The sequence below is a fragment of the Flavobacterium sp. W21_SRS_FM6 genome, assembly GCF_052119645.1.
Classification (GTDB): domain Bacteria; phylum Pseudomonadota; class Gammaproteobacteria; order Enterobacterales; family Alteromonadaceae; genus Paraglaciecola.
The window spans coordinates 1-57,671 of record NZ_JBGQOM010000007.1 but is presented as its reverse complement, the minus strand read 5'-3'; the positions used below and the strand labels follow the sequence as shown (position 1 = coordinate 57,671).

Here is a 57,671-nt window from a genome sequence, read left to right as displayed (position 1 = left end):
AGGATACATCTCTGCGGGATAGCTTCATCGACCGTCCACGCTTTGAACGATGGGCAGAAGGACTATCCCAATCAATCGCCGAGCAAGATTGGACAAATGAACAACGAAGCGCCAGTATGAAAAAACACAATCCTAATTATATTTTGCGCAACTATTTAGCACAGCAAGTTATCGACCGAGCTGAAGAAGGGGATTTTAGTCTTTTTGATGCTTACTTAACGGCCTTATCTTGCCCTTTTAACGAGCATCCTGAATACGCTAAGTTTGCTGCACCGCCGCCAGATTGGGGTAAAAAAATTGAAATATCGTGCAGTAGTTAAGCTAATGAGCAACATCTTATCATTACTATTTTGCGTATCCTGCTTATGTCTCACAACACATTTTAGAATTAATGCGATAATGTTGTCGCGTATCGCTTATCCATCGGAAAAATAATGCAGCCCAAAAGCCGATTTTTATTCTTGTATTTTTTATTGATGACTCTGTTTTCAGCCCCCTTGTACGCTGAAAACAAGCAGCCAATAGTACAAATAAGCCACAGCGATAGCCGCCTTAACTTACTTAACCGCATGAGTTGGATGGTAACAGATAGTCACATTCAGTTGTCCGACACACAATTGCTTGAAAATTGGCAGCAAACCTTGCCTAAAGGGCCGCTGGCTTCACATCAGAGCATTTGGGGAAGATTAGAGCTCGATTTTAATTATAGCAGTCAACATAGCTACTTTTTCACCATAGGTAATCCACAACTAGACTACGTGGATTTATACCTATTAGATGATAAAAACCGTATTTTGAGCTCCTACCTATTGGGGGCAAATCGTGAATTTGATAAACGCCCGATTAATCATCGATTGTTTGTTGTGCCACTGACGCCTAGTCAACAGGGTCGAGTGAAAATTTATATTAAAATCACCGATGACGGCCCCTTGGTAGTTCCCATAGAATTATCAACTCAAGCATCGACCTTAGCCAACGAACAATTGGTATTAGTAGCCATCGGGTATCTGGGTGGTGGACTGAGTCTTTTGGCCGCATATTTTCTACTTACCTATATCTTTTTACGCAGCCCCATCCGTTTTTGGTTTGCTATCTCGTGTGGTTTGTATTTGTTGCTGTCGCTGAATATCTCTGGCTTTATCGCGCAATTGATTGGGGTCAGTGCTTACATATCCCACACCAATAACGCTTTATTTGGTTTGTTGCTGCTTTCTACCGCTAAAGTCTGTTTTGTCATACTTGAACGGGTACCAACGTTTTGGCGCTACTGCTCTTACCTTATCGGGTTTTTGACTATTTTTTCGAGCTTAATACAAAACAGCTATCAGCAAATTACCGGGGCTAGCTTTTTAGCTTTGCTAGAGGGTTTACTACTGATAGTTTTAGCTCTGTTTTATCATAAAAAAGATAAGGCTTTACCTAACTTGGTTGGCCTAATCGCGTTAACAATTATTTCAACAATCAGCATCATTCAAGCCAGCCTATTTATTTCTGGCACAGTAATAAGCAATTCGGTTACGTGGTTTTTTACCCTAGCGTCGGTGGGCGCCATTATGATGATCGCCTTAGCAATCGAAGCCCATGAACGAGTGTTGGTTAAACGCCAGCAAATTAAACAACAATCCGCTATTACTGACCTTCAACACTTTTATGATTTGTTTCGCAATTCAGCAGAAGGCCTTTATACCTCAACCTTGGATGGTAAATTAATTTCAGTTAATCCTGCTATGTGCAATTTGTTTGGTTATGACAGTGAAGAACAATTGATTGAAAGCGTAACTAATACCAGTCAATTTTACGCTGAACCACGAGACCGAGAGTTACTCCTAGGAGAACTGTATCAAAACGGCAAAGTCATCGGTAAAGAGCTACGAGGATTGCGCAAGGACGGCAGTGAGTTTTGGTTTTGTATCTCTACCCAAATTAAGCAAGAGAACACCACTAAGTATATGTTTGGCTCAATATTTGATATTACCGAACGTAAACAATCTAATATTAGCCTCGAGTTTTTAGCCACCCATGATTCGTTAACGGGGGTGTTTAACCGCCGTGAATTTGAAAAACGATTGAGCAATGGCTTACAAGAAGCTCAAAAAAACAACAGTGAATTAACGTTGCTTTACATGGACTTAGATCAATTTAAAGTGGTGAATGACACCTGCGGCCATAAAGCGGGTGATGTACTGATTAAACAGCTCGCACAAAAATTACAAGACGTGGTGCAAGACAAAGGATTGCTGGCGCGGTTAGGCGGCGATGAATTTGGTGTATTACTCTTAGGTGATAATGCCCAAATGGCCTATCTATTAGCGAACAAATTATTGAATACCGTCAAAGAATTTCGTTTTATTTGGGAAAATCGCATTTTTACCCTAGGTGTCAGCATTGGACAGGTGCCTTGGTTTCAAGATATCAAAACCCCCGAACAGCTGTTGAGTATGGCTGATTCTGCGTGTTATTTAGCTAAAGAAATGGGCCGAAACCAAATTCATACTTATTCTTTTCACGACAAGCAAATGCAACGTTATGAATCAGAAATTACTTGGGTTTCAGACATAAACTACGCCTTACAACATGACTGTTTTGTACTGTATTACCAGCACTATCAGTCTTTACAAAAGTCTGCGAGCGGTCATCATTATGAGATATTACTGCGCATGCTTGACCAAGATAACAACATTATTGCACCCAACGCTTTTTTACCGGCAGCTGAACGCTATAACTTGACCTCTAAAATTGATCGCTGGGTGGTTGAACACTATTTCTCTTGGTTGCAAGCAAACCCCGAACATCAAGAACAGCTAACTCGCTGTAATATTAATCTAAGTGGGCACTCACTCGCTGACAAAGACTTAAAATTATTTATATTAAATGCCTTTGAAAAACATTCGATTCCGTATCATAAAATTTGTTTCGAGATTACAGAGAGCATGGCCATTGTCAAAATGGATGAAACGTTGGAGTTTATTAATACCTTCCATCGTTTGGGTTGCCAGTTTTCACTTGACGACTTTGGCAGTGGCTTTTCATCGTATTCTTACTTAAAGACGTTACCGGTAGACCAAGTTAAGATTGACGGCAGTTTTGTAAAAGATATCTTGCTTGATCCCATTGACATGGCCATGGTGAACTCAATAAATGATGTAGCTAAGGCGATGGGAATGGAAACCGTAGCCGAATTTGTTGAGTCTTCAGAAATTCTGGTTGAATTAGGTAAGATGGGCGTAGATTATGCGCAAGGGTATGGAGTAGCCAAACCCACGTCCCTGAGCGAATTTAGCAGCTTAAGCTAATTCGGCAGAAAAATTGCCTTGTAAAATGGCTAAATATGCCCATATCTGGTCAATCAAAGTATCGGTATATTTTTACTTAAGAGTCTAATTTTTTGAATACTACAACGTCCTCACTTTATCAGTATGTCAGTTCGGCCAAATTACCCACACGTTGGGGATTATTTTATATTCATGGTTTTGTCGAAACCGCCACGGCTCAAGAGCATGTGGCTTTGTCTTTTGGTGAATGGCAGTCTGATGAAGTTATTCCTATTCGTATCCACTCTGAGTGTTTAACCGGGGACGCATTATTTAGCACCCGTTGTGATTGCGGCACCCAATTAGAAAAAGGCTTACAAAATATTGTGGCTAACGGTAAAGGCGTACTATTGTATTTGCGTCAAGAGGGTCGTGGTATTGGCCTCTTAAACAAAATCCGAGCGTATAAGCTGCAAGATAGTGGCATGGATACCGTAGAGGCCAACGAACATTTAGGCTTTGATGCCGATATGCGTGACTATGGTATTTGCAAACTGATGCTTGAAAAATTACAGGTTAAAAAAGTCAACTTGATGACGAATAATCCTAAGAAACTCAAAGCCTTGGAGTCATTAGGAATAGAAGTCGTTAAACGTACCCCGATCGATCACGGAATTACTGATGACAATCGGCACTATATTCGCACCAAAACAGAAAAATTGGGTCATGAGTTTGATCCCCATTTATTGAAATAAGCGGCTTGTTTCTTTCCAATACAGTTATGATTGTGTAAGGCCTTATCTGCCGAGATCTGGCCTTTCATAATATTTAATGTTCTATTCAGTTTTGGTTAAGGCCATTGGGTTTATAACTTAGCTTAATGATTGTTATGCAAACCTCCTTGCACAACACCTTGATTAGGAAACTGATATGTCACACCCCAAAAGCAATATTAAACATTACCTATCGCTAATACCCATGCTTGTGGCTTTAAACATTCAGCCAAGTACTGCCCAAACTCAAGTCATTCAATTGAAAGGTCCGGATGCAACAACTCTTACAAATACCGATGAAACAGCAGTAGAACTCAATCAAGCTGAGCTTGACCAGTTGCTTGCACCTATTGCACTTTACCCAGACACTTTATTATCTCATATCCTTGTTGCAGCAACTTATCCTTTAGAAGTTATTCAAGCCGCTCGGTGGCGTGCAGCCAATGAAGAGCTTGACGAAGACCAAGCTTTAAATGCAGTTGAAGATAAAGATTGGGACCCTAGTGTAAAAGCACTTATCCCTTTTAACGAACTATTACAAAAATTCAGTGACGATTTGGATTGGCTGCAATCATTAGGTGATGCATTTTTAAATAATGAAGGACAAGTGTTAAGCACCGTGCAAAACCTGCGTCAAAAAGCCTATGCCCAAGGTAATTTAAATAACAACGATTTCCTTGAAGTTAATCAAGAGAACGATCAAATCACTATACAACCGGTAAATAGAGAAGTTATTTATGTGCCTTACTACGATACCAGAGTGGTTTACGGTCCTTGGTGGTGGGATACATACCAACCCTATTATTGGACTCGACCTGCTTCGTACGTTTGGCATTCTGGTTTCTATTGGAGTCATCGTTATACCATTACTCCAACATTCTATTTTGGTGGTTTTAGATGGCGCGAGCGTTATGTTTACGCTGATTATAACTATCGAAGCCGTGGTTACAGAAACTGGTCACACAGTAATCGCCAAGTTGTGTTAAATAGAGAATATTCAAAATGGCATCACAACCAAGTGCATCGCCGTGGTGTGCACTACACCACGGCGGGTAAAGCCAGCAGTCGAGACTACCGAAATTTAAAAACCAACCCAAATCGCTATGTTACGCACTCTACTGAATATTCAGGACCAAAGCGTCAGCAACTCGATAAACAACGGGTACTTGACATTAATGAACATAAAAAAGAAAGAACTTATCGAACGGAACACGCCCTACATGATGAAAAGCGAGCGCAAAAAGTTCAACGAGATTTGCAGACCAAAAAGTACCATAGCCACGACAGACAGCGTTCGGACAGTAACGCCACCCAGCAACAATGGAATCAAAAACGGGAGAATAAACAACGAGATATATCAGCGAACGCACAACAACAGCGTTTCGAGAAACAAGAGAAAAAAACGAACTGGCAATCTGCTAATACTCAAAAACAACAGAAAACGGATAATCAAAGAACAGAAAAAGCCCAATATAACAGACAAGAGCAAAGCCACTATCGCGACACGAATAAAACCAACCGTCAGCGAGAATCGTCACAAAATAACGATCGCAGCCAACGAGGTATCAGAAGTGAAAGTGCCCAACGGAGTAAATCTAACCACGCTGAACGTCGTTCCAAAGAATAAGCAATCAGTTAGGATTTTTTAAGCCAATACTTCTTACTAATAGGTGTTAACACCCTCACACACCTTTTAGTTTGAATCTTTTTGATAAAGGCTATCGTGCAGCCTGCGGTGTATCGTACGTAACTTGCTTCAAATAACGCAACCAATCTAAGCGTGCTCGCAAAAAAATGCAGTAAAAACAGGCACAAAGCTAGCAACCTCACGTTCAAATATAGGCAACTCACTCTTCGCAACAAATAAGTTCTAAAAGCTCATATTTTCTCTCCACTGCTCACTGAACTTTGCTAAAATACCCAACACTTTTTACCCAATGGTATGTGCGAATTTATGAAGTTTGAAGGCAGTCATATTCTCTCCGTCAATCAATTTGACCGCGAAGCAATTGAAAAAGTGTTCAGTATTGCCAATCAGATGTTGCCTTATGCAAAACGTGAAAAGCGCACCACAGTATTAGATGGTGCCATACTTGGTAACTTGTTCTTTGAGCCCAGTACACGAACTCGTGTCAGTTTTGGTTCTGCCTTCAATTTACTTGGTGGCGATGTACGCGAAACCACCGGAATGAGCAATTCGGCGCTAGCCAAGGGTGAATCATTGTATGATACAGCCAGAGTGTTGAGTGGATATTCAGATATTATTGCCATGCGCCACCCGGACTCTGGTTCTGTGGCGGAGTTCGCCGAAGGAAGTCGCGTTCCGGTTATTAACGGCGGTGATGGCGCCAACGAACACCCAACCCAAGCCTTATTGGATTTATATACGATTCAAAAAGAGTTGACCTATCATGGCGCTAACATTGATGGTATGCATATCGCGATGATTGGTGATTTAAAATATGGGCGTACAGTTCATTCACTTTCTAAACTTTTATGTTTGTTTAAAAATGTACGCTTTACTTTAATTTCACCCAAAGAATTAGCTATGCCCACAGCGATCATTGATGCAATCGATAAAGCTGGGCATAAGTACACGATCACTGAACAGCTTGAAGGCTATTTAGACGCCGACATTTGTTATCAAACCCGAATTCAGGAAGAACGCTTCCCCTCGCAGCAAGAAGCCAATTTATATCGGGGTAAGTTTCGCTTAAATCAGTCTATTTATACCAAACATTTTCAGTCTAAGACAGTTATCATGCATCCATTACCTCGTGATTCTCGAGCAGAAGCGAACGAATTAGACAATGACTTAAATATCAATCCTAATCTCGCGATTTTTAGACAAACAGACAATGGCATATTGGTAAGAATGGCACTGTTTGCCTTAACACTAGGTGTACAAGATATTGTGCACAAATTTGATCGTGACGTGCATTGGCACGTAAAGAATTAACTGTTGTGGGTTATGCCACGTTAGAAACACACTGGCATAACACTATTTTTAATGGCCTTAGGGCTTTGTTAAGAAGTAATTATGCAAAAATCAATCGACTTATTTCATCGTGCGCAAAACCATATTCCCGGTGGCGTTAATTCACCAGTGAGAGCATTCAAAGCGGTAGGTGGCACGCCCCCCTTTATCAGCAAGGCTGACGGCCCTTATATCTTCGACGTCGACCAAAAACGTTATATTGACTACGTGCAATCATGGGGACCAATGGTACTTGGCCATAACCATCCTGAGATCCGCAATGCACTAATAGAGGCGGCTCACAAAGGTTTAAGTTTTGGCGCCCCGACTGAAGCGGAAGTCAACATGGCTGAGTTGGTCAACAAGTTAGTCCCCTCAATGGAAATGCTGCGTATGGTCAACTCAGGCACTGAAGCTACCATGAGTGCCATACGCTTAGCCCGTGGTTACACCAATCGCAATAAAATTTTGAAATTTGAAGGCTGTTACCACGGCCATGCGGATTCCTTATTGGTCAAAGCGGGCTCAGGTGCATTAACATTTGGCGTGCCCAGTTCGCCTGGCGTTCCGGCAGATTTTGCTCAACACACCTTAACAGTAGAATTTAACAATCTCGACTCAGTGGCAGAAGCTTTTGCTCAGCACCCTGACGATATCGCGTGTATTATTGTTGAACCTGTCGCAGGCAATATGAACTGCATCCCGCCAGTAGACGGATTTTTAAGTGGCTTACGGGATATCTGTAATCAATATGGCGCCTTACTCATTTTTGACGAAGTGATGACAGGCTTTCGTGTTGCCCTAGGTGGCGCACAGCAAAAATACGCCATCACCCCAGACTTAACCTGCTTAGGGAAGGTAATTGGTGGCGGTATGCCAGTAGGCGCTTTTGGCGGAAAACGTGAAATTATGGAACGTTTAGCACCCGTTGGGCCTGTTTACCAAGCGGGGACTTTATCGGGTAATCCGGTCGCTATGGCGGCAGGTTTAGCGGCGTTAACGGCTATTCAGCAAAATGGACTGTACGAACAACTGACTGAAAATACTAAAATGTTAGCGGAAGGCTTTAAAAGCATGGCCCACAAGCACGGTATTCCAATGACAGTGAATTATGCTGGTAGCATGTTCGGTTTGTTTTTTACCGACGTAGAACGCGTAACGAACTACCAACAAGCGATAAACTGCAATACCAAGCAATTTAATCAGTTTTATCACGGTATGTTAGAAAATGGCGTTTACTTAGCCCCAGCATCATATGAAGCGGGATTTGTATCTGCTGCCCATACAGCTGATATCATCGAGCAAACCTTGCTTATAGCTGATAAAGTGCTAGCTGAAGTGGCTGCCACTAAGTAGTATCAGTCAAATCGGCCTGCCAAACCTCGTTTTGTAGGCCATTTTCCTCATTGCTTAAGGGCACACTACATGACCAGTATTGCATGCTAGCTCAGTTGACTCAGCCACTGCCCCTAAGCTTGTTGGTCATCATCGTGGTATATACGCTGCTCCTGATCCTTATGTGGCGCAAACTACCACGCCCCGAAAAACAAATGTTTCCTTTACTGAGTGCATCATCAAGCAAAGTAGATGAGCATCAAGATGCTGAAGCCATTCAACGCTTTAAAGATAAAGCCGATGAATCCATGCGCTTAACTCAGACCTTCCGAAAGTTTGTACCCAAACAGTTTGTTGATCATTTTGCCAAACACGGTTCTTCATCTCTTGAACTAGGCCGCGCTGATGAAGACGAACTAGCGATCTTATTTTGTGATATTCGCGGCTTTACTGGCCTGTCTGAAAAAATGAGCCCACAAGAATTAATGAATTTTCTCAATTCTTACTTTTTGCGGATGAACGACCCCATTCACCAAAATGGGGGCTTTATCGATAAATTTATTGGTGACGCCATTATGGCTTTGTTTGATCGTCCGGAAGGCGAAAACTCCGACAAAGCGCAAGACGCCATTCGGGCGGCACTTGATTTACGTTATGCCATCAATATTTATAACCAACATCGGAGTAACTCAAATTATCCGCCGATCAATATTGGCATAGGAATCCACTTTGGCCCTGTCATCATTGGTACCGTGGGGTCTGATGATCGCATGGATACCACTGTCATTGGTGATAGCGTGAATATTGCATTTCGCTTAGAAGCCTTAGCGCCACTTTATCAAACAGATATCGTAGTGAGTGCCGCAACCCTTGACGTTGCAGAAGCCAAGGCGCACTTTAGTTTTCGAGTATTAGATCTGGTGAGGGTAAAAGGTCGTCGTTCACCTATAGAAATTTATGAAATCATTGATCACTTACCCATTGAAACCCAGCGTTTGAAATTAGCCAATTCAGACTTAATCGCCAAGGGCTTACGCAATCGTATTAAACAAAACTGGCCTAAAGCGCTAGGGTATTTTGAACAAGCACGGCAGATCAATCCACACGACTCATTGGTAAGGCATCACTTAGAACAATGCAAAAAATTACAGCAACTCGAGTTAGGCACTGATTGGGATGGCGCGATTTTACTGTAATAGTAAAGAACAGCGTTTATTGATTTTTAGCGTGTTGCTTAATAAAGTTTACCGATGGCGCAAAAAAAGCACCGCCAGTTTGGGCATTCATATAATCCAGTAATCTGTCGTACAGGCCTTGTTCTGTTCCAAATATCATGCTGCGCAACATCTTTTTAAAGGGTTGTGGACTGCTTGCACAACTAACAAACATACTGCCTTGCACCGACATATCCCCAAAAGGCATACTGTGGCGTAATAACTCAATTTTTTCTAGATTATCAGCGCTATGGTGACTGCGCTTGGCGTGCGAGTAGTCAGCCATTTCGTCAGTATCAAAGGGTACATTGGCACTCTTACTGCAGCCCATAATGTCCTCTTGCGAGGACTCATGCAGTAATTGCCAGCTTTGCATATTAATTTGATAGCGTTGCACGTGCACATAACTGCCACCAGCAAAATCAGGATCCTTGTCACCCACAACCGCAATAGCAAATTTCTGCATGCCCTTGGGATTAGAAACCGACTCCATAAAACCGGTTAATTCACGCCCATCTAAATAGCGAAAACCTCTCACCTCCTCCACTAAATCTACATGAGGTTTAAGTAACTGACAAATTTCGACGCCCAAGGCATGGCATACATCGAGTCTATCGGCGCGAATTTGCACAAATAAGTCGCCAGGTGAAACTGGGGCATTGCGATCTTCGCAATGCATATCAGGAAATGGCGCTAACTCTTGAGGAATCAAACCAGGATACAGCTCGTGCCAATAATGCGCGCCAATGGCGATAATGCCAGACACCATGGCCTCATAATATTCGTCATCAAAATGGGTAAACAATTCCAAAATGTAAGCCAGCTTCGTACGTATAGCTTCATCTTCATCGTCGACAACGTTGAAGATTAAGTACAAAGAGTGCAAATTCGGCTCTGCACAAATGCCTTTCTGGGCTTGGGTCATATAACCAATAGTCGCTTAAATTTCTTAAGCTAACTATACGTTATTATTGAATTTATTGAAGTTTTTCGTTGCAATTTTGCGCCATAAAAAAACCCCGCTATTTGCGGGGTTATGGCCTTCCTGACTTAGGTATACGAGAGATTTATAATCTCCCGGCCCCATGGTGCTTTTATTATTTTTATACCATTTAACTCTTTGAAAAATTAACCGCGTTGGCTAGTGAAATCAGGATAGGCTTCTAAGCCACACTCGCTAATGTCAACACCTTCGAACTCTTCTTCTTCACTGACGCGGATACCGATGACTGCTTTGATAATGGCCCAAACAATTAAGCTCACTACAAATACCCAAACAAAGATGGTAGCAGCGCCAATGAGTTGACCAGAGAAGCTTACGCCGTCGTTAGTCACTGGCACGAGTAATAGACCTAATAAGCCGACTACACCGTGAACCGAAATCGCACCAACAGGATCATCAATTTTTAATTTATCTAAACCTAGAATACTTAATACAACCAAGATACCACCCAAAGCGCCAAACAAGGTTGCTTCTAATGGAGAAGGTGTTAAAGGCTCTGCAGTGATTGCCACTAAACCAGCTAAAGCGCCGTTTAATGCCATGGTTAAGTCCGCTTTTTTGAATAAGATACGCGCTAAAATAAGAGCGGCAACTAAACCACCAGCAGCAGCTGCATTAGTGTTTAAGAATACTAAAGCGACTGAGTTAGCGCTTTCAACACTGGCAAGGGCTAATACTGAACCACCGTTAAAACCAAACCAGCCCATCCATAAGATAAACGTACCTAGCGTTGCTAAAGGTAGGTTAGAACCAGGAATAGCATGAGTTTTACCATCAGCGCTATATTTACCTTTACGAGCCCCAAGTAGTAACACACCGGCTAAGGCTGCAGCAGCACCAGCCATGTGTACGATACCTGAACCTGCGAAGTCAGAAAATCCTAAATCACCAAGAGTATACATACCAAATACAGACTGTCCGCCCCACGTCCAGCTACCTTCCATTGGATAGATGAATGCTGTCATGACAACTGCGAAAGCTAAGAATGCCCATAACTTCATACGCTCAGCGACCGCGCCAGATACGATTGACATTGCGGTAGCAACAAAAACAACTTGGAAAAAGAAGTCTGAAGCAGGTGAGTACGTAGCTGGCTCTTCGGCTACGCCAGTTGCACCATCCGCAGCAATGCCTGATAAGAACATAACAAACTCATCGCCACCGTACATGATTGAGTAGCCACAAACCATGAACATGATGCAAGAAATCGCATATAACGCGACGTTTTTAGTTAAAATTTCAGTGGTGTTTTTAGCACGGACTAAGCCCGCTTCTAACATGGTGAAACCAGCAGCCATCCACATGACTAAGGCACCACAGATTAAAAAGTAAAATGTATCGAGGGCATAGCCCAATTCAAATGTAATTTCCATTGTTCTCTCCTAAGCTACTAAATGGCTTCGCCGTCGATTTCACCAGTACGAATACGTACAGCGTGCTCTAAGTCATAGACAAATACTTTACCGTCACCGATTTTTCCGGTTTTAGCCGAACCCACAATGGCTTCCACTAGACGGTCGACATGATCGTCTTGAACTGCGATTTCTAATTTTACCTTAGGCAAAAAATCAACTTGATATTCTGCACCACGGTAAAGTTCTGTATGACCTTTCTGACGACCAAAGCCTTTAACTTCGGTTACAGTTAAACCATCGATTCCAATTTCGGAGATTGCTTCGCGTACATCATCAAGCTTGAAGGGCTTAATGATCGCAGTTACTAATTTCATGGTGTTGCTCCCAGTGTTTTATTGATTTTGTATTGCAAGTCGCTGAACAACACATAACAAGTCCTATGCCACAAACAAAAAACCATATTTTTCAATGTGTTAATCAAATTACGACCCCAAAAACATGTTTTTTTTGCACACAATTGGTTCGCAAAACGGTTTTCGACCCACTTTGGTGCACCAGCGCGTTTTGCTGGCCCTGATGAGTAACAAGATAAACAGTCGTCAAAGAAAATTGCTTCCCTTATAATCACTTATCATCATTTCACTTGGTAAGCTTTTCTCTGAGCCGGTGAAGACACACTGTTTCAGCCTAAAAAGGAGCGCGTATGCAATATGAAATAAGCACTGTTAACGACACCGTTACGGTTAAATTTGAAGGGACCCTTAGCGCATTAGATTTAATTTTTATGAATCAAGATCCAAGCTATCGACAAGCGCTGAATCACAACACTAAGTTGTTTTTAGACTTTAGCCAAATTGTTGGCTCAACGCTCACTGCCGAAGATACTACAGGTTTAGCATTATTAGGCAAACGGGATGCCGAAAAAACCACCAACATCCATTTGGTGATATTGCTTGGGTATGCTGAAGCTGAAGGTATTGGTATGGTTTTAAAAACTATTTTTGCCGGGAGCACTTGGAAAGTAACGGTTGCAGAAACTCGAGACGAAGCTCGACAAGCACTGCAACAATAGAACCTGAGGGGCGAAGGGAACTTTATGCTTTTTATAGGCTCTACGCTTGACGCAAATAAAATGGATAGGTCGATTCGATAAGTGCTAAAAAATCAAAATAGTCGATTGGGCATTATCGTAGTTGCTTCCATTTTAATCCATGCTGTTCTCATTGCCGCGCTTTATTTTGGCAAAAAAGCTCCGATTGCCCTCCCTGAGACGCCGTCGATAATTCAAGCCGAATTGCTGTTTGTAGATACGGCAAGCTTTTTACCTGCCGAAGCATCACAAGCTCAAGAAGAGGAACTTCCCGCTCCCGAGCCAGAAACTGAACCTGAACCTGAACCTGAGAAACCTAAACCAAGCCCAGCGACGACTGAAGAGAAAACGCAAGCACAGGCGATTATTTCTGAGCCGAATGAGCCGCCTCCTCTACCAAAGCCTGAGGTAGAAGAACAGCAAGAAGACCAAGAATTGACTGATGACGTCGTGCCTAATGAAACACAAGAGCCTTTTGCCAACGATACCATCTTATCTGCAACTGAAGCTGTAAAAAGCTCAGAAAACACGATTTATCAACAACCCATACAGGACGTTGCAAAAAGTCAGCTGCATTCACTCCAACAACGTCAGTTAAATAGCTTAGCTGCGCAAGCAGCGAGTGAGTACCGGCAACAGCGTGATCATCCAACAATAGGTGCGCCAGTAGGGGATTCATTCTTAACTGAGGAAGAACGATTTACGCAAAAAATCACAACCAGTGTTGATTGCAGCTCAACCACTAATCAAACGCTAGCGGTTGTGATGGGAATAATGGGCGGTCGAGTAAAATGCAGTGAACCGCCCCCTTTTGATTCATTTATTCAAAAGCGCTTAAACAAACGCGCAGAGTTACCCGCATTGCAAGATAAAAATAAGCCGTAAAACGGGTAGCCCTGGCATCACGCTCTTTGCGATTATCCGAACAATCGTTCCCACAGGCTTTTGGATTTTTCTGGCTTGTTTGACTCACCGATGCAGCTTTTGGGTGCCTTAGGCAAGGCAGCGCTAATGGCAGGCAAGCTCATGGTATTTTTACACCCTGCCTGACTGACCATACCGCTAGCAATGTCAAAATGCGCAATACTGAGGCCCTCAGGAAAACGTCTTACAAACGATTTGGGCGCTTGGCGCTTTTGATAATCAATAAAGATTTGCATTGCGCCGCTGGCACCACTTAGGTTGACCGGTTGATTGTTGTCTTTGCCAATCCATGTTGTCACCAAAATATTATTATCATAACCACTGAACCAGCTATCACGATAATCATCCGTTGTACCGGTTTTACCCGCCATATTGATGCCAGCAAACTGCTGATGAACTTGTTTAGCCGTACCTTCTAACGTTACTTTATGTAGCGCATAATTTAGAAGATAGGTGGCTTGTTCGTCCACCCTTTGCTCGGGCGCTGCAGTAAAGCGCCATAACAAATCGTTATCTGGCGACATGATGTTAGTAATGCTATGCAAGGGTAGATAACGGCCATGATTCGCGATAGTTTGAAACATTTGATTGACTTGTATAGGCGAGAAATTTACCGCGCCTAAGGTCAAAGCGGGATACAAATCAATGTCCTCTTCAACGCCTAGCCGCCAAATTGTATCGCTTATCGCGCCTAATCCGAGTTGCATACCTAGCGACACGGTAGGAACATTTAAAGACTGCACCAAAGCCGTCATCAATGGCACTTGCCCTCTAAAGGTTTTGTCAGAGTTCAGCGGCTCCCACACCTTTCCTTGACTACTCTTGAGGGTGATGGGTTCGTCGGTAAGCAAGGTCGCCAAATTATACTCAGCAGATTGCTCGAGTGCAGTAAGATAAATGGCTGGCTTGACTAAAGAACCAATGGCGCGCTTCGCATCAATGGCACGATTAAAGCCAGCATAATTAAAGTCTTTGCCTCCCACCAAGGCACGAATTTCACCTCTGGCAATATCCGTTACTACCATCGCACCTTCAAATTCTGTTTTTCCTAAGCGCTTCTCTTGTTTCGCCACGCCTTCTGAAAGAGCAAGCTCGGCCTTAATTTGTGCATTGGTATCTAGGGTAGTAAACACCTTCAAACCCGACTGGCGAATGTCAGGATTAACCAACACTGTATTGAGTTCACGGCGTACCTTATCCATGAAGGCAGGGTGTTTGTCTTTTTTCAAACTCGCACCAGAGGCGAGTTGCAGATTATTGGCGACCGAATTTTTGTAATCCTTAGGCGTCAATAGGTTATTTTCCAACATGATGCGCAACACCAGATCACGGCGTTCTTTAACACGTTCAGGGTGTTTACGTGGATTGTAGTAAGAGGGCCCTTTGATAATACCCACTAACATTGCCATTTCTTCCACGCTTAATTCATTGATTGGGCGATCAAAATAAAAGAAACTGGCTAAACCAAAACCGAATACACCATTATTGCCGTTTTGACCAAGGAATACCTCATTTAGATAGGTTTCAAGAATTTCATTTTTGCTGTATTTCGCATCAATGATAATCGCCATGTAGGCCTCTTTTACTTTCCTAGATAAGGATTTTTCATTGGTAAGAAATAGGTTTTTAACGAGTTGCTGTGTAAGAGTACTGGCGCCCTGTACCGCTCTACCCGCTGCAATATTGGCTAACAAAGCCCGCATGATAGACATAGGAGCCACGCCATGGTGTTGATAAAAATCATTATCTTCAACTAACACCAAGGCTTGTAAAAATGCCGGAGGAACATCCTCTAAACGCACTAACATACGGTCTTCGCGGCCCCCACTGACAAGGCGCGTGACGAGCCAAGGCTCGAGATCAATTTGTTGCAGGGCATTACCCACGGGCAACTCACTAATTTGGCTCACTCTACCCGAAGTTATAGCAAGTTCGATATGACGAATGTCTTCAGCACCGTGAGGGAAATCAAATTTTCGCCTGACAAAACGAATCTTATTTTGCCCAAGAAGCTGGTACTCTCCCGAACTGTCTGCTCGATTTACCTTGCGATATCCTAGTAACTTAAGCTCTTCGATGATTTCAGACATGCTGATTTCTTGTTTGAGTTCTAAATGTAAGGGACGAGCAAAAATTTGAGCTGGGACCTGCCATTTATTACCACCAAACTTGGCTGAAATTTGGGTATTGAGGTAAAAGCCATAGGCGGTAAATACGACCAGACATACGAGAGTCAATTTCCACCAATGGCGCATCAACCATGCAAATGGATTTAACTTTTGCCACAGTGAACGTTTTTGAGTTGTTGCTGCGCTTGCTTTAGACGTGTTAGATTTTGTGGATGTGCTCATCAGGATAAATTCATTTTCTTTTTAGTGGTGGTGGTCGCAGGAGAACTAGCTGGCTCGTCTGGCCAGAAATGACGAGGATAACGACCTTTCATTTCTTTTTGAACCTGTTTGTAACTTCCTTGCCAAAAACCCACTAAATCTTGGGTTGTTTGCAAGGGCCGATGTGCCGGTGAGAGTATTTCTAAGGTTATCGGGATCAGACCTCGCGCCACTTTTGGGTGTTGTTGCAAGCCATACAGTTCTTGCATACGCACGGCGAGTGTCACCTCTGAATTTTCACCATACGACAAAGGATGATGACGACCACTTGGCAACATTAACTGGGCTGGTAATAATTGCTCAATAGTTTGCCACTGTTGCCAATTAAATTGATTTTTAAGCAAGGCATAAAAGTCAACCTTAGTTAATTGCGCCCAGGTGGTGAGTTGCTCAATAAACGGCAGCAGCCAGGTGTCTAGATCAGATAATAGTGCCGAATTAGACATATCTGGTAAGGGCTCTTGCGGTAACAAACGTTGAGCAAGAGCGACTTTGTGCTGCAGGGATAAACACGCCTCGTTGAAACCAAGCGCTGCAATACCGCGATCTTCAATAATAGTCCGCCAAATTTGTTGTATTTGCTCCGCTGAGGGTTTCGCTAAATTGTCTTTTTGCAGGACTATTTTCCCTATTCTGACTTCTCGAACTGCAGAAATTCTTTCAGCCGATTTATCCCAACTGAGTACGTCTTTACGTTCAATTGTTTCAGCAAAAATAGTCATCACTAGATTGGTATTCAAAGGTTCTGCATAGCGAATTTGCGCGTCATCTTTTTGCTGGTCGGTGACCATCATATTGGCCACAATGAGCCACTCAGCGCCAACCAGAGAGTCATCTGCTTGTAATTTTACGCCAGAGCCTGAGGCTAACAAGTAACGATCGTTTTGCCGACGCTTGGCCAGCCATTGGGGAAAAGCAAAGGACAATATTAGAGACACATCCTCTAAAGGCCATATCGACAATGTAATCTTGAACTTTTTATGCCATTGATGAATTTGCTGCCATACAACATGCTGTTTATTTGCCAGTAAAAAATTAAGACGTGTACTGAACTGTGCGCCTGCTTGTAAGCCCAAAGGATCTTTGTGTTCGAGTAAGGATGCAATAGCACAGGCTAAGCTTAAATGGGCATCACTTTTAACGGCACTTTTTAATAGCATACTGGCCATACTCGGATGACAGCCAATTTGATGCGCTTGGCGTCCTTTTTCAGTGAGCTTTAGTTGCTCATCAACAAAACCTAAACTCTGTAATAACGCCTGTGCCTGCTGTATTTGCACCACGCTAGGATAGTCTAATAAGGTGAGTTGTTTGATATCCGTACCCCACACAGCCACTTCTAAAACAAACGAAGCCATATCACTTTGCAAGATTTCAGGGCTCGATTGTTGACTTAGGCGTTGCTGCTGCTCTTGACTCCATAAACGATAACATACCCCTGGACCTAGTCGTCCCGCTCGCCCAGCACGCTGAGTGGCGGAGGCTTGAGAGATTTTTTGCAAAGATAACTGACTGATCCCTCGGTTTAAATGAAAAACAGCACGTTTTTCAATGCCACTATCAATAACGACCTCGATGCCTTCAATAGTTAAACTGGTTTCAGCAATATTGGTTGCTAAGACAATTTTACGTTTACCCGCGGGACTGGGTTGTAACGCTCGTTGTTGCTGCTGACTACTAAGATCACCATACAAGCTATGAATTTCAACCTGCTCAGCAAAGCGCAGTATTAAACCTTGCGCCACTCGTTTTATGTCTGCAATACCCGGTAAAAATACTAGGACATCTTTTTGATGTTTCGGGAACACCTCTGTGACTAATTTAGTTACTTTATCAGCCAAGGATGCTTTGCCAGTGTCAGGGCGATAATGAAGGTCAACCGGAAAGCTTCTACCGAGTGATTCTAATACCCGTGCGTCAGGTAATATTTGTTGTAAAGCAGTGACATCCATAGTGGCTGACATCACTAACAACCGTAAATCTTCCCTCAGACCTTGTTGTACCTCTAAACAGAGTGCCAACGAAAAATCAGCATGCACACTACGCTCATGAAATTCATCAAAAATGATTAACGCTACTTCTGGTAAGTCAGGTTCGTGTTGAAGCATCCGAGTAAGTATGCCTTCAGTAACAATTTCAAGCTTGGTGTTAGCACTTACTTTTACTTCACCTCTTATTCTATAGCCAACGGTTTGACCCACTGGCTCATTTAGTTGTTCTGCTAAGAACTGTGCAATGTTTCGTACCGCAATACGTCTGGGTTGGAGCATAATGATTTTTTGGTCTGCAAATAACTCTGAACGCAACAAACTTAAGGGCAATTCGGTTGACTTACCTGCACCAGGCGGCGCAACAACAATAGCATTGCCCCGTGTAAGTTGAATATGCAACTGCGGCAAAATGGACGTAATAGGTAACAAATAGAATCTCGTTGAACTATAAAGTAAGTGGGGTAAGCTAGCCCTATGATAACAAAATATTGGTAAACCGTATGCGTGCTTTTTTAGGACTTGAGCCTGATGTATCCACTAAACTTGCTATCGACAATTGGCGCACCACATCCCTTCCCCCCTATCCAACTGCAGTACCTGCCGCAAATTTCCACGTGACTTTAGCGTTTTTAGGCAACATCAACCTTGAACAACAAGACAAACTACAACAACAAATTGCGGTGATGGAAGATATTTCAGAATTTAGTGTGAATCTCGATATAGCAGGCTACTGGGCTAAACCCAAAGCCTTCTGGATAGGCTGCTCAAACCATGCTTCAGCGCATCTGCAATTAGTAAAAAAGCTCACTACTGCTGCCCACAGTGCCGATATTGCTACGCAAAAAAATGCTTATCAAGCCCATGTAACGCTAATCAGAAAATGTACTGAAAATCCCCCAGCACCACTGGTCACACCTAATTTTACGTGGCGTTCGCAAGCGTTTCACCTTTACGAATCACTTTCAACCGCCAAAGGCGTAGTGTATGCCATCAAACAGTCATGGCACTTAATGCCTGAATTGAAAGCCCGCAAACCAATATAGTTACCAATAAAAGCTGAAATATACATCCAATAGAAAGAGGTGGTATTAGTTGAAAGACCATTGAAACCTCAATAGAGCTCAATCAGTTTGTTTGTATTTGACAGTTAAATTATGCTGAGGCAGGATTCAATTAAGAAACGATTTTCTAACTAAACTAAAGGAATATAAATGAATAGGTTTTTGTTAACAGTGGGTCTTTTTATATTGGGGATGAAGATTCCAGTATATGGGAATGAACTTATCCCACTACAAGTTTTCACTAAGTTCCCACAGTTTCAGCAGTTAGTCATATCTCCCACAGGAGAGTACCTCGCAGCGGCAGTCACAAAAGAGGATAATACGCCTCTTGTCACTATTATTGATGTGAAAAATTTACAGCAACTTTCTGCTATCGAATTTAAGTTAGGTCAACTACCCTCTGAACTAACGTGGCTTAATAATGAACGTTTAGGGATTAGGATCAGTAAAAAAATTGGAGCCTTAGACCAACCTGTGGGAACAGCAGAGTACTACGTCATGAACGCCGACGGCACAGATAAAGAGGCTCTTTGGGGAATACTTGAAAAAAAACGTGGCCAACAAGGTCCAGCCAAGTATCGAACATTCATGCAAATATTACACTTGTTACCGGATGATCCTAAAACAATTTTAATTTCTGTCCAAGGAGGAAGTCGCGGTACAGCTTCTTTTACCGAGGCTTATGAACTTGATATTTATTCTGGTAATACTAAAAAAGTTGCCACAGCGCCAATCAGAGCAGCTTATTTGTTATCCGATCACAATAGAAATATTCGTTTTGCTATAGGGACAGATGAAGATGATGATAATAAACTAAAATCTTATTATCGTGACAGCAATGAAGATGAGTGGTACTTGTCAGGCACATATGCGGGTGATGAGGGCACTATAACACCTATAGCATTCACGCCCGACAATAAAGAAGTGTATGCATTGTCAAACCTTGATGCATCGACTATCGGATTGGTTAAGTTAAAGCCTAATTCTGATGAGCCTGAGCTGATATACCGTAACGAGAAAGTTGACCTTAGAGATGTTTTTTTAAGTCAAGACATGCAACTAGTTTCCGCCAAAATTTCACCTGATCGGACATACAATAAAACATTAACAGACCATAACTTGGCACAATGGCTAGATAAGCTACAGGCTACATTTCAGGACGATACGATCAACATCACTAGTGCAACGAAAGATGAAAGTAAATTGATTGTTTATGTTTCATCAGCTAAAGATCCTGGGGCATATTATTTGTTTAATACCCAATCCAAAGAGATGCAATTTTTGGTTAATTCATCGCCTGCAGTTAATCCAGATAAAATGTCCGAAGTGCAACCTTTTACCATTACATCTCGTGATGGGATTGAGCTGAGCGGCTATCTAACTTTACCTAACTCAAATCAGAAAAACTTACCTTTAGTGGTTTATCCGCATGGAGGTCCCCACGGACCAAGAGATTTTTGGACCTTTGATAGAGATGCGCAAATGCTTGCCAGCAGAGGATATGCAGTTCTCCAACTTAACTTTAGAGGCTCAGGTGGTTACGGCCGGGAGTTTGAATACTCTGGGTATCGTAAATGGGGCCTAGAAATGCAAGACGACTTAACTGATGCGACAAAATGGGCCATTGAGTCTGGTGTCGCTGATGCAGATAGAGTTTGTATATACGGTGCCTCTTATGGCGGCTATGCTACATTGATGGGCGTGGTTAAAGAGCCTGATTTATATAAATGCGCAATAGGCTATGTTGGAGTTTACAGCTTACCAATGATGTTTGAAGAAGGTGACATTCCATCATCTCAGTCAGGGATTAATTACTTAGAACAAGCCCTTGGGACGGACCAAGAAGATCTTAAAAAACGCTCACCCGCTTACAATGTAGATAAAATTAAAGCGGCTTTGTTTTTAGTTCATGGTGGGAAAGATGAACGAGTGCCTATTGAACAAGCAGAGTTTTTAATGAAACAGCTTGATAAAAGAAACTACCCATACGAATTACTCATTAAAGAAAAAGAAGGTCACGGTTTTTATAAAGAAGAACATCGATTAGAACTTTACGAAAAAATGCTACAATTTTTAGAAAAGCACATTGGCAAAGCCTAATGCTTAAATTAACGTTGCTACAGATATCAAAAAGCCAGCATTAAAGCTGGCTTAAAACAGTCTACTTATTCAAACCCACCCTTTCGGCCTCATAGCAGTCACATAATCATTCATGCCTACGGCTTGCTTTAACCACACTGCATGAGGCGGAAGCTTTTGTTTTGCCGCTGTAAGTCGCTGAAATATCGCCGGATGTAACTGCATAGGTGGACGAATTTTTCCATAGCGCTCGTCACACTCTTCCTCTAAAAATCCCATACCATATAAAATACACTCGTAACTTTGATGATTCCAAAGTGCAGCAGTGTCGACGGCTGGACGGTTTTCATCGCCAAGACCACTAAAGCCTGCGTCTTCAAAATCTGCTGCACTGGGTGTTTTGACTCGCCAATATGCTAACTTTTGTCTTAAACGAGGATTAATTCGCTCTGACTTTTGCACCTCTCGCCAAAATGCTGTGTCCGTGCGCTTAGTCAGGCAATAGTGCATATTGATAAAATCTAAAATTTCATAATACCTATTTGATAACACACGATTGTAGCGTTTTGCTAACTCTGACATATCATCGTCATTATACGGAAAGTGTTCGGCAAGCATAACTGCCCCTAAGTCACTTAAGTAAAGGCCTGTTGACTCTAAGGGTTCGATAAATCCACCAGACAAACCAATAGCAACACAATTACCTGACCAGTTCTGTTCGCGACGACCCACCTTAAAATTAACGATTCTTGAAGGTAAGTCTTCACAACCTGGCCCTTGGTAAACTCGCATTTCTTTCTCTGCGTCCGCTTCACTAATAAATGCACTAGAATGCACATAGCCTACTGAACGCTGACTCTTCATCGGAATGTCCCATATCCAACCATTAGAAAGCGCAGTTGCAGTGGTATAAGGCCTAATCATGCCTGGATAGAACTTATCATAAGGAACATGCATTGTAATTGCTCTGTCGCAAAGTAACCATTGCGAGCAATCTTCCCAACCTACTTTTAATTTTTCTTCTATCAACCGAGCTTTAAAACCGGTGCAATCAACAAATAAGTTAGCCTCTATTCTTTCGCCTTGGTCGGTAACTACTGCAGTAATTTTATCCGTTGCAGCCATCTCCACCTCAACCAAATTAGCAGATGTATGGAGAACTCCGCGAGCAACAGAAAAATCTCGCAAATAATCAGCAAATTTTTGAGCGTTCATGTGATAGGCATAACTCAATGGCTGTCCCATATCCCATGGACCCAACATTTTTGGCGCCAACCCCATCTCACAGATAAGCGGTTGGGTAGAACACGTTTCCATGAAAGGAATTTTACGATCACTTTGCAGCCACCTTTGACCTGAAAAATCAATAGGATGAATTTGCATTCGACTAAATGGATGATGATAAAAAGTATCATCGTTATTAACCCAATTAGCATATTTAATAGACTGTTTAAATGTAGCGTCAGTCGCCTTCATAAATTCAATTTCATCAACGCCTACAACCGCAAGCAAATGACGAATAGAGGGAATTGTGGCTTCACCAACGGAAATCCTTGGAATATCAGGCGATTCTAACAAACGAATTTGTACATTGTTTTGTTCGCCGCGCTGATTTAATGCACCATTTAAATAAGCCGCAGTCATCCAACCTGCTGAGCCCCCACCAACTATTAAAACTGTTTTTTTTGGATTTTTCATATTATTACCAGAAACTTAACTAAATATATCCAAGTAACCTACGTAAACCTGGAGCCGCATATTCAACGAGTTGTTTTTGCTCAAACGGCAGTTCGTCAGGCAACTCCATAATATTTCCAGACAAATTTTCACGAGCAGTGCCACTTTGTTCTCGATCAGAACCCAATTTGACTCTTTGTTGCCAGTCTTCAGGCAAGGTTTGGTAACCCAGTTGACCAATCAAATCAGCAAAAAATATTTGCGCTGCGGGTTTATCTATCGCTTTTAAATGCCTAATAACATCTTCATATTTGATGACTTTAACTCCGGTACCTAACCAAGCAACTGCGTTATGAGTAAATATTTCAGCAAGGGTCGGAGCTTTCTGGTAAATACCAAAAATCATCATATTCATCACTTCTTCTAATGACACTTTACCACTTTTTAAATGCTCTAAAGAGCCTTGGAATGTATCGGATAAGAAAAAGCGTGTTCTGGCTAAGACCCAAGAATAAGGATCCCTGACCAATACAATATGCTTAGCGGGTCTCAAAGCAATGGCTGAATCGTCAGAAAACAATAAATGCCCCCAACTTAACTTTGGGTTAGTGACACTAAAAGCCTGCACATTTTGTTTTAAAATTGGAATTTGCACAAAAGCATCGTGATATTGCTGTTCAACAGGCACAAACATACGCAATATATTTCTCACTAAATGGGTACCGCTCTTGGGGACTGAATTTAAAAAGATAGGTTGTGTTAGTGGCTCGTGAATAAATTGACTATTCAGCGAATTCAAATTGTCTTGTTTTATTACAACTCTGGGCATGAGACGTCTACTTATGTATTTGATGGTTAAAATACCATAAAAAAAGCCGACAAAAGTCGGCTTTTTAATGATGTTACATATTAGAACTTATAGGTTGCGTTCAAGAATACACGTCTACCTAACCAGTCATATTGGCTATAAAACGCGGAATTACCTTCGCTATTTACTTCACCCAGATTAAGTGTAGTAACACGTGGCGGAGTCGTATCAAACGCGTTGGCTACACCAACAATCGCAGAAATACCTTCGTCTTTCCAGTCGTATGCCAAAGAGAAGGTATGGTACATCACGCTATCACTGCGAAGTACAATATCAACGGGTAAGCCACGGTAGGTCGCATCATAAGAACCACGACGGTCAAAGTAACTTTGGTTGTTCGAAACCGCACCAATATAATTAACATTCCAATAAAACGCCCAATTATCTTTTGATAATGAAACGTTATAGGTAGCTACGTGCTTAGGCTCACCGAACTCACCGTTGGTATTGATAACAGTATCTTCAAATAACGCCTGCTCTGCATCAGTTTGAAAAGTATGTTGAGTATCAAAACGGATTTCACCTAACTCAGTGTCGACTTTATAAGACAAGGCAAAATCGAAACCTTTGTTGATTTGTGATGAAATATTAATAAAGCTGTCACGAACCTCTTCAACGCGCATATCGGTTGCGTCACGATCAAATTGAGAACACAAAGGATCAGTAGGGAAAAACTCAGAGTCATAACAACGACGAAGGATATTACTCGCACCTAACTGTGTTACTTCACCTAATATTTCAAAGTCAAAGTGGTCTAGAGACACACTCAGATCAGCAAAATCAGGTGTCCAAACTAGACCGATTGATTTTGATGTTGATGTTTCAGCACTCAATACTCCTGCACCTCCACCAGTTACAATTGTAGCACTGATTGAAGCCCCGCCGAAGTCAGCAGGAATACCATCGGCAGCACAGTTGTCTGCTGTTCTTTGCGTAATTGAATCGCTTGCTAGGTTGTTACCCCAGTTGATACATGGGTCAATTGATCGCTGACCACTAAAACTAGTTTGGTCGGCTAGATATAATTCGAACAACGCAGGTGAACGGAACGAGGTACCTTTAGAGGCACGGACACGCCAATTCTCAGTTAAAGACCAGTTAATACCGACCTTGTAAGTTGAATCATCACCAAATGAATCTACATCGGTGTAGCGACCTGACAATTCTAATTCAACATTTTGAGCCAGAAACATGTCTTGTACGACGGGGATCTTAAATTCAGCAAAAATGGCTTTAGTTGTATCTTTACCCGCGGTAACACCCGCGGCAGAAGAACCCCAAACGTTACGTGCTAACACATTTTCTCCAGGAGTATCTTCGATTTCGTCCTTTTGATAGCTAGCGCCAAATACCGCACCAACAGGCCCAGCAGGTAAATCAAAAATATCTCCAGAAATAAAGGCTTCTAAAGTGCTTTGTTTGTAGATTGTGTTCCCTACGTCATGACCAAAGATAAAGTCACGTACTTCATCTGAGACATTTCCAGCTAGGAACTGTGGATCTAACCAAGGTATATCGACACAAGACACACCTCGAACAGATGAAGTAGTACCTGCACATGAGCCGTTTAACCAATTTTGATCTTCGACGGAGTCTTTATAAATAATATCGTTTCTGTATTCACCTTCAGAGCGGCTATTTTGATAAGAAACGTCATAATACCAATCACCAATATCACCAGTTAGGCCAACAACAAAACGAGCGTAATCAACGGTTTGACCAGAATCAGAGTGGTCTGTAATCGCTGTTGGACTAAGCCATTGTGCGCCGGTCCAGCCTTCACTTAAGCTATTGCCACCAAAAAAGGTTTCGTTATAGATATAGCTCCAAAATTGACGATAACCATTAGCTTCAGATTTACGACGGTTAAGTAAGAACTCACCATAAGCCATCATGTTGTCTGTAAGCTCGTAGTCAGCTTGTGCAAAAAATGATACTGTTTCGATTTGAGGAATTAAAGAAGCACCATCTTGAAAAGGATGATCAGCATTAGTTACACTGTCAGAACGTCTGTCGTAGTTAACTAAATACCAGCCCTCAGGGGCATTAAAATAATCTGGGTTATTTGCGTTGGAAGCAAGTCCAGGAATGTAATTACCTAAGTTTCCGTCATAGTCGAATTGTGCTTTAGCGCCTGGAAGTACGTTTCCACCTTCATCTTGGTAATCATATAGCCACACATGGCCCCAGAGTAAGTCGTTACACCATGCTTTTTCAGTTCTTGGATCGATTACATCTGCTCTAGCGCCAGTGGTTTTATCAAAAACATATTGCTCACCACAATTGAAAGAATCTCTGTCACCCTTTTGTAATTCTGAGCGCTTTTGATAATCAGCCGTGACTCGGAAAGAACCTTTTGAAAATGTGCTTCCATAGGTACCGTTAATTCTGAAAACTTCACCGCCACTTTCAGTAGGTTGCGACAAAGAAACATCGATATCTCCACCGTCACCTTTTTTTGTAATAATGTTAACCACGCCAGCAACTGCATCGGAACCATAGACCGAAGATGCGCCATCTTTTAATATTTCAACACGCTCAACGATAGATAATGGTAAAACGTTAAAATCAAAAGAAGATACGCCACCACGAGTTCCAGCTGGGCCTGCACGACGGCCGTTTAATAATGTTAACGTGCGGTTAGCGCCTAGCCCTCGTAGAGATAATGTTTCTGAACCTCCACCACCATTTTGTACAAACGCAGTAGAAGATGCAGCTGTAACTTGAGCAGAACCTGACGCTACTGTTGAACTTCTCAATAGTGCGCCAATGTCGCCTAAACCTTGATTAATAGCTGAATCAGCAAGAATAATGTCAACAGGACGAGCTTCATCAAAACCACCGGAGCGTATTCTCGAACCGGTAATAACGATTTTTTCTTCTTGTTTGGCTTCTAACTCTTCAGTGACGTCAGTTTCTTGAGCAAAAGCGCCAAAAGCGTTTGCCGCCAAAGCAAAACCAATGGCATGAGCCAGAGGTCTCTTTCTGATAGTGTTTATTGTTGATTTTTTCATCTGTGTTCCCATATGGTAGAAATACCGGTGGTTAGTGGGTCTTTAACTATAGTTTTAAAAAAATAGACCGTTCAGTCCCATCTTATCAACTAATCACAAATTTTTACAAATAGCTTTGACCTAAAAACCAACATTTTTCACAATATTGCGAGTCTTAGGTAAGTAAAACAACCTATCCATTTTAAACTTCTATTTTATAGACAAAAAAAGAATGATATGAATTTAATGATATCCGACAAAATACTTATGGAATATTTGAATTAGTTCTTTCACCCCAGCAGTGTGGCAAGACACTATTGTAGATTAAAGCTTTTTTGGGAATAAAAATGCAGCAAACCTTTAGATTAGTCATCGATTGTCCTGATCAAGTTGGCTTAGTAGCGAACGTGAGTCAGTTTTTAGCTTCACACAATGCCACGATTGTGGAAGCCAATCACCATACGGACTTACAAACTGGACGCTTTTTTATGCGTCATGAAATTCGTGCTGATTCTGTCAGTATGAGTATTGAAAAAATAAAGCTGGCTTTTGCGCCAATTGCTGAACAATTTTCAATGAATTGGAAATTAAGCGATTCGATGCAAAAACAAAAAGTGGTTATGTTAGCTAGCCATGAATCACATTGTTTGATGGATATATTACACCGCTGGCATAGCGGTGAGTTGTATTGCGATATACCCTGCATCATCGCGAATCACCCTCAAATGAAACAATTTGCCGATTGGCATAACATTCCTTTTCATTGGGTTGATTTTAAAGACCAATCCAAAGAGCAAGCCTTTGCCGAGATTGAAAGATTAATTGTTGCTTATCAGGCTGACTTAACGGTATTAGCCCGATTTATGCAGATCATTCCCGATCATCTTTGCCAAAAGTTAGCTGGTAAAGCAATTAATATTCATCATAGCTTTTTACCCTCATTTGCGGGAGCCAAGCCTTACCAACAAGCTTATGACCGGGGGGTAAAACTGATTGGTGCAACATGCCATTATGTGACTAGCGATCTCGATGAAGGACCAATTATTGAGCAAGAAGTGATGCGAATTAGCCACAGCGATAGTTCAGCTGATATGGTTAGAAAAGGCAAAAATTGTGAAAAAACGGCCTTAGCTAATGGTCTTCGTTATCATCTAGAAGACCGTGTTATCATTCACAAACACAAAACAGTTGTGTTTGCTTAATGTCCTTATTTTTAATTCGTCACGGTGAAACAAACAGTAACCGTGACAAAATTATCCAAACGCCTGACACAGAACTGTCAGATCTGGGACATCAACAGGCTTATAAATTAGCCCAGCGCTTTAATATGAATGACGTTGAACATATCTTGTGTAGCGATTACTTGCGCACTAAGCAAACGGCTTCTCCCTTGATTGAGGCGCTAGGTTGCAAGATAAGTTACAGTTCTCTACTACGAGAGCGAAACTTTGGTGATATTAGAGGCTTATCTTACGATGAGGTTGGTCATGATTTTCATCAAACTGACTATCGACCGGTAAATGGGGAAAGTATCGAGCAGTTCAGCGAACGCACTGCTCAAGCTTGGCATTATATTTGTGAGCAAAGTCTTAACGCTAAGGGGCATATTCTGGTTATAACCCACGGTCTGGTGCTTAGAGAACTCGTTAAACATCAACTCAACTTAACATTGCATCCCAATTGGCGTATGGCTGAATACCCCAATACCAGTGTAATTGAAGTTGATCTAAAGGATTTAAAAACCGTTTATTTACTCTGTGATACCGAGCATTTGGATTATGAAGAGATAAATCAAGGGGGAGTCGTTTAAATGCCTAAGTAAACACTTCACTCCGACTAAAAAGACCCATTATAAGACAAAGTGAGCTTGTTATCAGCGAGTCCTCTTTCAAACCAGCTTCCGTACGACTGATTTGTCTGCCACTTTTTACTAGATACCATCAATTCCCAATAGTGGCCTTCTTCTATTCCGTGAATACGAGATGAAGCAAGCCATTCCTGACTACTAGGTAAATCAAATTCGAGCCCTTGGGTTGTTTTAAATTTAACGTCAGACTGGCTGACCATACCAAAGCCAAGGCTCAGTCGTTCAGATACTTGATAACGTGGCACTAAAGAAAGTTCGTAGACTGATACTTTTTGGCTAAATACGCCCCACTGAAGTTGACCTTTCGAATATCCGAGAGACGTTTCAATAGAAAATTGCGCATTAATAGGCTGAGTGATGCGCATTTGGTAATCACGGTGTTTGCAGCCTGAAAACTTTAAGCCATCTGAGGCTACATCGAACATGGTATCCTCAGGCAAGGCGTCCACAACCCACTTAACCGAACGGGTAAGCAATGAATTCTCAGCCAAGCATGAAAAACTCGATATGAAAATAATTGTAAACAGAATACTTTTCACTGAAATGACCACAGAAAACACCATAACGGTAGTGTAGCTGTTGTAGAATTTTTAAACGTATTTCCGATGGCCAATAGGTATTTGATAAAATACCTTTATTTAATAAATGGTGACAAATGATTATTTATTACATTTTTATGCTGCAATTCACAAATTAAGCCTTTAATCTGTCAAGCAAATACACACCTTACTCTCCACTGCATGTATAAAAAACACTTAGGTTTGGCCCTCAATCTATTGTCATTAGGGCTCTTTTTCCCCGGTATATTACTCACTATGTTTATGCTTGATATGAGCATGCTTGTTGATCTCAGCGGTTCTAGTTTGTCTTCAGCCCTCGTGAATAAAGAGTTATCAATCATAGATACTATTCAAGAATTGTGGCAAGACGATAGAATACTCGTGGCTAGTCTAATTTTTATGTTTACGATCTGTATTCCGCTCTTAAAGACCATGGTGATGACTGTGGCTTATTTTACTAAAAACCTGATTATGGAACGTCGTTTAGTTAAATTTGTTAGTAACATCAGTAAATGGTCAATGGCTGACGTCTTCGTAGTGGCAGTTTTTTTAGCTATTTTGTCTACTAACCATGCAGACACCGTGAATACCCAACAACTTTCAATATTTGGCTTTAAAATAGTATTTGAAGTCAGTACACAAACATTTTCAGCCGCTGGAGAAGGTTTCTATTATTTCACAGCCTACTGTTTTTTATCCATGTTGGGGACCCAATTTGCGTCGTCCTATATTCAAAGCAAACAGTGTAGATAGCGCTTTTATTCATAAGAGCTAAGTCTGTCTTGGTGATTTGTGTAATGCAGCAGAATTCTTTGAATCTCGCCGTTTTGCTTTAAGGAATTTATCGCCTTATTTATATCAGGGACTAAATGACTGTATTCGGCCCTTAATCTCATCACCATATACCCCTGAGTATGAATACTTCCTAAACTGATAGGCACATGATGTTTAGCCGACCAATACCTAGCGGCGAATTGTTCCATAATCGCAACGTCGTAACGTTTTTTCGCCAAGCCTAAAATGACTTCACTTTCAGAACGAAAATCTACCCGTTTAAAATGCTCATCATCATAATAGTAATAACCTGAAACCGTGCCGACGGGTTTACCATAAGCAGAAGAAGCCTGTAAATACGACTTAGCATGTACGGGTAAACTGATAAAATATTCACTGATTTGAAACAAGGCATCACTAAAAACAAATCGCTCCTTATCATCGGGAGATAACCAATCAGGATTTACAAAATCAAAGTCTAGTTCATCAGCATATAAGGCCTTCACGGCGCGCTTGGTCGGCAGGTAAGAGTAGACAAAATTAATTTTTGCTCGCTGAAACAACAGAGGAGTGAGTTCGATAAAGATGCCTGGATTGTTCGGATCGTCAGTAATATCAAATGGCACCCAGGTGCCCTCTATATCACGGTTTCCTCTTAACGTTTGAGTTTGCTTTGCATGACAAAAAGGAGTGAGAAAAATTATAATCAAACACAGCCTTAGTAAGATATTTTTGACCTTTAGGGCTTGAGCCAGGTTTATTTTATTTTGAGATTGACACAAATATAGACTAGAAATAAATGTCTCTTCTGAATAACAATTTCATCGAAAAGTAACAGAAATTAGGACGCTTGCACAAGAGAAAATTTTTCAAGCAATCAGCAAGACAGGTAGGGATTGATAGGCATTTAAATCAGCCACAGTGGAAACAACGACGCAAACAAAAAGGCACAGTTCTCACGAACTGTGCCTTTTAGCATTCAAAACTATCGCTTATTGAGCTTTAGTTACGATTTCTACCAATGTCCAATTTTTGGATTTAGACAAAGGGCGGCATTCACGTACTGTGACTACGTCGCCTTCGCTACATTGATTAGTTTCATCGTGAGCGTGTAGCTTAGTAGTACGCTTAATGAACTTCCCATAAATAGGGTGTTTTACTTTACGTTCTACTGCAACAGTAATGGTTTTATCCATTTTGTTGCTAACCACACGACCTTGTACTGTACGAATAGTTTGTTCAGTCATTACGCATCAGCCTTTTCAGTCAGAATGGTTTTAACACGCGCAATATTACGACGCACTTTACGAAGACCATCAGTTTTTTCAAGCTGACCAGTACTCGCTTGCATACGCAAGTTGAATTGTTCACGTAATAAACTTAAAAGTTCTGTGTTCAATTCTTCAACGCTTTTTTCTTTCAGTTCTGTCGCTTTCATTACATCACCGTCCGAGTTACAAAGGTGGTTTTAAACGGCAGTTTCGCAGCTGCCAATTCAAATGCTTCGCGAGCTAATGCTTCTGGAACACCGTCCATTTCATATAACACACGACCAGGTTGAATTTGGCATACCCAGTACTCAACGCTACCTTTACCTTTACCTTGACGCACTTCGAGAGGCTTCTGAGTAATTGGTTTGTCAGGGAAAACCCGGATCCAGATTTTACCTTGACGTTTAACAGCACGAGTCATGGCACGACGAGCCGATTCGATTTGGCGAGCAGTCATACGACCACGGCCAACTGCTTTAAGAGCGTAAGTACCAAAACTTACGTTGCAACCAGTGGCTAAACCACGGTTACGACCCTTATGCATTTTACGGAACTTCATACGTTTAGGTTGTAACATAATTATTAGCCCTCACGCTTAGCAGTACGAGGCTTCTTCTTAGGTGCAGGGGCAGCAGCTGGCTGCTCATGAGTAAGAGGCATTCCGCCTAAAACTTCACCTTTAAAGATCCATACTTTTACGCCAATGATACCGTAAGTAGTTAAAGCTTCTGACGTTGCATAGTCGATGTCGGCACGGAAAGTGTGTAATGGTACACGACCTTCACGATACCATTCAGTACGTGCAATTTCAGCGCCGCCTAGACGACCGCTTACTTCAACTTTAATACCTTTGGCTCCAATTCGCATTGCGTTTTGAACCGCGCGCTTCATAGCACGACGGAACATAACACGGCGTTCTAACTGGCTTGCGATGCTATCAGCAACCAATTGGCCATCTAGTTCTGGCTTACGCACTTCAGCGATGTTGATCTGAGCTGGCACACCGGCTAACTTAGAAACATGCTTGCGGATCTTCTCAACGTCTTCACCTTTTTTACCGATAACTACACCTGGACGAGCAGTGTGAATAGTCACACGGATCGCTTTTGCAGGACGCTCGATAATGATTTTAGACAAAGAAGCCGCTTTAAGCGCTTTAGTCAGATACTGACGTACCTGATGGTCGTTAAAAAGGTTATTTGCATAATCTGCAGTATTCGCGTACCAGGTAGATGTCCATGGTTTGCTGATACCCAGGCGTATACCTGTAGGATGTACCTTCTGTCCCATTATCTTCTCCTAGTTATCAGACACAACAACAGTGATGTGACTGCTACGCTTAAATATACGATCAGCACGGCCTTTGGCTCTTGGCTTAATACGCTTCATAGTTGGACCTTCGTCAACGAAGATTTGTGAGACAGTCAATTCATCGATGTCTGCACCTTCGTTATGTTCGGCGTTCGCAATCGCTGATTCTAATACTTTTTTGATTAGATCGGCGCCTTTCTTCGGACTATAAGTCAAAAGTTCTAGTGCCTTTTCAACGTGTAAACCACGAATTTGATCTGCTACCAAGCGTGCTTTCTGAGCCGAAGTACGGGCATGACAATGTTTAGCTAAAGCTTGCATTTTTATCTCCCTTATCTCTTGGCTTTCTTATCCGCGACATGGCCGCGGTAAGTACGCGTTGGCGCAAATTCGCCCAACTTATGGCCGACCATTTCGTCAGAGACGAATACTGGAACATGTTGGCGACCGTTATGGACCGCAATGGTCAACCCAATCATATCTGGGATGATCATAGAACGACGAGACCAAGTTTTGATTGGCTTCTTGTCGTTCTTTTCCACTGCAGCCTCAACCTTCTTCAACAAGTGTAGGTCTATAAAAGGACCCTTCTTGAGAGAACGTGGCATGGTGAATCCTCGCTATTACTTATTACGACGACGTACGATAAGTTTATCGGTACGCTTGTTACTACGTGTTTTCTTACCCTTAGTAGGAATACCCCAAGGTGTAACAGGATGACGGCCACCAGAGGTACGACCTTCACCACCACCATGTGGGTGATCTACAGGGTTCATGGCAACACCGCGCACTGTTGGGCGAACACCGCGCCAACGAGTTGCACCAGCTTTACCAAGTGAACGTAGCATATGTTCTGCATTACCGATTTCACCTACGGTGGCACGGCAATCTGCCAATACTCGACGAACTTCACCAGAACGTAAACGAAGAGTTATATAACCTTCGGCACGAGCTAGAATTTGCGCGTAAGTACCTGCTGAACGAGCAATTTGTGCGCCTTTACCCGGCTTCATTTCAATGGCATGTACCGTAGTACCCACTGGCATGTTGCGCATTGGTAAAGTATTACCAGCTTTTATCGCTGCATCCGGACCAGATTGAATCTGATCACCGGCTTTTAAGCCTTTAGACGCTAGGATGTAACGACGCTCACCATCTGCATAAAGCACAAGTGCAATATTAGCAGAACGGTTAGGATCGTATTCTAAACGCTCAACAACAGCAGGAATGCCGTCTTTGTTACGTTTAAAATCGATTAGACGGTAATGCTGCTTGTGACCACCACCAATGTGACGCACGGTAATGCGACCATTGTTGTTACGACCACCAGACTTGCTATTCTTTTCTAATAAAGGTGCATGAGGTGCGCCTTTATGTAAATCAGGGTTGGTTACCTGAACTACGTGACGACGACCAGGAGAAGTCGGTTTAGCTTTCAATAATGGCATATCTAATCCCCTTCTTACTCTGCGCCGCCAGTGAAGTCGATGTCTTGACCTTCTTTAAGCACGACGTAGGCTTTTTTCCAGTCTTTACGCTTACCAAAAGATGCACCGTGACGTTTAGTTTTTCCCTTAACGTTTAAGGTACGAACAGAGGCGACTTCAACTTCAAACATTTTTTCAACTGCTTGCTTGATTTCTTCTTTGTTCGAATCTTTGGCTACTTTAAGTACAACAGTGTTGTTCTTTTCAGCAGCTAGCGTAGCTTTTTCAGAAACATGTGGTGCTAATAACACCTTAAGTAGACGCTCTTCATTGATCATGCTAACGCCTCCTCTAATTGCTTCACTGCAGCTGCAGTCATCAATACTTTCTCAAATGCAATAAGACTTACTGGGTCAATGCCCTGAACATCACGTACGTCAACTTTATATAAGTTGCGAGCAGACAAGAATAAATTCTCATCAACTTCTGATGTCACAATAAGCACATCTTTAAGTTCAAGAGCAGCTAATTTAGAAAGTAATTCTTTCGTCTTAGGGCTCTCAACTGAAAACTGTTCGACCACGATTAAACGGTCTTGACGTACCAATTCAGACAAGATGCTTTGAATCGCACCACGGTACATCTTCTTGTTAACTTTTTGGCTATGATCTTGTGGCTTGGCAGCAAAAGCTACACCACCTGAACGCCAAATTGGGCTACGGATTGTACCAGCACGGGCACGACCAGAACCTTTTTGTTTCCAAGGTTTTTTTCCACCACCGCGAACTTCAGAGCGTGTTTTTTGTGCTTTAGTACCCTGACGGGCGCCTGCACCGAATGCAACTACTACTTGATGTACTAGTGCTTCGTTAAATTCACGTCCAAAGGTTGCTTCGGATACTTCAAGAGCGCTTTGCGCATCTTTCAATACTAATTCCATCACTTAACTCCCCAGACGTTACGCTTTAACTGCAGCTTTAATGATGACATCGCCACCCGGAGCTCCAGGAACGTTACCTTTCACTAATAAAAGGTTGTTCTCTAGATCAACACGTACTACATCCAAAGACTGAACGGTGATGCGCTTGTTACCAAGCTGACCAGCCATTTTTTTGCCTTTGAAAACTTTACCTGGACTTTGGTTTTGACCAATTGAACCAGGTGCACGGTGAGACAAAGAGTTACCGTGTGAGTTACGTTGATGACTGAAATTCCAGCGTTTAATAACACCAGCAAAACCTTTACCTTTTGAGGTACCCGCTACGTCAACTAATTTAGTTTCAGCAAACATTTCAACAGTTAATTCACTGCCTACTTCAATGCCTTCGCCTTCATTAGCGTCTAAACGGAATTCCCACAAACCGCGACCAGCATCAACACCTGCTTTAGCAAAATGACCTGCTTGAGCTTTGTTAACGCGGCTAGCTTTTTTATCGCCAGCAGTTACTTGTAGCGCTTTATAACCGTCTGTTTCTTCAGTACGTAACTGAGTCACACGATTAGGAGTTGCTTCAATAACAGTCACAGGGATTGAAACGCCATCTTCAGTGAAGATGCGAGTCATACCTACTTTACGACCGATAAGACCAATCGCCATGTTAAAACCCTCTCTTGTTAGCCCAGGCTGATTTGAACATCAACACCAGCAGCCAAGTCCAATCTCATTAAAGCATCTACTGTTTTATCAGTAGGCTCAATGATATCTACCAAACGCTTGTGTGTGCGGATTTCATACTGATCACGTGCATCTTTATTTACGTGAGGAGAAACCAACACTGTGTAGCGCTCTTTACGAGTAGGTAGTGGAATAGGTCCGCTAACCTGAGCACCTGTACGCTTCGCAGTTTCAACGATTTCAGCCGTAGACTGATCGATCAATTTATGATCAAACGCTTTCAAACGAATACGAATTCTTTGATTTGGCATCGATTAAGCTCCAATCGAAAGAACAAAAAAAATCATCCTCAACCACCTAAATCCGGGTGGGGGGATGTGTGTGTTTACCGCTAACCCCCAATTGGGGTCTTGTAGTTAAGATTGCCTTTGTAGCCGAAGCTCTAAGTCAAAATCACTGTTCATCAGAACAAGTGGGCGCGAATTATACATGCGCTGATTTATTATGCAATACCCATTTACAAAAATTGTAGTAATGATTGTGGCTATGATTCAGATCAAACTCTTCACCAAGATACTTACCTACAATGAGAACTTAAAGCAGGGGCTTTATGGTGGAGAAATAATGAAAAATAAGCGTCTATTGTTATTATTAAAAATCTGCATGTTTACAGGAATGGGTTTAATTACTCTAGGTCTGTATTTTCATTTATTCAACGACACTATCGAAACCATGGGGATCCGAGGAATTCTCATCAGTGCAGCATGTGTCGCTGTGGGCATGATATTATCAATACCCACTAAAATGGTTCTGACCTTTATATTAGTCAATCGCGAAATTAAGCACGATTTAAAAGTCAAACAACTTCGCTCTGAACGGCAACGCACAAAAGCTTAATGCAAAGTTGCAGGTCTCTGCACTCTGGTACTTGCCACATCTTTAACAGAGCTAAATCATCAAGCCTTCCAGCGTCTTTGATATCTTAGTGTCAAAAGTGTTACTGCCTGATACCTATAGATAGTAAAAGCTATTTGCCTAAGATATTGGCTACGTTATAGTAGATGCTTGAATTAAAAAAGATTAAACATAAAAATAACGATGACTAACCCTGACATTCACGCCGATAAACTGAAACATATTAACCAGCTCCTGGCGGCTCACCCATCGTTGATGGATGCCTATGGCAAGCTTGAGCCTTTCATTCTTGAGTTGTTTAATACTGAACGTATGAGTATTTTTCAACGTCGTCGCCAACATCAAGATTTAGTCGCACGTTTTAAAACAGGTAAAGAATCAAAAGAAATCAAGGTTCCTATTAGCCCCTTGTCTATTGCCGGGTATGTCGCACTGAGTCAAAGCCCACTACTTATTAACGACCCATATAATAAAGAAGAACTTGCCGCTATCCACCAGCGCCTTAAATTCGCTGACCGTTTTGATAAAAACTCCACTTTTAAAACCCGAAATGTCATTTGCGTGCCCATACTTGATTCGGGAGTATTGATGGGTGTTATGCAGATTATCAATAAAAAGGAAGGGGCCTTCGAACAAGCTGATCTCGACCTCGCTAATTTAGTAGCTGAAATAATGGGGAAGAAGTTCCGTTACGAACTAGGTGGTACCAGTAAACCTTTTGATTATTTAGTGCATCGTAAACTCATCACTGAAGACCAATTAAGCAAAATTTGTGAAGCGAGTGGTGATAATCGACAAATTGTTCAACGCTTAACCTCTGAATATCGAATCCCAGACGAAGAATTAGGTAACGCTTTATCCGTGCACTTCCAAGTGCCATTTCTACCTTATTTACCCGACAAATATCATATGTTTCAAAGTGAGAGCCGACTTAACCTCTCGTATCTAAAACGTAACTTTGTCGCTGTATTAGCTGATGTAGCAGAAAATCCAATAGTGTTAATGGCTGAGCCCAATAATGCGGCCCTGCTGATGGAAATAGAAAGTGCATTGGGTATCGATAGCTATGAGATATCAGTCAGTTTACCCAATATTGTATTGCAATATTTAGGTGAGGCCGTCGGTGGTGCAGGCCCGGGCGCTATGGATGAAATTCTCGATGAAATCAGTGGCAGTGCAGACGAGCTAGATGAAAGTACCGATGAAATGTCAGATGATGCGCCCGCAGTGGTGCGTTTGGTAAGCCGTGTTCTACATGATGCAAAACGACTTAATGCTTCTGATATTCACATTGACCCTGAAAAGAACGCCCCCACTCGCGTCAGAATGCGTATAGACGGTGTATGTCGAGATATAACCCAAGTACCTGCCTCGCACCATAGCGCGGTGATTGCGCGTATCAAAATCATGTCCAATTTAAATATTGCCGAAAAACGGGTTCCACAGGATGGTAAATTATCCTTTCGCATGAGTGGTCAACTAATAGAAGTTCGGGTAGCAACCATTCCGACTGTCGCGGGTGAAGGCGTAGTTATGCGTATTCTTGCCTCTGGCGGCGCCCTACCCATCGGCAAAATGAATTTGTCTCCTAATAACTATGCGACCATAGAAACTATGGTTAAGAAACCCCATGGTATTTTGTTAGTGGTGGGCCCCACAGGTTCGGGTAAAACCACCACACTGCACGCCATTCTTGGACACATTAATACGCCTGAGAAAAAAATCTGGACCGCAGAAGATCCAGTAGAAATAACCCAAGCTGGTCTGCAACAAGTACAAGTCAGTCCTAAAATTGGTTTCACCTTTGCTAACGCTTTGCGCGCTTTTTTGCGGGCCGACCCCGACGTAATTCTAATTGGTGAGATGCGGGACAAAGAAACTGCCCATGCGGGTATTGAAGCTTCACTAACCGGTCACTTGGTCTTTTCAACCTTGCACACTAACTCAGCACCAGAAACCATCACCCGTTTATTGGATTTAGGGCTTGACCCGGTTAACTTTTCAGATGCTTGTGTGGGCATTCTGGCTCAGCGTCTCGTGCGTACCATTTGCCCCAATTGTAAAGAGAAATATCCAGCCAGCGAAGTTGATACCGCCTTTATAAAACGCCAGTATGGCGAAGCTTATATTGCAGAATTGAACCTGCCGGAGCAAATCATGCTAACCCGTGGCAAAGGCTGTGATGAGTGTGGCAACACCGGTTATCGTGGACGTACTGGTGTCCATGAGTTATTAGCCATGACCGCCGAATTACGGGCACTGGTGTATAAAGAAGCCTCAGTACATGAAATGAAAGCCCAGGCCATGAAAGACGGCATGCGCACCCTCACCCAAGATGGCATATTAAAAGTGTTGAAAGGTGATACAGATATCGCGCAAGTGCAGATTATTAGTGGTTTATCATAATAGTTAGCGAATATCTGAACACTCTATTTTGAGCGTTTTTTTTACACTTTGCGTACACGCTTTTTTGCATTGATATTAGTAAAGATCCTACATCTTTATTAGACTCTCTAATCAGCTACGCTAAAGCAGTAAAAGTGCGTCAGCCATACTAAAAAATAAAATACGGCAGGAAAATCCATGATTAACATTAATACCACATTATTGGGCATGACCCTTATTTGTGCTTTTGCGGCATGCAGCCACGTTTTTGCTGCCGAAGAAATAAAAGAAAAACCCAAATGGGATGTGCTTAACCCTCCCTTTCCTTTGCAAAGCTTACGCATTGAAACCGAACAAACGACATGGTCAAGCCTCGACATCACTCCAGACGGTAAAACGATGGTGTTTGACATGTTGGGCGATTTATATGAAGTGCCCTTGTCTGGCGGTCAAGCCAAAGCCCTAACGCAAGATTTTGCGTGGAACATTCACCCAGCAGTTAGTCCTGATGGTAAGCACATTGCCTTTATTTCAGACAGAGGCGGTATTTCAAATCTTTGGGTAATGGATAAAGACGGAACAAACCTCAAACAACTCAGTAATGAAAAGAACAATTTAATTCACTCACCTAAGTGGAGCCCTGACGGCGAATACATCGTCGTAACAAAAGGAATCATGTCTTCACGCAGTATTCCTGCAGGTGAGATCTGGCTTTATCATAAAAGTGGAGGTGACGGCTTAGCTTTAAAAGAGCGTGTGAATGGTAAAAAAGACCAAAAGAACATTGCTGATCCCGCATTTTCTGTTGATGGAAAATATGTGTACTTCACTCAAGATATCAGCAGTGGCAGCACATTTAGCTATAACCGAGATCCACTCAAGGGGCTTTTTGCTATTACCCGCTATGAGTTAGCCAACGGTGATGAAGAAACCTATATCAGTGGCACGGGTGGTGCAGTTGTGCCAACACCTTCGCCTGACGGGAAACACATTGCTTTTATTCGACGTGTGCAAGAAAAAACCGTACTGTTCGTTAAAGAAATAAGCACCGGTATTGAGACCCCACTGTACTTCGATCTTGAAAGAGACATGCAAGAAGGGTTCGGGACAGAGGGCTACTTTGCCTATTTCGATTGGACTCCTGACTCGAAAAATATTGTATTTTGGACAGCAGGAAAGTTTCATCGTTTAGATGTGGAAGACGGTTCTGTATATACGATTCCAGTCAAAGTAAACGCAGAGCTACATTATGCAGACGCCTTACGTTTTGATGTTGATGTGGCGCCCGATACATTTAAGGTCAAAATGGCGCGCTGGACCCAACGCTCACAAGACGGCTCCACGTTGTTGTTTCAAGCCTTAGGTAAGCTGTACACCAAAGACATCAAATCTGGCAAAATCAAACGCCTCACCAAACAAAACGAATACGATGAGCTTTACCCTCGCTACTCAAATGACGGAAAAAGCATTGTCTACACCACATGGAATGATCAAAAGCTGGGAACTGTTCGCACAATCAGTGTTTCTGGTCGTAACGACAAAGTAGTCAGTACAACACCAGGTCACTATATAGAGCCGAGTTTCTCTACTGACGATAAAATGATTACTTATCGAAAAGCCACTGGTGGTTATCTACTTAGTCCTAATTATTCAGTTGAACCTGGCGTTTACGTACTTGATTTAAAATCGGGCAAAAATATACGTGTCAGTCAATCAGGTTGGGCACCACACTTTGCCGGAGATAATAGCCGTGTGTATCTGACCACCTCAGTTCCAGGCAGCAGTTATCCAGAAACACAATTAATCAGTGTTGATTTAAATGGGGAAGACAAACGAGAGCATTTATACGGTGCGGATAATGTGTCTGAATATCGTCTGTCTAATGACAAAAAGTGGGTTGCGTTTGTGAACCAATATAATGCTTATGTTGCTCCTTTTGTTGATACAGGTAAGCGAGTAAATATAGGCCCAAAATCTTCGGCTCTACCTGTTAAACAATTATCCAGTCATGCCGGTGAATACTTAACATGGCGGGCAGATAGCCAAGCAGTCAGTTGGTATCATGGTGCAAACTACTACGAGCGCGAGTTAAAAGATGCCTTTGATTTTATTGCGGGTGCACCTGAAACCCTTCCAGAGCCAGTCACTGAAGGTATTAGTGTGTCTTTTGAACAGCCAAGTGATAAGCCTACTGGTTATAAAGCGATTGTGGGTGGCAATATCGTGACCATGCGTAACGCAAACAACGAGCAGGAAGTCATAAAAAATGGCGTTATCCTGATTAAGGATAATCGCATCGAAAAAGTCGGTGGCGCAGATACGGTCAAAATACCTAAGGGTACGCTAATTGTTGACGCCAAAGGCAAAACAGTTGTGCCTGGACTGGTTGACACCCATGCCCATGGCGCGCAGGGCAGCAATGAAATCATACCTCAGCAAAATTGGGCGATGTATTCCAATGTCGCTTTTGGTGTCACCACCATTCACGATCCTTCAAACGACACGACAGAGATATTTTCAGCAGCAGAATTACAAAAAGCTGGAAAAATCGTGGCACCACGAATTTATTCAACAGGTACTATTTTATACGGCGCTGAGGCCTACGCTTACAAAGCCGTCATCAACACCTTAGAAGATGCGCTTTATCACGTGCAACGCCTCAAAGACACTGGCGCTATTTCAGTTAAAAGCTATAACCAACCTGCTCGCTCACAGCGTCAGCAAATTTTAGCTGCGGCGAAAGAGCTCGGTATGATGGTCGTACCTGAAGGGGGTGGTAAATTTCAGCAGAACATCAGTATGTTGGTGGATGGCCATACTGGACTTGAACACTCCCTACCCATCGCAACAGGCTACAGTGACTTAACGTCTTTATGGGCGGCAACTAAATTTGGCTATACCCCCACGTTTGTCGTGTCTTATGGTGGCATGATGGGTGAAGAATACATGTACGATCGCAACGACGTATGGCTTAACCCCCGTTTGTTACGCTATACACCAAGCTTTTTATTAGACGAACGTGCAATCGTAAGGCCCACAGCGCCAGATTCTCAATACAATCATCCAAGAGTGGCGGCCTATGCTAAAACGCTACGAGATAAAGGTGTAAGCGTGCACATTGGTGCGCACGGTCAACGTGAGGGCTTAGCTGCGCACTGGGAACTCCAACTTATGACCCAAGGTGGCTTTACCCCTTGGGAGGCATTGCGCGCAGCAACAATAGATGGCGCAACGCATTTAGGCATGGATAAACACATTGGTAGTATTGAAGAAGGCAAACTAGCCGATTTCTTTATCACCGATGGCAATGTATTGAATGATGTGAGCCGCAGTGAATATGTTGACTACACCGTGTTAAATGGTCGTATTTACGAATCAGCGACCATGAACGAAGTCGGCAGCAAAAATAAACGCCACAGCTTTTTCTTTGAAAACAATCATCAACTTTATATGCCAAAGGAAACAGCGGACGCCATCAAAGCCAAAGCACAGAAACACCACTGGGTACATTAATATTGAGCGTTAGGTAAGGTGCGCTAAGCGCCTTACCTAACTAATCTAAACCTCTGCCTCCGCTCTACTTTGCAACTAACATGGAGTAAAGGTTTAATGCTCTGTGTTTCAAGGCTAGACTACGCTTAATTTCATGTGTTTTCATTTAAGTGGGCACTCATCCAATGTCTGACAAAAATTTTGAAATGTCTTTTAGTAATTTAAAGCAAACGATTCCTTTGCTGATTAAACATAAAGTAGCCGCTTTGCCAATAAATTATGCGCTGTGGTACACCTATGTGTCGAATGAAGTACCTGAACTTAATCTTGCCTTAGAAGGGGTTATAAAGCAGGAGCGACCAATTACTGAAGCAAAAACCAAAGAACTATATCGTCAGTATTTGTCAGAGAGCCAAGAGGTGACGGCGTGGGAACTACGACAAAGCATGGAAGCGATGTTAATAGAGCTAACTCAGTCAATCACTGATACTCGCAGTGAAACAAACGGCTTTAAAATTACCATGGACAACTGTGTTGACAATCTGACTAAAGTTGAAAAAGAGGGTTTATCCATCGAAGAAGTGATGGCCTTGGTGCGCAACTTAGTCAAAGAAACCCAAAATATTCGGCGCAGCACCATGAGTTTTAATTCTGCTTTAGCAGAGGCACAAACTGAAATATCAGCCTTGCGCTCGCAGCTTGAAAAAAGCCAACAAGAAGCCTTGTATGATGCCCTAACTGGCCTGAGCAACAGACGCTATTTTGATGAAGAATTAGCCAGTCATGCAGTGCATCCAAATTTGTTTTTAATTATCGTTGATCTAGACCATTTCAAAAAAATCAATGACAACTATGGGCATGTTATGGGCGATTTAGTGCTCAAGGCCGCAGCCAAAAAAATACAGGCCTGCTGTCGAGACAGTGCCCAAGCTTTTCGCTTCGGCGGTGAAGAGTTTGCCATCATTGTACCTAACTCAACCTTTGCTAAAACCCGAAGTTTGGCTGAAACCATGCGCCGTTCTATGGAAAAAATCGCAGTAAAAGACAAAAGAACAGGTGAAGTACTCGGCGACATAACGGCTTCATTTGGTATTGCTGAATTAAGAAAAGGAATGAATCCTTTGGTGTTAGTTGAGAGTGCAGATAAACAGCTCTATGAAGCCAAACGTCTTGGACGTAATCGAGTGATGCCTATCATGTAAGCAAATTCAGCCCGTTTTACCTAAAAATAATCAAAATTTTAGACCCATGCTGGCAATATATTGATATTTCTGCAAAAAGAAATCAGCAAGCTGCAAAAATATCTTGTATAATCCCGCGCAATTTTTACTCAGACCGAAGTTGAAACAATGACAGACTTATCCTTATACAGAAACATCGGTATTTTCGCCCACGTTGACGCGGGTAAAACTACCACTACAGAACGTATCCTAAAACTTACCGGTAAAATCCATAAGACCGGTGAAGTACATGACGGTGAATCTACCACTGACTTCATGGAACAAGAAGCTGAGCGCGGTATTACTATCCAGTCAGCAGCAGTAAGCTGTTTCTGGAAAGGTCACCGTTTTAACGTTATCGATACTCCTGGGCACGTTGACTTCACCGTTGAAGTTTACCGTTCACTTAAAGTACTTGATGGCGGTATCGGCGTATTCTGTGGTTCAGGCGGTGTAGAACCCCAATCAGAAACTAACTGGCGTTATGCGAACGATTCTAAGGTTTCACGTGTTATTTTCGTGAACAAATTAGATCGTATGGGCGCTGATTTTTACCGTGTTGTTGGCCAAATCAAAAAAGTATTGGCTGCTAACCCGCTAGTTATGACGCTTCCAATCGGTATCGAAGACGAGTTTTGTGGTGTTGTTGACGTGCTAGAACGTAAAGCCTACATCTGGGACGACACTGGTTTACCAGAAAATTACAAAATTGAAGATGTTCCTGCTGACATGGTTGATAAAGTTGAACAATACCGTGAGCAATTGGTAGAAACAGCTGTTGAGCAAGACGACGATCTAATGATGGCTTATATGGATGGTGAAGAGCCTTCTATCGAAGACCTTAAGCGTTGTATCCGTAAAGGAACGAGAGACCTTGCTTTCTTCCCAACTTTCTGTGGTTCAGCCTTTAAAAACAAAGGCGTTCAAAACGTACTTGACGCTGTTGTTGATTATTTACCTGCGCCAAACGAAGTTAATCCTCAGCCATTAACTGACGAAGAAGGTAACCCAATTGGAAAATTCGCTAAGGTTGATGCGGCTGAACCTTTCCGCGCACTAGCGTTTAAAATCATGGATGACCGTTTCGGTGCCCTCACTTTCGTTCGCGTATACTCAGGTGTATTGAACAAAGGTGATAGCATCCTAAACTCTTTCACTGGTAAGACTGAGCGTATCGGCCGTATGGTTGAGATGCAAGCAAATGAGCGTCTTGAAATCAGCTCTGCAACTGCCGGTGACATCATCGCTATCGTGGGCATGAAAAACGTGCAAACTGGTCACACTCTTTGTGATCCTAAGCACCCATGTACACTTGAAGCCATGGTATTCCCAGAGCCAGTAATCTCAATTGCTGTTGCACCTAAAGATAAAGGTGGTTCTGAGAAAATGGGTATCGCAATCGGTAAAATGGTTGCTGAAGATCCTACTTTCCGTGTTGAAACCGACATTGACTCTGGTGAAACCATCCTTAAAGGTATGGGTGAATTACACTTAGACATCAAAGTAGACATTCTTAAGCGTACTTACGGTGTTGACTTAATCGTTGGTGAACCGCAAGTTGCTTACCGTGAAACCATCACCAAAGAAGTTGAAGATTCTTATACCCATAAGAAACAATCTGGTGGTTCTGGTCAATACGGTAAAATCGACTATAAAATTCGTCCTGGTGAAGCTAATTCTGGTTTCGCATTTAAGTCTTCTGTTGTGGGCGGTAACGTTCCTAAAGAATTCTTCCCTGCCATTGAAAAAGGCTTCAAGGGCATGATGAATTCAGGCACCTTAGCTGGCTTCCCCGTATTAGACGTAGAAGTAGAATTAACTGACGGTGGTTTCCACGCAGTTGACTCATCAGCCATCGCGTTTGAAATTGCGGCTAAAGGTGCATTCCGTCAGTCGATTCCAAAAGCGGGTCCTCAATTGATTGAACCTATCATGAAAGTTGACGTGTTCTCTCCTGATGATCACGTTGGTGACGTAATCGGTGACTTAAACCGTCGTCGCGGTATGATCAAAGACCAAGAAGCTGGCGTAACAGGAGTTCGTATTAAAGCCGACGTACCACTAGCAGAAATGTTTGGTTATATCGGTACACTACGTACGATGACTTCAGGCCGTGGTCAGTTCTCTATGGAGTTCTCACACTACATGCCTTGTCCAAATAACGTTTCTGAGAAAGTTATTGCCGACACTAAAGCGCGTAAAGCAGCTGAAGCTAAAAAGTAATCACTTAGTGATTACATAAGTGTTATCAAGAGCCCTGCCATTGTGCGGGGCTTTTTTATATCTAAAATAAATCTCCGTACAATTATATTCCTCTTCGCAGGCATAAAAAAAGATGGAACAAGTCCATCTTTCTAATAACGCTATAAAGCATAAGCCAGATGATTAAACCCGACGTACTCTGCGACCCAGTAATAGTAGTACTATCAGCGATAACCATCCAAGCGCGCCACCACCGCCTGAATTTGAATCACCACCATTAGAACTGTTAATCAAGGTATTATTAGCCGGCACGATTTCAGGGTGAGTCGAAACCGCAGGATCAATAACTACCACATCAGAAATCAGCACTAAGTTGTCTGCTGTTATATCACCAGATACATAATTTCTAAGTGGTAAACTAGCAAAAGCGGCACTATTCAAAACTGTGCTTGCATCAAATACCTTAACTTTAGCAATAGCTTCGATCACCTCCATTCCCACCCCATCATCGATTACCTGGCCAAAAACCGAAAAACCACCATTTTGAGTGTCTAATCTGCCGCTACCTGCACTGTTATCTTTTAGATTAAAAAACCATTGAGAAGTGGCACTATTCACGTTGCCAATTTGTTTGGCCATGGCAATGGTGCCGCGCACATTTGACAACTTAGGCTCATTAACTATTTTTGTACAAGAATCATTTGGGCATAAAGGTTCTAAGATTTCAACTTCATCATATTTAAATCCACCGGCCTGAATCACAAAACCCGGCTCCACACGATGGACTACATTGTTAATGTATTCTCCATTCCTCACATAAGTTAAAAAATTATCGACTGTTTCAGGGGTAGTTTCATCGAATAAATTGACTTTAATCGGACCCAAAGATGTCCGTATTTCAACCACAGTCGCTTGGCTAAGTTGGCTTATCGAAGACAACATTAAGCCAAACATAACCGCTTTTGGTGTTCGTTTCAGTTTTGGTAAAAATCCTTTCATATGAATATTTTTCAAGTTATTTCTGCCATCTTAATTAATTCTTCGCGCAGCTTAATTTAAGTTTATGCACATGAAAAGCAGTGACTTGTATCAATTTGCAATCACGGCATGCCATTTGGTAGCTAAGGTACTTGGTTATGCTTAATTAACCCCAGATCGGTTTAAGTAATAATCATAGAATTGCGTTCTACGTCAGTTAAATTAAGGGATGGCTTATTTTCTTTTAGGCAATAGGCCACCAATCCAGCGATTAAATTCAGCATAAAGCCATTCATACTACGGTGTCTTGAATGTTCGATAAAAGAAATGTTCTTTAATTGGTCATTAATCGTTCGATAATGAAACGCTTTGACAGCATGGCTCGGTCCCATAATGACATTGCTTTCGCCTTCATATTTTTACGTACCGTCGTGATGAGCGTCACTCCTTGTTCAAACAACTCTTCTTCAAGGGATGTGCTTAAATATCCCTTATCACCATAGAGCTTGTCGGTGAGTCCTTGGGCGAGTAAAGCAACCGGCTTGGTATCATGAACGTTTCCTGTGGTGACCTATGCCGCCACAATTTCGCCTTGGTAGTTGACAATTAAATGCAGTTTGAATCCATAAAACCAGCCCATAGTCCCTTTGCCTCTTTGCGCTATACCATCGAAGGTTTTATGTCGAGGAATTCGGATGTTGTGACAGACTTTTAATGCAGTGGAGTCAATAAATTCAATGCCTGTAGGCTTGCCTTTCAATGATGAGAAGTAAGCACACATCGGTCCAATGACGCCTGGCATGACTTCCAAAAAGCGCGTATAGCTGAGTAAATTGGGGAAATCATTCTTATAAAAGTGAGAGACATAACCAAGATAATAATTCTTAAAATCTCGATGATGGGACATGTGAAAACCGATAATAACCGTCATCACTTCGCTGACGGTCATACGACTTTCACGACGTCTCTGACGACTGCCATCTTCAATAAGTTGCTTCTGCCATTGTGGAATAAATACTTTGCAAAAATCATCGACATCACAAAATAATTCAACTAATTTCTTCATGCCTGTTCCTTGTTTGATTGGTCTCTCTTGGTCGAAAGATCCGATCTTGGAACAGGCATTTAGTTCAATTCCTTAAACCGAGTTCAGGTTAATTAACTTCTATCAGCGCTCACCAAAGGCTTCACTTAAGGTTTTACGAATTGGTTTGAGCAAGAAGTCCATCAGGCTACGTTGACTGGTTTTAATTGCCACCTCTGCTGTCATACCGGGTAACATTTCGACATCTTTGCCAATGGTGGTCACCACCGGATGCTGTAAGGGTACGATATGGACGCGGTAGTAGATTTCATCGCCTTGGGCTGACTCTTCTTTTAGGGTGTCGCCACTGACATAAATGACCTTGGCTTCAATGCCACCATAAACGGTGTAGTCATAGGGATCTAAGCGAATAAAAGCGCTTAAACCTTGACGCACTCTACCAATGTCGGCAGGGCTTATTTTGGCCTCAACAATTAATTCGTCATCGATGGGAATGATCTGCATGATTTCCTCCCCGGCCCGCAATACCCCACCTACCGTGGTAACCCGCACATTTTTAATCAGGCCGGGTACTTTAGCGATAAAAACACTGTCTTGTAGCTCTTGTTTTTTGCGGGTCAGAACTTGCTCATTTTGACCCATTTCGTCTTCCACTTTAGTCAGTTCAAAACTGGCATCTTCTAAAAACTTATTTTTACGATTGATTAATTTAGCCTCAGTGGCATTGAGGGCTTCTTTGGCCTTGAGTACTTCAGAGCTATTAACATCGCCCGAGGCCAGCAGATTTTGCACGATATCTTGTTCTTGTTGCGCCAAGGAGACCGACACTTTTAAGGTGCGTAACTCTTCGGCTAAACCGGTGCGACGTTGCTCAAACAGGGCTTGTTCCACTTCGGCGATATCGGGGTAACGTTGTACGATCTCGTCTGGAAAGGCTAACTTATCAGCGCCGATGATTTCTGCCCGCAAACGTATGGCCTTTATTTTTAAGGCAAATAAACGTGATTCGGTTTCGCCTACGGCAGCACCTACGCGGGTTTGATCCAAGGTGGCTAATACTTGGCCGGGTTCTACTCTGTCACCTTCACGTACATTGAGTTCGGCTAATACGCCACCATCCACGGCTTGGATAACTTGCACACGACTGCTGGCTATCACTTCGCCCCTGGCTCTGGCTACTTCATCAATTTGAAATTGCAGGGCCCACACAATAAAAACCATAATGGCCATGGCAATGGGCCACACGATTAAATTAATCGTGCGTCTATGATAATCGAGTAAGGGATTAGCCTGTTGCTGATTGTTGTCTTCGTTTCGAGAAAACTGCTTAGATAACATTCAAGCCTCCTTTGCCATGAGCTTGGCTTGCTGTGGGCAGAGGGCGATTATTGCCTTGCTGACGTAGATTTGTCATAACGTGTTCGGGTTTGCCATCTTGCACCACTTCGCCGTGTTGCATCACAATCACGCGGTTTGCTAGGCTCAAAGCTTGTACTGGGCGATGGGTTGATACCACCAAGATATCATCGGGTTTGATGCGCTCTTTTATCACTTGCCACGCTTTTTGCTCAGTGTCGTTATCCAAAGAGGCAGTGGGCTCGTCCAATAACCAAATACGGGGTTGGGCGGCAATAGTACGGGTTAAGGCCACAAGTTGACGTTGGCCTCCCGATAAACCTTCTCCTCCTTCTGCTAAGGGGCAGTCCATGCCCATAGGATGATGGCGTGCAATCTCATCTACCCCTAAGGCGCTGGCCACGTCCATGACATGGTTATCACTGACCGTGCCTGATAAGGATAGGTTTTCTTTTAAGGTGCCTTTAAATAAATGAACCTGCTGAGGCAAATAACTCACTTGGGCAGCAATGATGTGAGGATCGATTTCCCACAAATCTAAATTATCCACTTTAACGCTGCCTTCGGCGGGGCGGTACAAACCAGCTAGTACCTTGAGCAAGGTTGACTTACCACAGCCTACCGGGCCAACCAGTAATACTCTATCACCTGATGAAAAAGTTAAATCAGGAATGGCTAATTGGTGAACGGGCGAGTCGGCATAAAAAAAACGTAATTTGTGTAATTGCACTTGGCTAATGTCATTTTGGGTGAACAACAGTTTTTGTTCTGGACGACGTTCTTGTTCGCTGGCCAATAACTGATCTACCAAGGCAATAGACTGGGCCACCGACTGCCAACTCATTAAATACTGAGTGCTTTTGGCCACAGGGGCAATCACGCGGCCACCTAAAATAGTACAAGCAATCAACCCACCAACCGTGAGATTGCCTGCGTCTATTTCCATTACACCAACCACAATGGCGCTAATGTAGGCCAAGCTCGATAAGGTGGCGGTAAGGGAGCTACCTAAATGGCTAATGGATTTTTGCCTAACATGGTAGTTAGCAATAGAGCCGGTGATGGTTTTCCATTGGCTGGCAAAGCGCCATGAGGCATTAGTGGTGCGAATGGTTTCTGCTCCACGAATGGTATCAATTAACAAACCCTGTCTTTCGTTAGAGCGGATGATTTGATGTTTAATTAATTGTTTTAAGCCCAATTGAATAAAAAAGCCTAATACCAAGGCAATGATTAATAACGCCGTATAAACCCACGCGATATGACCGCCAATTAAGGCAATAACCGCAATAAAAAACACCGCAAAGGGTAAATCAACTAAACCAAATACTATGCCTGAGGTAAAAAATTGGCGTACCGACTCCAAGCCATTCACTTGGGCGTTGACTACCCCTAAGCTGGCAGCCTTGTTATCAAGGCGCAGCGATAATAAATGCTCATACACATGTTGGCTTAACTCACGGTCAACATTGGCGGCCAAACTATCAATGATTTTGGCGCGAATGTTTTTTAGCACCCAGTCTAATGCCGCCACGATTAACATGCCGAAAACTAAAGTGGTCAAGGTTGCCCAAGCCAGAGTAGGCACTACGCGGTCGTACACCTGCATGGCAAATAACGAAGTGAAAATGGCTAAAAAGTTCACAATCACGGTGGCAATAATGACATTGCTCAGCCACGCCTTGTGACGAAATAAGGCAGTTAAAATTAATTTTTTAGCGTTTACTTTTAAATCGCTAGTGTCTACTTGTTGGTTTTGCGGAGCACGGATCCACAAAATGAGGGCTTCTTCAGCCTGAGTGTCGGCTAATACCCGTTGCTCTTGTTCATTATCAAGGATCACTTCACCGGGCTCACCGTTAGTGACTTGCCACCATTGTTCATCAAAAAACATCAGGGCGGGCAGTAAACGCCGATCAAAGCGGCGCCACACTAAGATATTGGCCCGAAAACCCTGCAAACTAAGTTGCTGAAATAACAAATTGAGCGCAGAAAGGGGACTGTCAAATTGCTGTTGATTAATTTGTGCATAGGCTTGTTTAAAGGCACCTTCCGCGCATTTAGCGCCAGCGTCGCGCAAGCGCTTGAATAATAGTTCGTCTGGAATGGGGGAGATCGGGTTCATTAATTAACTACTTTAGTTTTAGTCTGGGTAGCGCGCAGGGGCGTGGCTAGCAGGATAGATGTCTAACATACCGATCAGGGCGGCTAATTTCAATTGAATGATTAACAGCTCGCTTTCGGCTTGGGCTTGGGCCAAAAATTGCTCGGTCATTTCTCGTTGAATGTTGAGTATATCCATCCACGCCTTACGCCCGCTGCGATATTGGCGTTGATAGGAGGCTAAGGTTTCAGTGAGTTCGACAATGGCAGATTGATAACTTTCACTGAGGGTTTGCTGAATTTTTTGATTAGATAAATAGGTATTCACTTGATTTTCTAACTCAAAACGCGTCACTTGCACATCTCGTTGGGCCGCATGCAATTGTGCTGTAGACGCTTGCTCTTGGCGGCGGGTAATCAAACCTAAACCGTCCAAGCCGCCTTCTACCATTAAGCTGACTCGCGTGTCATCGGCGTAAATGGAGGTATCGCTGTAATCGTGTTCGAGCTTAATAAACAAGGTGGGCATATAGTTAGCACGTTTACGTTTTACGTCTTTTTGCGCTAAGGCCACTAAACTTTCTTTGTATTTGATGTCGGCACTATTGTCGATAATGGTGGCTAATATGCGCGGTGTTTCGGGCAAGGCAATAAACTGCTGATCCATAGGCTCAATGTCGTTAATGGGCAACTGGGTGAGGGTTTGTAATTTTAACATGGCCTCGCGAAAATCCCCTTCTAAACGTATGGCCTGTGCCTTGGCTTGAGTTAAACGTGAGTTGGCTAAACGACTATCGGCTTCTGAGGCGAGTTGACCTTTTTCTCGGCGCTGCACTTGCGCCAGCAAATCTTCATGTTGAGCAATATTGTTGCGGGTAATCGTCAGTTGTTTGCCTACGCCTAATACTCGGGCATAAGCGCTGGCGGTATCGCCCATTAATTGGCGCAGTAAACGCACTCTATCGGCATACTCTACCGTGACATCCGTTTTGGCATAGTTAATCGCACTATCGATGCGGCCAAAGGCCCAAATAGGTTGTTTGGCCACAAAAGTGCCTTGATCGTTATCGGCATTATCATAACCATAAGATACGCTCAGCGAGGGATAACGCTGGGCTTCGGCACTTTCTAATAAGTATTTTTTTGCTTCAATTTGCGCAGCTTTCCCCATTAGCGCTGGATGGCGAGAGTAGGTGGCCAGCAAGGCCTGTTTTAAATCCACCTTGGTGCTTAACGCTTGTTGCGCCTGGCTAAAAAACGACATTAACACCGCGCTGCTAAGCGCTAAGTATTGATAAAAAGTCATGCCTATTCCTGTTTGCTGACAAAGGCTGAGGACGTTAACAAGGCCAAAGGCTCTGCTGTTTCGTCAAAGTCGTGTTCGTGAGTCATTGTATTGGTTTTGGTTTGTGCTTTTGCTTGAAGATCGGCGGCTTTGTGATCTTCCCCCATGAGCTTATAAGCCTCAATGAGTTTGTCACGCCATTCTTGTTGCCACGGGCAGCGTTGTAGGGCGTGTTCAAAGAGCGGGATACTATCTGCTACATAACCTTTTGAGCAATAGACTAAGGCTAACATATAGTGAGCCGCGCCATGCTGAGGATTGTGGTGCAACACCTTTTTAAAGTTAAGCTCTGCCCCGTCGAGATCTTTTTGCCGATATAAATCTACCCCAAGGCTGAACAAACCCGGTTCAGGTAGGCTGAGCATGTCATTGATGGGATCAGGGCGTATCGCTTTGTTTGTGCCTTGAGTTAAGGGCGCTAAATGTTGTTGGTAGCGTTTCCATTTGGCCGTTGACGTCGTATAAATGGCTTGGCGAACCTGCCACACACTGGCGGTTTTTACCGGCCGTTTGTGCTCATTAAAAGCCACGACTTGCGGCTCCCATTCCACGCCAATATAAGCCAGCATTTTACGGGCAGAGCCCTCTAAATCGTTAACCACATCTTCATAATTGATTTCTAAAATTTCACCGGGGAAGACTTGGCCCCAGTGGTGCATCAGCATATTGTGATCGGCCAATTGTTCACCTATCCAGCTCATATCATAGGCAAAGCCCATACCACCATGTTTAGCTTGATAGTCAGTAAAATAATTGGATAGGGCGATGTCACGGGGATCACGGCGCACTGAAATGATTTTTGCCTGTGGCAACAAAAACTTAATTAAACCAATATTTTCAAAGTTATGGGGTAGTTTATCCACAACATGTTTGGCCTGAGGTTTGTCATCAGCCGCCAACTCTTGCAGCTCAGCAATGATACCATTGGCTATGCCTGCACTCACATAGGGGCTAAGATCGTCTACACAGTCTGGATAACGGCGACCTGAGCCAACATGTCGCTCCCAGCGATTTAAACCTTGAATACGGCTAGGAATAATCCCCAGTTCACCGGCCCCAAAAATCTCGCTGTGGCCCGCCAATATTTGCTCGACTAAGGTGGTACCTGAACGGGGCATGCCAAGTACATACACGGGTAAAGTGGAGTCAATGCCGCAATCTGGCCGATGTTCATAGAGTGAGCGACTAAAAGCATAACGGATGCGAGCACAACTATTACGATGGGCCAGTGGGTCGTATTTTAATAAACCTTTGTTGGCATTATTGGCCTCAACCGCTAAAGCAAAAGCCTGATCGTAATCTTTACGTTTTTCTCTGCTTGCGGCCAATTGTAATAATAAACCGGCACGGACACTACCTTCCAAACTGGGTTGGCGGGCGGCTTGTTCGATACGTTGAAGGCTGGCCTCGTCATCGGGAAAATGCCGCGCGTTGATCAAGGAGGCATAGCCCTTGGCGGGATCTATTTGTTTGATGCGCTCAAACAAGGCAACTGCCTCATCAATATTGCCCCTTTGCATCTGTTGCTGGCCGAGACCTTGCAGTGCCGGCACAAAATACGGATTATCGTTCAGCAAGTCAGTAAATAACTGCTCCGCAAGCTCAAAGTGTTGCTCGTGGCTTTCAACTTGAGCCAAGGCATTTTGCCCTTGCTGGCGTAATTGGCGGATCATTATTTCAGAGCAGTGTTCGCTCACTTCTAAGGCCTTGCTTAATTCAATGGCCTTTTCTGCGGCAAGTCGGGCTTGCTGAGGCGCGTGTTGCAAGCTAGTGCTGGACAAGCGCACCCACAAGCCTGCTTCGGGTTTATTCTGCTCTTTGGCTAAACGGATGGCACGGCGTAATAATTGTATCGTTTGTTGTGTGCGGCCTTGCATCTGTGCCAGTTCGGCCAGTTGTGACAATAAGCCAAGATTATTGGCATAGTGTTTAAGGGCCGTCCGCAAGGCTTCATCTGCCGCGCTGTGTTTATCGTGGCCAGCCAATAAACTGGCGTAACTTACCACTAGGTTTGCCCACTCGTCTTCGCTTAAATTGTGGCGGCGAGTCTCTAACCATTGCTCAGCATCCACTAATTGCTCTTGTGCCACCCACAATTCTAATTGCAAACTTCTGAACTGGGCGGTGAATTGTTTGACGACCAGCTCGGGTAGTTGCTGATGTAGGGCTTCTAATTGGCCAATGGCGCTGTGCAAGGCCTGCTGAGCTGAGTCATAGTCCTGTAATTCTAAATACAAGCGGCACAAGGGGCTCCACACTGGCAAACGTTGCGGAGCCAGTTGCGCTGCTTGTTGATAGAGGTGCCGCGCTTCATCCAGCCGGCCTTGGGCCATACGACACCAAGCCAAACGGGCTATCAATAGTGGGTGCAAAGGCGCTTGCGGATAGTCTGCTTCAAGTAGATTTAAAGCGTGTTCAAGCTGGTGTAATAAACAATACACCGCCGCTAAATCGATACGAGCCTCTAAGTCAAGTAGGTCAAATTGAGCCTTAACTTGTATTACAATATCTAAGGCTTTGGCACGCTCACCTAGGTGGGCATGAGCTAAGGCGAGTAGGGGCTGGGCGTTTAAATCATGGGTTTCTAATACATAGTTTAAGGCTTGATTTTTTAATTCATCAAACTGCTGTAAATCCACCAAACGACGTAAACTTTTTTTAAATGGCAAAACCTTGTTCTCCTACTAGTGTGCTTGCAGCGCTGGTTTGTAAGGGATAATGAAATGGCAATTCAAGGCCATCAACACTACCCACTTATCGCGTTTAAATCCAAGAGCTCTAGCGCTTAACCGCTTGTTCTTTTGACGTAAATAGAAGCAGCACTAGATATTCGATTAATCATAGCCTTGTATAGGTTGGCAGCTTGAGCGATCTGGCCCAAGACTGCCGACAAAGTAAGGTATGAGCCTAAACCGGGTTTAAACCTTGTGAGGTTAATACACCAGTGGGCATATCAGTCAGGTAAACTTGGTTAAAAGTGTTGTTAGCATTGGGGTTTACAGCGTAACTGCCGTTCCATAAATCGGCAAATTGTCTTGAATTGTTATAAGCTCGAACGAGAACTCCAGAGCCGAGTATTGAAGCTGCCCAAAAACCTGAAGACCACACACTATAATTGCTAAAAGATGAAGACGTATAAAATGTATTTATATTATTATTAAAGTACCCTATTACTGGGCTGCCGTTGCCGACCAATACAATCACGTCATCCTGCCCTAAATTATTTGCGCTCTGCCACTTTTCTGCCGAATTAAGAGATATTGATGCAGAGTTACTGTCTACCCGCAGGTAAATGGTATAGGTGGTATTAGCATCAAAGGTGCGGCTAGAATGAGCAGATGAATGGCCACTGATTGCATCGAACACTACGGTAGATGTATCACCGGCAAAATTATCTACCGTTACCGTCTGTGCCGAAGCTGACGATAAGTTACCCGCTGTGTCAGTGGTATAAACCTTATAACTACCATCAACTAGACCAGTTGCATCAAGGTTAGTAGCCGTATTGGCTGCAGTAATGGCAACGCTGTTCCATTGGTTATCAGCACTACTAGTAATATCGCTCAATGATGTTACCGAAACATTGCTGGACACTAAATACGCCGTGCCAATCTCGCTACTTTGTACACTAGCGTTTTCTGCGCTGCTGATCGTAACGGCAGTTGCGGCAGCTGTTGGTGCGGTCGTATCTGTGGTGATAGTTGCTGCATTGCTGGCGGCAGCAGAGGTATTACCGGCGGTATCGGTTTGTGTAACTTGAACATCACCAATGCTATAAGCGGTATTTGTACTCAACTCAAAGCTGGTGCCTGTTCCTGTTGTCCAAGTACTGCCGCTATTTAGCGAGTATTGCCAACTGGCCACATCAGCCGCCAAGCTTACGTTCACGGTTGCATCAGTAGTGATGCCATCAGAATTTGAACTGCCTGTGTCAGTGGCCAAAGCCAAGCTTGGCGCAGCAAGAGGAGTGGTATCGGTAGTAATTGCAGCCGCATTACTTGTTGCAGATGAGGCATTACCTGCCACATCAGTTTGTTTAACTTGAATATCGGCTATGGCATAGGCGGTATCAGCGGCTAACTCGAAGCTAGTGCCAGAGCCTGTTGTCCAAGTACTCCCGCCGTTGAGTGAATACTGCCAACTGGCTACATCGGCTGCCAACGTCACATTCACGGTTGCATCAGTGGTGATGCCATCAGAATTTGAACTGCCCGTATCAGTAGCCAACGCTAAACTTGGCGCAGCAAGGGTGGTATCGGTGGTAATAGCGGCTGAATTGCTGGCAGCAGATGAGGTATTACCTGCAGTATCGGTTTGTTTAACTTGAATATCGCCGATGGTATAAGCGGTATTGGCGGCTAACTCGAAGCTAGTGCCAGAGCCTGCTGTCCACGTACTGCCGCCGTTGAGTGAATATTGCCAACTCGCCACATCGGCTGCCAACGTCACATTCACGGTTGCATCAGTGGTGATGCCATCAGAATTTGAACTGCCCGTATCAGTAGCCAAGGCTAAGCTTGGCGCAGCTAGGGTGGTATCGGTAGTAATTGCAGCCGCATTACTTGTTGCAGATGAGGCATTACCTGCCACATCAGTTTGTTTTACTTGAATATCGGCTATGGCATAGGCGGTATCAGCGGCTAACTCAAAGCTGGTGCCTGAGCCTGTTGTCCACGTACTGCCACCATTAAGCGAATACTGCCAGCTCGCCACATCGGCGGCCAACGTCACATTCACGGTTGCATCAGTGGTGATACCATCAGAATTTGAACTGCCCGTATCAGTAGCCAGAGCTAAGCTTGGCGCAGCAAGGGTGGTATCGGT

Annotated in this window: 46 protein-coding genes and 1 pseudogene (1 of these 47 running past the window's edge); 19 read left to right on the top strand and 28 right to left on the bottom strand. The window is 43.0% G+C overall.

The features are described 5' to 3' along the window. The 7 genes from ACEN2L_RS12815 to ACEN2L_RS12785 all read left to right on the top strand — a co-directional run. Positions 1-320: the end of a protein adenylyltransferase SelO gene (locus ACEN2L_RS12815; protein ID WP_441744237.1), read on the top strand. The gene continues 1,117 nt to the left of window position 1, outside the view; the window shows 320 of its 1,437 coding nt (coding positions 1,118-1,437); the start codon falls outside the window, past its left edge; it ends in the stop codon at positions 318-320. A gap of 114 nt (positions 321-434) precedes the next feature. Next, the gene (locus ACEN2L_RS12810; RefSeq protein WP_441744235.1) at positions 435-3,293 is read left to right on the top strand and encodes an EAL domain-containing protein; all 2,859 of its coding nucleotides are present in this window, start codon (positions 435-437) and stop codon (positions 3,291-3,293) included. 92 nt (positions 3,294-3,385) lie between these two features. Next, a complete protein-coding gene (gene ribA, locus ACEN2L_RS12805; RefSeq protein ID WP_306024300.1) occupies positions 3,386-4,006 on the top strand; it encodes a GTP cyclohydrolase II in 621 nt (206 codons plus the stop codon). A gap of 175 nt (positions 4,007-4,181) precedes the next feature. Continuing rightward, positions 4,182-5,651, top strand: a complete 1,470-nt coding sequence (locus ACEN2L_RS12800) for a DUF3300 domain-containing protein (RefSeq protein ID WP_441744233.1) — start codon at positions 4,182-4,184, stop codon at positions 5,649-5,651. A gap of 327 nt (positions 5,652-5,978) precedes the next feature. Then, complete coding sequence (locus ACEN2L_RS12795; protein ID WP_306024302.1) at positions 5,979-6,983, top strand: aspartate carbamoyltransferase; 1,005 nt, start codon at positions 5,979-5,981, stop codon at positions 6,981-6,983. Positions 6,984-7,064: 81 nt separating this feature from the next. Beyond that, a complete protein-coding gene (gene hemL / locus ACEN2L_RS12790) occupies positions 7,065-8,357 on the top strand; it encodes a glutamate-1-semialdehyde 2,1-aminomutase (protein WP_306024303.1) in 1,293 nt (430 codons plus the stop codon). 83 nt (positions 8,358-8,440) lie between these two features. Further along, positions 8,441-9,532, top strand: a complete 1,092-nt coding sequence (locus ACEN2L_RS12785) for an adenylate/guanylate cyclase domain-containing protein (RefSeq protein ID WP_441744232.1) — start codon at positions 8,441-8,443, stop codon at positions 9,530-9,532. Between the two features lie 16 nt (positions 9,533-9,548). Here the strand turns inward: ACEN2L_RS12785 and ACEN2L_RS12780 are convergent, their stop codons facing one another. The 3 genes from ACEN2L_RS12780 to ACEN2L_RS12770 form a co-directional block, all read right to left on the bottom strand. Beyond that, positions 9,549-10,475, bottom strand: coding sequence for a Dyp-type peroxidase (locus ACEN2L_RS12780; protein ID WP_441744230.1), 927 nt, complete (start codon positions 10,473-10,475; stop codon positions 9,549-9,551). A 203-nt stretch (positions 10,476-10,678) separates the two neighbouring features. Further along, complete coding sequence (locus ACEN2L_RS12775) at positions 10,679-11,926, bottom strand: ammonium transporter (protein ID WP_306024306.1); 1,248 nt, start codon at positions 11,924-11,926, stop codon at positions 10,679-10,681. A gap of 17 nt (positions 11,927-11,943) precedes the next feature. Then, positions 11,944-12,282 carry a P-II family nitrogen regulator gene (locus ACEN2L_RS12770; RefSeq protein WP_306024307.1) on the bottom strand — a complete coding sequence of 113 codons (339 nt, stop codon included), beginning with the start codon at positions 12,280-12,282 and terminating at the stop codon, positions 11,944-11,946. 329 nt (positions 12,283-12,611) lie between these two features. On the opposite strand from ACEN2L_RS12770, the gene ACEN2L_RS12765 reads away from it, so the two are divergent. Continuing rightward, positions 12,612-12,980 carry a hypothetical protein gene (locus ACEN2L_RS12765; protein ID WP_441744228.1) on the top strand — a complete coding sequence of 123 codons (369 nt, stop codon included), beginning with the start codon at positions 12,612-12,614 and terminating at the stop codon, positions 12,978-12,980. 81 nt (positions 12,981-13,061) lie between these two features. Then, positions 13,062-13,883 carry a hypothetical protein gene (locus ACEN2L_RS12760; protein ID WP_441744226.1) on the top strand — a complete coding sequence of 274 codons (822 nt, stop codon included), beginning with the start codon at positions 13,062-13,064 and terminating at the stop codon, positions 13,881-13,883. Positions 13,884-13,915: 32 nt separating this feature from the next. Here ACEN2L_RS12760 and mrcB read toward each other — a convergent pair whose 3' ends face one another. Then, positions 13,916-16,273 (bottom strand): penicillin-binding protein 1B, encoded by a 2,358-nt coding sequence (gene mrcB / locus ACEN2L_RS12755; RefSeq protein WP_441744224.1) that lies wholly within the window; start codon positions 16,271-16,273, stop codon positions 13,916-13,918. Next, positions 16,273-18,732, bottom strand: a complete 2,460-nt coding sequence (gene hrpB / locus ACEN2L_RS12750) for an ATP-dependent helicase HrpB (protein ID WP_441744222.1) — start codon at positions 18,730-18,732, stop codon at positions 16,273-16,275. Before hrpB ends, mrcB begins: the two co-directional genes overlap by 1 nt. Before the next feature lie 71 nt (positions 18,733-18,803). Between hrpB and thpR the strand changes: the two genes are divergently transcribed. Continuing rightward, positions 18,804-19,346 (top strand): RNA 2',3'-cyclic phosphodiesterase, encoded by a 543-nt coding sequence (thpR, locus tag ACEN2L_RS12745; protein ID WP_441744220.1) that lies wholly within the window; start codon positions 18,804-18,806, stop codon positions 19,344-19,346. A 168-nt stretch (positions 19,347-19,514) separates the two neighbouring features. Continuing rightward, positions 19,515-21,464 (top strand): alpha/beta hydrolase family protein, encoded by a 1,950-nt coding sequence (locus ACEN2L_RS12740; protein WP_441744218.1) that lies wholly within the window; start codon positions 19,515-19,517, stop codon positions 21,462-21,464. A gap of 69 nt (positions 21,465-21,533) precedes the next feature. Here ACEN2L_RS12740 and ACEN2L_RS12735 read toward each other — a convergent pair whose 3' ends face one another. The 3 genes from ACEN2L_RS12735 to ACEN2L_RS12725 all read right to left on the bottom strand — a co-directional run bounded on the left by ACEN2L_RS12735 (position 21,534) and on the right by ACEN2L_RS12725 (position 27,002). Beyond that, on the bottom strand, positions 21,534-23,141 hold the full coding sequence (locus ACEN2L_RS12735) for a tryptophan halogenase family protein (RefSeq protein ID WP_441744216.1): 1,608 nt from the start codon (positions 23,139-23,141) through the stop codon (positions 21,534-21,536). 19 nt (positions 23,142-23,160) lie between these two features. Further along, entirely contained in the window at positions 23,161-23,949 is a 789-nt protein-coding gene (locus tag ACEN2L_RS12730; protein WP_441744214.1) for a hypothetical protein, read from the bottom strand. An 80-nt stretch (positions 23,950-24,029) separates the two neighbouring features. Continuing rightward, entirely contained in the window at positions 24,030-27,002 is a 2,973-nt protein-coding gene (locus ACEN2L_RS12725) for a TonB-dependent receptor domain-containing protein (RefSeq protein ID WP_441744212.1), read from the bottom strand. A gap of 326 nt (positions 27,003-27,328) precedes the next feature. On the opposite strand from ACEN2L_RS12725, the gene purU reads away from it, so the two are divergent. Together purU and ACEN2L_RS12715 are read left to right on the top strand one after the other, a co-directional pair. Further along, positions 27,329-28,183: a formyltetrahydrofolate deformylase gene (gene purU, locus ACEN2L_RS12720; protein WP_306024313.1), complete on the top strand. Its 855-nt coding sequence runs from the start codon at positions 27,329-27,331 to the stop codon at positions 28,181-28,183. Continuing rightward, positions 28,183-28,791, top strand: coding sequence for a histidine phosphatase family protein (locus ACEN2L_RS12715; protein WP_441744210.1), 609 nt, complete (start codon positions 28,183-28,185; stop codon positions 28,789-28,791). The genes purU and ACEN2L_RS12715 overlap by 1 nt, the downstream gene beginning before the upstream one ends. Before the next feature lie 26 nt (positions 28,792-28,817). On the opposite strand, the gene ACEN2L_RS12710 is transcribed toward ACEN2L_RS12715, so the two are convergent. Next, the gene (locus tag ACEN2L_RS12710) at positions 28,818-29,339 is read right to left on the bottom strand and encodes a hypothetical protein (RefSeq protein WP_441744208.1); all 522 of its coding nucleotides are present in this window, start codon (positions 29,337-29,339) and stop codon (positions 28,818-28,820) included. 249 nt (positions 29,340-29,588) lie between these two features. On the opposite strand from ACEN2L_RS12710, the gene ACEN2L_RS12705 reads away from it, so the two are divergent. Next, positions 29,589-30,161 (top strand): paraquat-inducible protein A, encoded by a 573-nt coding sequence (locus ACEN2L_RS12705; RefSeq protein WP_441744206.1) that lies wholly within the window; start codon positions 29,589-29,591, stop codon positions 30,159-30,161. 5 nt (positions 30,162-30,166) lie between these two features. Here the strand turns inward: ACEN2L_RS12705 and ACEN2L_RS12700 are convergent, their stop codons facing one another. From ACEN2L_RS12700 to rpsJ, 12 genes are all read right to left on the bottom strand, one after another. Further along, complete coding sequence (locus ACEN2L_RS12700; protein ID WP_441744205.1) at positions 30,167-30,808, bottom strand: substrate-binding periplasmic protein; 642 nt, start codon at positions 30,806-30,808, stop codon at positions 30,167-30,169. Between the two features lie 366 nt (positions 30,809-31,174). Then, positions 31,175-31,429 carry a 30S ribosomal protein S17 gene (gene rpsQ, locus ACEN2L_RS12695; RefSeq protein WP_306024318.1) on the bottom strand — a complete coding sequence of 85 codons (255 nt, stop codon included), beginning with the start codon at positions 31,427-31,429 and terminating at the stop codon, positions 31,175-31,177. After that, positions 31,429-31,620, bottom strand: coding sequence for a 50S ribosomal protein L29 (gene rpmC, locus ACEN2L_RS12690; protein ID WP_306024319.1), 192 nt, complete (start codon positions 31,618-31,620; stop codon positions 31,429-31,431). Before rpmC ends, rpsQ begins: the two co-directional genes overlap by 1 nt. Further along, positions 31,620-32,030, bottom strand: coding sequence for a 50S ribosomal protein L16 (gene rplP / locus ACEN2L_RS12685; RefSeq protein WP_068376635.1), 411 nt, complete (start codon positions 32,028-32,030; stop codon positions 31,620-31,622). Before rplP ends, rpmC begins: the two co-directional genes overlap by 1 nt. Before the next feature lie 5 nt (positions 32,031-32,035). Then, positions 32,036-32,743 carry a 30S ribosomal protein S3 gene (gene rpsC, locus ACEN2L_RS12680; RefSeq protein ID WP_306024320.1) on the bottom strand — a complete coding sequence of 236 codons (708 nt, stop codon included), beginning with the start codon at positions 32,741-32,743 and terminating at the stop codon, positions 32,036-32,038. Positions 32,744-32,752: 9 nt separating this feature from the next. Then, on the bottom strand, positions 32,753-33,085 hold the full coding sequence (gene rplV / locus ACEN2L_RS12675; RefSeq protein WP_068376641.1) for a 50S ribosomal protein L22: 333 nt from the start codon (positions 33,083-33,085) through the stop codon (positions 32,753-32,755). An 11-nt stretch (positions 33,086-33,096) separates the two neighbouring features. Continuing rightward, positions 33,097-33,372, bottom strand: a complete 276-nt coding sequence (gene rpsS, locus ACEN2L_RS12670; protein ID WP_011573392.1) for a 30S ribosomal protein S19 — start codon at positions 33,370-33,372, stop codon at positions 33,097-33,099. Between the two features lie 15 nt (positions 33,373-33,387). Next, positions 33,388-34,212: a 50S ribosomal protein L2 gene (rplB, locus tag ACEN2L_RS12665; protein WP_306024321.1), complete on the bottom strand. Its 825-nt coding sequence runs from the start codon at positions 34,210-34,212 to the stop codon at positions 33,388-33,390. Between the two features lie 14 nt (positions 34,213-34,226). After that, positions 34,227-34,529, bottom strand: coding sequence for a 50S ribosomal protein L23 (gene rplW, locus ACEN2L_RS12660; RefSeq protein ID WP_306024322.1), 303 nt, complete (start codon positions 34,527-34,529; stop codon positions 34,227-34,229). Further along, positions 34,526-35,131, bottom strand: coding sequence for a 50S ribosomal protein L4 (gene rplD / locus ACEN2L_RS12655; RefSeq protein ID WP_306024323.1), 606 nt, complete (start codon positions 35,129-35,131; stop codon positions 34,526-34,528). Before rplD ends, rplW begins: the two co-directional genes overlap by 4 nt. An 18-nt stretch (positions 35,132-35,149) precedes the next feature. Beyond that, positions 35,150-35,788, bottom strand: coding sequence for a 50S ribosomal protein L3 (gene rplC, locus ACEN2L_RS12650; protein ID WP_306024324.1), 639 nt, complete (start codon positions 35,786-35,788; stop codon positions 35,150-35,152). 17 nt (positions 35,789-35,805) lie between these two features. Continuing rightward, entirely contained in the window at positions 35,806-36,117 is a 312-nt protein-coding gene (rpsJ, locus tag ACEN2L_RS12645) for a 30S ribosomal protein S10 (protein ID WP_008845776.1), read from the bottom strand. A gap of 313 nt (positions 36,118-36,430) precedes the next feature. On the opposite strand from rpsJ, the gene ACEN2L_RS12640 reads away from it, so the two are divergent. The 5 genes from ACEN2L_RS12640 to fusA all read left to right on the top strand — a co-directional run bounded on the left by ACEN2L_RS12640 (position 36,431) and on the right by fusA (position 46,041). Further along, on the top strand, positions 36,431-36,703 hold the full coding sequence (locus tag ACEN2L_RS12640) for a hypothetical protein (protein WP_441744199.1): 273 nt from the start codon (positions 36,431-36,433) through the stop codon (positions 36,701-36,703). A gap of 201 nt (positions 36,704-36,904) precedes the next feature. Further along, positions 36,905-39,127: an ATPase, T2SS/T4P/T4SS family gene (locus ACEN2L_RS12635; protein ID WP_441744198.1), complete on the top strand. Its 2,223-nt coding sequence runs from the start codon at positions 36,905-36,907 to the stop codon at positions 39,125-39,127. Positions 39,128-39,304: 177 nt separating this feature from the next. Continuing rightward, positions 39,305-42,619 (top strand): amidohydrolase family protein, encoded by a 3,315-nt coding sequence (locus ACEN2L_RS12630; protein WP_441744196.1) that lies wholly within the window; start codon positions 39,305-39,307, stop codon positions 42,617-42,619. Between the two features lie 164 nt (positions 42,620-42,783). After that, positions 42,784-43,800, top strand: a complete 1,017-nt coding sequence (locus ACEN2L_RS12625; protein WP_441744194.1) for a GGDEF domain-containing protein — start codon at positions 42,784-42,786, stop codon at positions 43,798-43,800. A gap of 147 nt (positions 43,801-43,947) precedes the next feature. Next, positions 43,948-46,041, top strand: a complete 2,094-nt coding sequence (fusA, locus tag ACEN2L_RS12620; protein ID WP_441744192.1) for an elongation factor G — start codon at positions 43,948-43,950, stop codon at positions 46,039-46,041. A gap of 162 nt (positions 46,042-46,203) precedes the next feature. Here the strand turns inward: fusA and ACEN2L_RS12615 are convergent, their stop codons facing one another. The 7 genes and pseudogenes from ACEN2L_RS12615 to ACEN2L_RS12585 form a co-directional block, all read right to left on the bottom strand. Continuing rightward, positions 46,204-47,034 carry a peptidylprolyl isomerase gene (locus tag ACEN2L_RS12615; protein WP_441744191.1) on the bottom strand — a complete coding sequence of 277 codons (831 nt, stop codon included), beginning with the start codon at positions 47,032-47,034 and terminating at the stop codon, positions 46,204-46,206. 146 nt (positions 47,035-47,180) lie between these two features. Continuing rightward, positions 47,181-48,064 (bottom strand): annotated as a pseudogene (locus tag ACEN2L_RS12610) (IS982 family transposase). Positions 48,065-48,166: 102 nt separating this feature from the next. Then, positions 48,167-49,381 carry an HlyD family efflux transporter periplasmic adaptor subunit gene (locus ACEN2L_RS12605; RefSeq protein ID WP_441744189.1) on the bottom strand — a complete coding sequence of 405 codons (1,215 nt, stop codon included), beginning with the start codon at positions 49,379-49,381 and terminating at the stop codon, positions 48,167-48,169. Then, entirely contained in the window at positions 49,371-51,524 is a 2,154-nt protein-coding gene (locus ACEN2L_RS12600; protein ID WP_441744187.1) for an ATP-binding cassette domain-containing protein, read from the bottom strand. The genes ACEN2L_RS12605 and ACEN2L_RS12600 overlap by 11 nt, the downstream gene beginning before the upstream one ends. Positions 51,525-51,542: 18 nt before the next feature. After that, positions 51,543-52,808 (bottom strand): TolC family protein, encoded by a 1,266-nt coding sequence (locus ACEN2L_RS12595; RefSeq protein ID WP_441744185.1) that lies wholly within the window; start codon positions 52,806-52,808, stop codon positions 51,543-51,545. 2 nt (positions 52,809-52,810) lie between these two features. Then, a complete protein-coding gene (locus tag ACEN2L_RS12590) occupies positions 52,811-55,516 on the bottom strand; it encodes a sulfotransferase (RefSeq protein WP_441744183.1) in 2,706 nt (901 codons plus the stop codon). A gap of 238 nt (positions 55,517-55,754) precedes the next feature. Next, the coding region (locus tag ACEN2L_RS12585; protein ID WP_441744181.1) for a beta strand repeat-containing protein at positions 55,755-57,671 on the bottom strand (1,917 nt) is incomplete at its 5' end.

Excerpts from the sequence above, each read along its gene's own strand:
- ACEN2L_RS12810 (WP_441744235.1), top strand. The coding sequence starts at position 435 with ATGCAGCCCAAAAGCCGATTTTTATTCTTGTATTTTTTATTGATGACT.
- ACEN2L_RS12800 (WP_441744233.1), top strand. The coding sequence starts at position 4,182 with ATGTCACACCCCAAAAGCAATATTAAACATTACCTATCGCTAATACCC.
- ACEN2L_RS12795 (WP_306024302.1), top strand. The coding sequence starts at position 5,979 with ATGAAGTTTGAAGGCAGTCATATTCTCTCCGTCAATCAATTTGACCGC.
- hemL (WP_306024303.1), top strand. The coding sequence starts at position 7,065 with ATGCAAAAATCAATCGACTTATTTCATCGTGCGCAAAACCATATTCCC.
- ACEN2L_RS12785 (WP_441744232.1), top strand. The coding sequence starts at position 8,441 with ATGCTAGCTCAGTTGACTCAGCCACTGCCCCTAAGCTTGTTGGTCATC.
- ACEN2L_RS12780 (WP_441744230.1), bottom strand. The coding sequence starts at position 10,475 with ATGACCCAAGCCCAGAAAGGCATTTGTGCAGAGCCGAATTTGCACTCT.
- ACEN2L_RS12775 (WP_306024306.1), bottom strand. The coding sequence starts at position 11,926 with ATGGAAATTACATTTGAATTGGGCTATGCCCTCGATACATTTTACTTT.
- ACEN2L_RS12770 (WP_306024307.1), bottom strand. The coding sequence starts at position 12,282 with ATGAAATTAGTAACTGCGATCATTAAGCCCTTCAAGCTTGATGATGTA.
- ACEN2L_RS12765 (WP_441744228.1), top strand. The coding sequence starts at position 12,612 with ATGCAATATGAAATAAGCACTGTTAACGACACCGTTACGGTTAAATTT.
- mrcB (WP_441744224.1), bottom strand. The coding sequence starts at position 16,273 with ATGAGCACATCCACAAAATCTAACACGTCTAAAGCAAGCGCAGCAACA.
- thpR (WP_441744220.1), top strand. The coding sequence starts at position 18,804 with ATGCGTGCTTTTTTAGGACTTGAGCCTGATGTATCCACTAAACTTGCT.
- ACEN2L_RS12740 (WP_441744218.1), top strand. The coding sequence starts at position 19,515 with ATGAATAGGTTTTTGTTAACAGTGGGTCTTTTTATATTGGGGATGAAG.
- ACEN2L_RS12735 (WP_441744216.1), bottom strand. The coding sequence starts at position 23,141 with ATGAAAAATCCAAAAAAAACAGTTTTAATAGTTGGTGGGGGCTCAGCA.
- ACEN2L_RS12730 (WP_441744214.1), bottom strand. The coding sequence starts at position 23,949 with ATGCCCAGAGTTGTAATAAAACAAGACAATTTGAATTCGCTGAATAGT.
- ACEN2L_RS12725 (WP_441744212.1), bottom strand. The coding sequence starts at position 27,002 with ATGAAAAAATCAACAATAAACACTATCAGAAAGAGACCTCTGGCTCAT.
- purU (WP_306024313.1), top strand. The coding sequence starts at position 27,329 with ATGCAGCAAACCTTTAGATTAGTCATCGATTGTCCTGATCAAGTTGGC.
- ACEN2L_RS12715 (WP_441744210.1), top strand. The coding sequence starts at position 28,183 with ATGTCCTTATTTTTAATTCGTCACGGTGAAACAAACAGTAACCGTGAC.
- ACEN2L_RS12705 (WP_441744206.1), top strand. The coding sequence starts at position 29,589 with ATGTATAAAAAACACTTAGGTTTGGCCCTCAATCTATTGTCATTAGGG.
- rpsQ (WP_306024318.1), bottom strand. The coding sequence starts at position 31,429 with ATGACTGAACAAACTATTCGTACAGTACAAGGTCGTGTGGTTAGCAAC.
- rpmC (WP_306024319.1), bottom strand. The coding sequence starts at position 31,620 with ATGAAAGCGACAGAACTGAAAGAAAAAAGCGTTGAAGAATTGAACACA.
- rplP (WP_068376635.1), bottom strand. The coding sequence starts at position 32,030 with ATGTTACAACCTAAACGTATGAAGTTCCGTAAAATGCATAAGGGTCGT.
- rpsC (WP_306024320.1), bottom strand. The coding sequence starts at position 32,743 with ATGGGACAGAAGGTACATCCTACAGGTATACGCCTGGGTATCAGCAAA.
- rplV (WP_068376641.1), bottom strand. The coding sequence starts at position 33,085 with ATGCAAGCTTTAGCTAAACATTGTCATGCCCGTACTTCGGCTCAGAAA.
- rpsS (WP_011573392.1), bottom strand. The coding sequence starts at position 33,372 with ATGCCACGTTCTCTCAAGAAGGGTCCTTTTATAGACCTACACTTGTTG.
- rplB (WP_306024321.1), bottom strand. The coding sequence starts at position 34,212 with ATGCCATTATTGAAAGCTAAACCGACTTCTCCTGGTCGTCGTCACGTA.
- rplW (WP_306024322.1), bottom strand. The coding sequence starts at position 34,529 with ATGATCAATGAAGAGCGTCTACTTAAGGTGTTATTAGCACCACATGTT.
- rplD (WP_306024323.1), bottom strand. The coding sequence starts at position 35,131 with ATGGAATTAGTATTGAAAGATGCGCAAAGCGCTCTTGAAGTATCCGAA.
- rplC (WP_306024324.1), bottom strand. The coding sequence starts at position 35,788 with ATGGCGATTGGTCTTATCGGTCGTAAAGTAGGTATGACTCGCATCTTC.
- rpsJ (WP_008845776.1), bottom strand. The coding sequence starts at position 36,117 with ATGCCAAATCAAAGAATTCGTATTCGTTTGAAAGCGTTTGATCATAAA.
- ACEN2L_RS12640 (WP_441744199.1), top strand. The coding sequence starts at position 36,431 with ATGAAAAATAAGCGTCTATTGTTATTATTAAAAATCTGCATGTTTACA.
- ACEN2L_RS12635 (WP_441744198.1), top strand. The coding sequence starts at position 36,905 with ATGACTAACCCTGACATTCACGCCGATAAACTGAAACATATTAACCAG.
- ACEN2L_RS12630 (WP_441744196.1), top strand. The coding sequence starts at position 39,305 with ATGATTAACATTAATACCACATTATTGGGCATGACCCTTATTTGTGCT.
- ACEN2L_RS12625 (WP_441744194.1), top strand. The coding sequence starts at position 42,784 with ATGTCTGACAAAAATTTTGAAATGTCTTTTAGTAATTTAAAGCAAACG.
- fusA (WP_441744192.1), top strand. The coding sequence starts at position 43,948 with ATGACAGACTTATCCTTATACAGAAACATCGGTATTTTCGCCCACGTT.
- ACEN2L_RS12605 (WP_441744189.1), bottom strand. The coding sequence starts at position 49,381 with ATGTTATCTAAGCAGTTTTCTCGAAACGAAGACAACAATCAGCAACAG.
- ACEN2L_RS12600 (WP_441744187.1), bottom strand. The coding sequence starts at position 51,524 with ATGAACCCGATCTCCCCCATTCCAGACGAACTATTATTCAAGCGCTTG.
- ACEN2L_RS12595 (WP_441744185.1), bottom strand. The coding sequence starts at position 52,808 with ATGACTTTTTATCAATACTTAGCGCTTAGCAGCGCGGTGTTAATGTCG.